This window comes from Paenibacillus sp. strain BS8-2 (genome assembly GCF_054483835.1).
This window is the reverse complement of the sequence record NZ_CM137010.1, coordinates 2,523,700-2,581,370: the sequence shown is the minus strand read 5'-3', so window position 1 is coordinate 2,581,370 and position 57,671 is coordinate 2,523,700. Positions and strand designations below refer to the sequence as shown.

General features: G+C 49.2%; 48 protein-coding genes and 1 riboswitch (2 of these 49 only partly in view). Of the genes, 16 read left to right on the top strand and 32 right to left on the bottom strand.

Features of this window, described 5'->3' with window-relative positions:
- Window positions 1-504, top strand: the 3' portion of a protein-coding gene (locus tag ACX1C1_RS11235; protein ID WP_458957158.1) for a glycosyltransferase family protein. The gene continues 504 nt to the left of window position 1, outside the view; the window shows 504 of its 1,008 coding nt (coding positions 505-1,008); its start codon lies off the left edge, out of view; the stop codon is at window positions 502-504.
- Window positions 505-629: 125 nt separating this feature from the next.
- Here the strand turns inward: ACX1C1_RS11235 and ACX1C1_RS11230 are convergent, their stop codons facing one another.
- Window positions 630-1,457 (bottom strand): MBL fold metallo-hydrolase, encoded by an 828-nt coding sequence (locus tag ACX1C1_RS11230; protein WP_458957157.1) that lies wholly within the window; start codon window positions 1,455-1,457, stop codon window positions 630-632.
- Window positions 1,458-1,646: 189 nt separating this feature from the next.
- Here ACX1C1_RS11230 and ACX1C1_RS11225 point away from each other — a divergent pair, with 189 nt between their 5' ends.
- Complete coding sequence (locus tag ACX1C1_RS11225; RefSeq protein ID WP_458957156.1) at window positions 1,647-2,249, top strand: TetR/AcrR family transcriptional regulator; 603 nt, start codon at window positions 1,647-1,649, stop codon at window positions 2,247-2,249.
- A gap of 47 nt (window positions 2,250-2,296) precedes the next feature.
- Here the strand turns inward: ACX1C1_RS11225 and ACX1C1_RS11220 are convergent, their stop codons facing one another.
- The 10 genes from ACX1C1_RS11220 to ACX1C1_RS11175 all read right to left on the bottom strand — a co-directional run bounded on the left by ACX1C1_RS11220 (window position 2,297) and on the right by ACX1C1_RS11175 (window position 12,973).
- A complete protein-coding gene (locus ACX1C1_RS11220) occupies window positions 2,297-3,802 on the bottom strand; it encodes a phytoene desaturase family protein (RefSeq protein WP_458957155.1) in 1,506 nt (501 codons plus the stop codon).
- Entirely contained in the window at window positions 3,778-4,923 is a 1,146-nt protein-coding gene (locus ACX1C1_RS11215) for a glycosyltransferase family 2 protein (protein WP_458957154.1), read from the bottom strand. The genes ACX1C1_RS11220 and ACX1C1_RS11215 overlap by 25 nt, the downstream gene beginning before the upstream one ends.
- Window positions 4,899-5,660, bottom strand: a complete 762-nt coding sequence (locus tag ACX1C1_RS11210; protein ID WP_458957153.1) for a lysophospholipid acyltransferase family protein — start codon at window positions 5,658-5,660, stop codon at window positions 4,899-4,901. The genes ACX1C1_RS11215 and ACX1C1_RS11210 overlap by 25 nt, the downstream gene beginning before the upstream one ends.
- Window positions 5,605-6,354, bottom strand: coding sequence for a carotenoid biosynthesis protein (locus ACX1C1_RS11205; protein WP_458957152.1), 750 nt, complete (start codon window positions 6,352-6,354; stop codon window positions 5,605-5,607). Before ACX1C1_RS11205 ends, ACX1C1_RS11210 begins: the two co-directional genes overlap by 56 nt.
- Window positions 6,351-7,229 carry a phytoene/squalene synthase family protein gene (locus ACX1C1_RS11200; RefSeq protein WP_458957151.1) on the bottom strand — a complete coding sequence of 293 codons (879 nt, stop codon included), beginning with the start codon at window positions 7,227-7,229 and terminating at the stop codon, window positions 6,351-6,353. Before ACX1C1_RS11200 ends, ACX1C1_RS11205 begins: the two co-directional genes overlap by 4 nt.
- Window positions 7,162-8,682, bottom strand: a complete 1,521-nt coding sequence (locus tag ACX1C1_RS11195; protein WP_458957150.1) for a phytoene desaturase family protein — start codon at window positions 8,680-8,682, stop codon at window positions 7,162-7,164. The genes ACX1C1_RS11200 and ACX1C1_RS11195 overlap by 68 nt, the downstream gene beginning before the upstream one ends.
- Window positions 8,679-10,229 (bottom strand): phytoene desaturase family protein, encoded by a 1,551-nt coding sequence (locus ACX1C1_RS11190; RefSeq protein ID WP_458957149.1) that lies wholly within the window; start codon window positions 10,227-10,229, stop codon window positions 8,679-8,681. The genes ACX1C1_RS11195 and ACX1C1_RS11190 overlap by 4 nt, the downstream gene beginning before the upstream one ends.
- Window positions 10,230-10,390: 161 nt before the next feature.
- Window positions 10,391-11,293, bottom strand: coding sequence for a MerR family transcriptional regulator (locus tag ACX1C1_RS11185; RefSeq protein WP_458957661.1), 903 nt, complete (start codon window positions 11,291-11,293; stop codon window positions 10,391-10,393).
- Between the two features lie 25 nt (window positions 11,294-11,318).
- Window positions 11,319-11,819, bottom strand: coding sequence for a glycosyl-4,4'-diaponeurosporenoate acyltransferase CrtO family protein (locus ACX1C1_RS11180; protein ID WP_458957148.1), 501 nt, complete (start codon window positions 11,817-11,819; stop codon window positions 11,319-11,321).
- Window positions 11,816-12,973: a glycosyltransferase family 2 protein gene (locus ACX1C1_RS11175; protein ID WP_458957147.1), complete on the bottom strand. Its 1,158-nt coding sequence runs from the start codon at window positions 12,971-12,973 to the stop codon at window positions 11,816-11,818. Before ACX1C1_RS11175 ends, ACX1C1_RS11180 begins: the two co-directional genes overlap by 4 nt.
- A 242-nt stretch (window positions 12,974-13,215) precedes the next feature.
- Between ACX1C1_RS11175 and ACX1C1_RS11170 the strand changes: the two genes are divergently transcribed.
- A complete protein-coding gene (locus tag ACX1C1_RS11170; protein WP_458957146.1) occupies window positions 13,216-14,721 on the top strand; it encodes a phytoene desaturase family protein in 1,506 nt (501 codons plus the stop codon).
- A 189-nt stretch (window positions 14,722-14,910) separates the two neighbouring features.
- Here ACX1C1_RS11170 and ACX1C1_RS11165 read toward each other — a convergent pair whose 3' ends face one another.
- The 4 genes from ACX1C1_RS11165 to ACX1C1_RS11150 form a co-directional block, all read right to left on the bottom strand.
- Window positions 14,911-15,714, bottom strand: coding sequence for a sugar phosphate isomerase/epimerase family protein (locus ACX1C1_RS11165; protein ID WP_458957145.1), 804 nt, complete (start codon window positions 15,712-15,714; stop codon window positions 14,911-14,913).
- A 17-nt stretch (window positions 15,715-15,731) separates the two neighbouring features.
- On the bottom strand, window positions 15,732-16,577 hold the full coding sequence (locus tag ACX1C1_RS11160) for a helix-turn-helix transcriptional regulator (RefSeq protein WP_458957144.1): 846 nt from the start codon (window positions 16,575-16,577) through the stop codon (window positions 15,732-15,734).
- Between the two features lie 37 nt (window positions 16,578-16,614).
- Complete coding sequence (locus tag ACX1C1_RS11155; protein ID WP_458957143.1) at window positions 16,615-17,352, bottom strand: phytanoyl-CoA dioxygenase family protein; 738 nt, start codon at window positions 17,350-17,352, stop codon at window positions 16,615-16,617.
- Window positions 17,353-17,560: 208 nt separating this feature from the next.
- Entirely contained in the window at window positions 17,561-18,244 is a 684-nt protein-coding gene (locus tag ACX1C1_RS11150; protein WP_458957142.1) for a glycoside hydrolase family 88 protein, read from the bottom strand.
- Between ACX1C1_RS11150 and ACX1C1_RS11145 the strand changes: the two genes are divergently transcribed.
- The gene (locus ACX1C1_RS11145; protein ID WP_458957141.1) at window positions 18,225-18,710 is read left to right on the top strand and encodes a hypothetical protein; all 486 of its coding nucleotides are present in this window, start codon (window positions 18,225-18,227) and stop codon (window positions 18,708-18,710) included. The two genes, ACX1C1_RS11150 and ACX1C1_RS11145, sit on opposite strands and share 20 nt — an antisense overlap.
- 395 nt (window positions 18,711-19,105) lie before the next feature.
- Window positions 19,106-20,347: an ISL3 family transposase gene (locus ACX1C1_RS11140; protein WP_458957140.1), complete on the top strand. Its 1,242-nt coding sequence runs from the start codon at window positions 19,106-19,108 to the stop codon at window positions 20,345-20,347.
- A gap of 336 nt (window positions 20,348-20,683) precedes the next feature.
- Here ACX1C1_RS11140 and ACX1C1_RS11135 read toward each other — a convergent pair whose 3' ends face one another.
- Window positions 20,684-21,988: an IS1380 family transposase gene (locus ACX1C1_RS11135; protein WP_458957139.1), complete on the bottom strand. Its 1,305-nt coding sequence runs from the start codon at window positions 21,986-21,988 to the stop codon at window positions 20,684-20,686.
- 19 nt (window positions 21,989-22,007) lie between these two features.
- On the opposite strand from ACX1C1_RS11135, the gene ACX1C1_RS11130 reads away from it, so the two are divergent.
- Both ACX1C1_RS11130 and ACX1C1_RS11125 read left to right on the top strand, forming a co-directional pair.
- Complete coding sequence (locus ACX1C1_RS11130) at window positions 22,008-22,490, top strand: hypothetical protein (RefSeq protein WP_458957138.1); 483 nt, start codon at window positions 22,008-22,010, stop codon at window positions 22,488-22,490.
- Between the two features lie 24 nt (window positions 22,491-22,514).
- Complete coding sequence (locus tag ACX1C1_RS11125; protein ID WP_458957137.1) at window positions 22,515-22,661, top strand: helix-turn-helix domain-containing protein; 147 nt, start codon at window positions 22,515-22,517, stop codon at window positions 22,659-22,661.
- Window positions 22,662-22,994: 333 nt separating this feature from the next.
- On the opposite strand, the gene ACX1C1_RS11120 is transcribed toward ACX1C1_RS11125, so the two are convergent.
- Window positions 22,995-23,846, bottom strand: coding sequence for a sugar phosphate isomerase/epimerase family protein (locus ACX1C1_RS11120; protein ID WP_458957136.1), 852 nt, complete (start codon window positions 23,844-23,846; stop codon window positions 22,995-22,997).
- Window positions 23,847-23,890: 44 nt separating this feature from the next.
- Window positions 23,891-24,727: a phytanoyl-CoA dioxygenase family protein gene (locus ACX1C1_RS11115; protein ID WP_458957135.1), complete on the bottom strand. Its 837-nt coding sequence runs from the start codon at window positions 24,725-24,727 to the stop codon at window positions 23,891-23,893.
- Window positions 24,728-24,867: 140 nt separating this feature from the next.
- Between ACX1C1_RS11115 and ACX1C1_RS11110 the strand changes: the two genes are divergently transcribed.
- The 3 genes from ACX1C1_RS11110 (at window position 24,868) to ACX1C1_RS11100 (ending at window position 26,452) form a co-directional block, all read left to right on the top strand.
- Entirely contained in the window at window positions 24,868-25,674 is an 807-nt protein-coding gene (locus tag ACX1C1_RS11110; RefSeq protein ID WP_458957134.1) for an AraC family transcriptional regulator, read from the top strand.
- Window positions 25,675-25,821: 147 nt separating this feature from the next.
- Window positions 25,822-26,145, top strand: coding sequence for a type II toxin-antitoxin system Phd/YefM family antitoxin (locus tag ACX1C1_RS11105; RefSeq protein WP_458957133.1), 324 nt, complete (start codon window positions 25,822-25,824; stop codon window positions 26,143-26,145).
- A complete protein-coding gene (locus ACX1C1_RS11100) occupies window positions 26,132-26,452 on the top strand; it encodes a type II toxin-antitoxin system RelE/ParE family toxin (RefSeq protein WP_458957132.1) in 321 nt (106 codons plus the stop codon). The genes ACX1C1_RS11105 and ACX1C1_RS11100 overlap by 14 nt, the downstream gene beginning before the upstream one ends.
- A 49-nt stretch (window positions 26,453-26,501) precedes the next feature.
- Here ACX1C1_RS11100 and ACX1C1_RS11095 read toward each other — a convergent pair whose 3' ends face one another.
- The 3 genes from ACX1C1_RS11095 to ACX1C1_RS11085 all read right to left on the bottom strand — a co-directional run bounded on the left by ACX1C1_RS11095 (window position 26,502) and on the right by ACX1C1_RS11085 (window position 29,107).
- Window positions 26,502-26,927 carry a GNAT family N-acetyltransferase gene (locus ACX1C1_RS11095; protein ID WP_458957131.1) on the bottom strand — a complete coding sequence of 142 codons (426 nt, stop codon included), beginning with the start codon at window positions 26,925-26,927 and terminating at the stop codon, window positions 26,502-26,504.
- A 79-nt stretch (window positions 26,928-27,006) separates the two neighbouring features.
- Complete coding sequence (locus ACX1C1_RS11090) at window positions 27,007-27,978, bottom strand: right-handed parallel beta-helix repeat-containing protein (RefSeq protein ID WP_458957130.1); 972 nt, start codon at window positions 27,976-27,978, stop codon at window positions 27,007-27,009.
- A 211-nt stretch (window positions 27,979-28,189) separates the two neighbouring features.
- On the bottom strand, window positions 28,190-29,107 hold the full coding sequence (locus tag ACX1C1_RS11085) for a DMT family transporter (protein ID WP_458957660.1): 918 nt from the start codon (window positions 29,105-29,107) through the stop codon (window positions 28,190-28,192).
- 175 nt (window positions 29,108-29,282) lie between these two features.
- A riboswitch (FMN riboswitch) is annotated at window positions 29,283-29,432 on the bottom strand.
- A 234-nt stretch (window positions 29,433-29,666) separates the two neighbouring features.
- Between ACX1C1_RS11085 and ACX1C1_RS11080 the strand changes: the two genes are divergently transcribed.
- The 3 genes from ACX1C1_RS11080 (at window position 29,667) to ACX1C1_RS11070 (ending at window position 37,682) form a co-directional block, all read left to right on the top strand.
- Window positions 29,667-30,359, top strand: a complete 693-nt coding sequence (locus tag ACX1C1_RS11080; protein ID WP_458957129.1) for a queuosine precursor transporter — start codon at window positions 29,667-29,669, stop codon at window positions 30,357-30,359.
- A gap of 320 nt (window positions 30,360-30,679) precedes the next feature.
- Complete coding sequence (locus tag ACX1C1_RS11075) at window positions 30,680-34,981, top strand: AAA family ATPase (protein ID WP_458957128.1); 4,302 nt, start codon at window positions 30,680-30,682, stop codon at window positions 34,979-34,981.
- A 196-nt stretch (window positions 34,982-35,177) separates the two neighbouring features.
- The gene (locus ACX1C1_RS11070) at window positions 35,178-37,682 is read left to right on the top strand and encodes an RCC1 domain-containing protein (protein ID WP_458957127.1); all 2,505 of its coding nucleotides are present in this window, start codon (window positions 35,178-35,180) and stop codon (window positions 37,680-37,682) included.
- A 107-nt stretch (window positions 37,683-37,789) separates the two neighbouring features.
- Here ACX1C1_RS11070 and ACX1C1_RS11065 read toward each other — a convergent pair whose 3' ends face one another.
- From ACX1C1_RS11065 to ACX1C1_RS11055, 3 genes are all read right to left on the bottom strand, one after another.
- A complete protein-coding gene (locus ACX1C1_RS11065; protein WP_458957126.1) occupies window positions 37,790-38,695 on the bottom strand; it encodes a hypothetical protein in 906 nt (301 codons plus the stop codon).
- The gene (locus ACX1C1_RS11060; protein WP_458957125.1) at window positions 38,625-39,272 is read right to left on the bottom strand and encodes an RNA polymerase sigma factor; all 648 of its coding nucleotides are present in this window, start codon (window positions 39,270-39,272) and stop codon (window positions 38,625-38,627) included. The genes ACX1C1_RS11065 and ACX1C1_RS11060 overlap by 71 nt, the downstream gene beginning before the upstream one ends.
- Window positions 39,273-39,410: 138 nt before the next feature.
- Window positions 39,411-40,613, bottom strand: coding sequence for an HD-GYP domain-containing protein (locus ACX1C1_RS11055; RefSeq protein ID WP_458957124.1), 1,203 nt, complete (start codon window positions 40,611-40,613; stop codon window positions 39,411-39,413).
- Between the two features lie 147 nt (window positions 40,614-40,760).
- Here ACX1C1_RS11055 and ACX1C1_RS11050 point away from each other — a divergent pair, with 147 nt between their 5' ends.
- Both ACX1C1_RS11050 and ACX1C1_RS11045 read left to right on the top strand, forming a co-directional pair.
- Window positions 40,761-41,369 carry an N-acyl amino acid synthase FeeM domain-containing protein gene (locus tag ACX1C1_RS11050; protein ID WP_458957123.1) on the top strand — a complete coding sequence of 203 codons (609 nt, stop codon included), beginning with the start codon at window positions 40,761-40,763 and terminating at the stop codon, window positions 41,367-41,369.
- Window positions 41,366-42,127: a ThiF family adenylyltransferase gene (locus ACX1C1_RS11045; protein ID WP_458957122.1), complete on the top strand. Its 762-nt coding sequence runs from the start codon at window positions 41,366-41,368 to the stop codon at window positions 42,125-42,127. The genes ACX1C1_RS11050 and ACX1C1_RS11045 overlap by 4 nt, the downstream gene beginning before the upstream one ends.
- Before the next feature lie 388 nt (window positions 42,128-42,515).
- Here the strand turns inward: ACX1C1_RS11045 and ACX1C1_RS11040 are convergent, their stop codons facing one another.
- The 4 genes from ACX1C1_RS11040 to ACX1C1_RS11025 all read right to left on the bottom strand — a co-directional run bounded on the left by ACX1C1_RS11040 (window position 42,516) and on the right by ACX1C1_RS11025 (window position 51,747).
- Window positions 42,516-45,464 carry an InlB B-repeat-containing protein gene (locus ACX1C1_RS11040; RefSeq protein WP_458957121.1) on the bottom strand — a complete coding sequence of 983 codons (2,949 nt, stop codon included), beginning with the start codon at window positions 45,462-45,464 and terminating at the stop codon, window positions 42,516-42,518.
- A gap of 129 nt (window positions 45,465-45,593) precedes the next feature.
- Complete coding sequence (locus tag ACX1C1_RS11035) at window positions 45,594-48,149, bottom strand: LuxR C-terminal-related transcriptional regulator (protein ID WP_458957120.1); 2,556 nt, start codon at window positions 48,147-48,149, stop codon at window positions 45,594-45,596.
- Between the two features lie 74 nt (window positions 48,150-48,223).
- Window positions 48,224-49,600, bottom strand: coding sequence for a hypothetical protein (locus tag ACX1C1_RS11030; RefSeq protein WP_458957119.1), 1,377 nt, complete (start codon window positions 49,598-49,600; stop codon window positions 48,224-48,226).
- A gap of 251 nt (window positions 49,601-49,851) precedes the next feature.
- Window positions 49,852-51,747, bottom strand: coding sequence for an AraC family transcriptional regulator (locus ACX1C1_RS11025; RefSeq protein ID WP_458957118.1), 1,896 nt, complete (start codon window positions 51,745-51,747; stop codon window positions 49,852-49,854).
- Between the two features lie 189 nt (window positions 51,748-51,936).
- Here ACX1C1_RS11025 and ACX1C1_RS11020 point away from each other — a divergent pair, with 189 nt between their 5' ends.
- Complete coding sequence (locus ACX1C1_RS11020; RefSeq protein WP_458957659.1) at window positions 51,937-54,009, top strand: catalase; 2,073 nt, start codon at window positions 51,937-51,939, stop codon at window positions 54,007-54,009.
- 126 nt (window positions 54,010-54,135) lie between these two features.
- Here the strand turns inward: ACX1C1_RS11020 and ACX1C1_RS11015 are convergent, their stop codons facing one another.
- The 4 genes in view from ACX1C1_RS11015 to ACX1C1_RS11000 are tightly spaced (at most 31 nt apart) and all read right to left on the bottom strand, a layout consistent with a single transcriptional unit that may run on beyond the window.
- On the bottom strand, window positions 54,136-54,912 hold the full coding sequence (locus ACX1C1_RS11015; protein ID WP_458957117.1) for an ABC transporter permease: 777 nt from the start codon (window positions 54,910-54,912) through the stop codon (window positions 54,136-54,138).
- Complete coding sequence (locus tag ACX1C1_RS11010; protein ID WP_458957116.1) at window positions 54,909-55,718, bottom strand: ABC transporter ATP-binding protein; 810 nt, start codon at window positions 55,716-55,718, stop codon at window positions 54,909-54,911. Before ACX1C1_RS11010 ends, ACX1C1_RS11015 begins: the two co-directional genes overlap by 4 nt.
- A 14-nt stretch (window positions 55,719-55,732) precedes the next feature.
- Window positions 55,733-56,767: an ABC transporter substrate-binding protein gene (locus ACX1C1_RS11005; RefSeq protein WP_458957115.1), complete on the bottom strand. Its 1,035-nt coding sequence runs from the start codon at window positions 56,765-56,767 to the stop codon at window positions 55,733-55,735.
- A 31-nt stretch (window positions 56,768-56,798) separates the two neighbouring features.
- Window positions 56,799-57,671, bottom strand: the 3' portion of a protein-coding gene (locus tag ACX1C1_RS11000) for an aryl-sulfate sulfotransferase (RefSeq protein WP_458957114.1). It continues 576 nt past the right edge of the window; 873 of the gene's 1,449 nt are visible here — the last part of the coding sequence; its start codon lies off the right edge, out of view — the gene reads right to left on this strand; the stop codon is at window positions 56,799-56,801.

Genomic DNA, 57,671 nt, shown 5'->3' with positions numbered 1-57,671 from the left:
CATGCGATCGAAGCCAAAAAGTTTCAGACTCATTATCCACTCGCTGGCACCAAGCCGCATATCGTTCATGCGCCAACCCATCAGGGAGTTAAAGGAAGCGAGTTTATTATGGCTGCGGTTGATCAACTGAGAGAGGACGGCTTCGATTTTGATTTCACCCTGATAGAGGGATATCCTCACCAAGAGGCGATGGAGCTCTACCAGAAGGCGACCATTGTCATCGATCAATTGCTCATAGGGGCTTACGGACATGTTAGTGTAGAGGCCATGGCGATGGGCAAACCGGTCGTATGTTTTATTAGAGATGATCTCAAGGTTAAGTATCCGCACGATCTCCCAATTATTAGCGCTAATCCAGATACGGTGTATCATGTACTAAAGGCGATGCTTCAAAACCCTGCCACTCTGCCGTCCATTGGAGAACGTAGTCGCAATTACGCGCTCCAGCATCACGATCTGGATACAGTAGCACATAAACTCATTCAAATATATAGGGAGCTTTAATCAATAAAAGATTTGACAAGTGGAGCGGCTTCAACAGGTTAGCCGAATAGTACAGAAGAAGCGGCCAATGGCCGCTTTTTCTGTACTATAACGGATGGATGACTCACGGCCAGCATATGGTGGAGCTATTTATGAGAAGTCTCGAGGGATATGCATTCATTTATCATCTCCGGCTGGTTGTTCGCGCAAGATGGTTGGATAGTGATGAACTCTCCATCGTTCGGGACATACACATGCTCGGATATACGATGATCCCCCAGAAACTTGGACAGCGCAGCTCGCGTAAGCGTGCAATGGCTAATCGCTTCCATATGGACGGCAATTATTTGGGATGAAGGTGAGATTGCTATGATCTCCTTAATATCTGATGGGGTCATCGTAATAATCGTACCAAACAGCATCTGAGCTCTCGGTGCATTGACGATACAGAGGTGTGGTTGATATTGTGCAAAAACCTGGCGAATCGGATCGGTCAGAATACAATCTCCCACGATGTACAACGATCCTTCGCCCGGGGTGTTCAAGATATAACCGGATACGGGACCAAGCAGCCTGGCGGTGAATCCTTTGGCATGCTGCCCGCTAATTCTCCGAATGTCGATACCGCACCACGTCCGCGATTGCTTTATGCTATAAACATTGTGAAAGCCCCAATCCTTTAGCTTTTGTTGATCTGCAGGCTGACAGAATACAGGAATTCCTTTGTTCAGTATTTGCTGTGCGGCTTTATCGAAATGATCGAAGTGCAAATGAGTAACCAGAATTGCATCGATGTAATCAAATGTATCAAGAGAAACGGGCAGCGGAGAAATCGGGTTCCGGCGCAGGCTCCGGGTTAAGGGGACAGGAGGAAGCTGCCCCACATCGCTTAACATAGGATCTACAAGAATGGTCTTCCCATTGATAGTGATGATAGAAGTCGCATTTCGGATATGTTGAATGGTTAATGACATGAATAACATCTCCTGCTCATTTCGAATTTTTAGAACCGACCGGTCTGTTTTTAAATTAGCAAACAACGGTCTTTATTGCAACTTATTTTTTATCCTCTTAGAGAATTTGTGCATGATGAAAGGCTTGTTTTGCTAAGCGGCCTATGTTATTTTAAGACCAAACGGTATGTTTTAACGGAGGCTGCAATTATGAGAAAAGGGCAAATGACAAAGGAACATATTATCCGCGAGTCTTCGGTGTTATTTAATACAAAGGGCTATAACGCAGCTTCTTTATCAGACATTATGGAGAAATGCGGGATTCGCAAAGGCGGAATATACAATCACTTTGCAAATAAAGATGAAATTGCGATCGCAGCCTTTGATTATTTGTTCTCGCAGCTATTGGCGTTATTATCGGATGCGATGAAAGCTGCAGTTACTTCAAAAGAGAAGCTGCTTGCGATCGGCGAGGTATATATAGATATCGTTGAGAATGAAGCTCTGATCGGAGGTTGTCCGCTGCTTAATGCCGCTGTCGAGCATGATGAATCTCAATCGATGATGAGAGAGCGGACGCAGCAGGCGGTACAATATTTGATTAATAGGCTGACAGAAATGATCCAACAGGGGGTTGCTTCGCAGGAGTTCAGAGAGGATATTGTAGTCGAAGAAGCAGCCACAAGCATCGTTGCGATTATTGAGGGCGGTGTCATGTTAAGCAGGCTGCTTGAGGATCGAAGGTATATGAGACATTGCGTTCATCATATGACGCAATTTATAGATGACCGCCTGTTGGCGCGCAGCCAATAGATCGTCTCCTTGATCAGGAGAACGATCTATTGGCTGTAGAAATCCACTCACGCTTTCCTTGCAATCTCTTCCGCTACCAACAGCCCCGACAGCGTAACAAGCGGAGTACCGCCGCCAGGATGCGTCGTGCCGCCTACAAACCAGAGTCCTTTAAGATCACCCCGGTTCGACGGCCGAAAGAACGTTTGCTTGGCCGAGTTGGAGGAAATGCCGTAAATCGCGCCTCGGTAAGCCGAGGTGTCTTTCCTCAGCTGCTCCGGCGAATAAGTCAAATTGAATTCAAGCTTGTCCCTCAAGTCTCGAAGACCGCGGCGTTCAAGCGTCCGAAGAAGGCGCTCCGCATAAGCCTCCGCGCCTCCTTCCCATGCTTGGTCTCCACTAGCTGTAGTATACGGAGCGTTGGCAAGAATGAATAAGTTGCTCCCGCCTTCCGGCGACATGTCCGGCTCTGAGTATCCGGAATGGCAGACGTAGATTGCGGGATCGTGAGGCGGAATATGCCGCTCGAAAATATCCTCGAATTCTTGACCGTAAACCTCGGGGAAAAATACGGTGTGCTGCAGAAGCAGGTCGTCGTATCTGCTTCGCGTTCCCGCAAGCACAACAAAGCCGGATAGGGATGGCTCCAGCGCCTGGATTGTCCGCTCCGGCAATGAAGGACGCTGATCCGTTGTCAGCAGCTCGCTCGCGATCGACAGCACATCACCGTTGGCTACGACAACATCCGCATCAATCTCTCCCTCTGCAGTGCTGACTCCGACAACCTTTCTGCCGCTCGATCGAATGGACGTCACTTTAAGCCCATAACGAATGTCTACCCCAAGCTCCAGCGCCAGTCTTCGAAACGCCTCTACGAGTCCATAGGTGCCGCCCTTTACATGATAGACACCAAGCTGCTGCTCCAGATGGGGAAGCATCGCGAAGATAGCCGGTGCGAAATAGGGAGATGAGCCTACGTATGTGGCATATCTGCCAAACATCGCCAATGTGTTAGGATGATGAAAATATCGACGAAGCAAGCGATGAAGCGATACGAACGGCCTTACGCGGAGCAGCCCGACAAGCAGGCGCGGATCCGCTTTGCTCCTCCAATCCGTAAGCAGCTTATTCAGAAATAAGCGATCCGAAATCTCATACAGCTCCCTGGATTCCTCCATAAAGGACCGAAACGCCATTGCATCCTCTGGGCTGAACACAGCGATTTGCTCCTCCATCGCGTTCCAGTCGCTTGAGAAATCGACCACGTTCCCGTCAGCAAACACGTTTCTCGTGCCTGGCTCCAGTCGGATCAGCTCAATATAATCCTCCATCCTTCTTCCAGCAGCAGCAAATACACGCTCGAAAGCATGGGGCATCGTAATGGTGCTTGGTCCGCGATCGAACCGGTATCCCGCCGCCTCGATCCGCTGAAGCTTGCCGCCCGCGCTTGGCTGCTGCTCGACCACGGTAACTCGGTAACCCAGAGAGGATAGTCGAATAGCGGCGGCTAATCCGCCGAGACCGGCGCCTATGACAACGACTTTTCTCATCAGGAATAGGTCCTCTCCTTCCATACGTAGCCTCCCGGCTTTCCCGAAGCCCTCCAGGAGGCAATGGCGATCGCGCATAATGCAGCAATGCTTGCCGGCAGCAGCAAGGAAAGCCAGATTGGCTGCCCATTCTTCACGTCGATGAACGCCTTAATGGCGATGCCAAGCAGCCAACATGCGACCGCAGGCAGAGTCCAATCGGCGATTATTGCTGCCGTCCCCGCAAACACTCTGAGACCGGAGACCAACACGGCGAGGAAGGGCGCAAGATACAAAGTCATGTACATGGCTACGACGCTTAACAGAAGGATTCGGCTGCGTCCTAATCCCTCAAACATATTTTTTTTGTAGCCGTCCCATACTTCGCGCGCGTTGCCGTACATTCGCATCGTTACGAGCTTCCTTACATCCGCAAGCGTTAGCGGCTCGCCTGCCTCCTTCATGGCTTTCGCCAAGCGGACATCATCGACGAGATGCCCTCGACTCGCGGCATGCCCGCCCGCTTTGCGGTAGCTGTCGCGGTGGACAAGCACAAATGCGCCGTGCGCGGCCGCGAATCGAGCATCCTTGGCGTGGCGAACGAGCCGAATGGGCAGATGGCAGGCGATGGTGAACATCATCATAGGCACGACGAGCTTCTCCAGCCAGGTCAACGTCATCTGCTGCGGAAAGCCCGTAAGCATCCCCTTGCCTTGACGTACAGCGCTCGCTAATACGGAAGCTATCGCGCCACGCTGCAGACGAGCATCCGCATCCAGAAACAGCAGCCATTCGCCGGCGGCCTCCTCCGACAACTGATGACAGGCGTGCGACTTGCCCGTCCAGCCCGCGGGAAGCTCTTTGCCCTGCAACAGCTTTATTCTGTGGTCGGATGCGGCCGCCCGCTTCACGAGTTCGGCTGTTCCATCGGTCGACCGGTCGTCTAGCACCAATATCTCCATATGCGTATGTGGTTCGCGGGACACGGATTGCAAACAAGCTGCGATGCGGCACTCTTCGTTGCGGGCCGGAATAAGCACCGATAAGCGGATATCCCCCGCTGCCTCCTTGGACTCGGCAACCTTTGGCAGCTGGGACAAATTCCATAACACGAACAGCAACTGCGCGGAGAGAAGGCATGCTACGAACCCAAAAAAGAAAACCATCTTCCCATCCTCCTCTTAAACCCATCAAAACGTTCGCTGGTCGAGCCGCTCCCTCTAAGAATAACGCGGTACCCGTCCATGACGGCTCCATCGGACACGATGGAAGAAGCCCGGTGCTCGTCAAGCTGAGACTCCAGCACGGCTCGAAGCTTCTCCGTAGTGCTTCTTCTCCCCATACCTGCCCAATCCTCCGAATACTCCTCGCCGAAGCATAACGTAGCGACCGCTTTCTGCTCTGCGCCTAACGCATAATAGGCGGTAACAGGCTTCACGACGGCGTTGCCGCATCGATCCAGCAAGTAGCCCGCCCCCGACTGCAAGCGGAGTGGACGAGCCTCCAAATGACGAATGTCGCCTTGCGGGAACAGCCATACATTGTGCCCCCCCTTAAGCAGTCCTTCCGCATAACGCAGCGACTCAGCCATGCCCCTCAAGGTTGTTTTGTCCACCGAAAATGCTCCCAATTTACGAAAAAAACGAAACTTCGCCATTTGCTTCTCATCCATCATCATATAATGCTCACGGCCTGGTGCGGATAGCTGCGTAATCGCATGGCATACAATCATGCCGTCCCACCACGAGCTGTGATTCATAATATATAGAACAGGAGCGCCCGATGATTGTGCATCTATCGTTCCCTTGACCGCCAATGTATGGAGATGTTTAGGAAGCAGATGCCTTTTATTGTATAAGCCGAACAGGGTGATGAACCGTTCGCTTCGATCTGGCGTGATCAAATCTCAGCACTCCTTCCGCAGCAACAGCGCTAGCGACGGCAATCAGCAGCGGAACAGAAAGTCCCTCCTTCAGCCCCAGCAAACCGAACATAAGCAGCATCGTCTGCAGCAATCTCACGGCTCTTCGGCGAACGGGATACGGCACAACCCGAACCGGGAAGGCGAATGACATCACGAAAGCGATGACGAACCAGCTGACGAAATTAACAACCGGCACTCCGAAGAACCCTCCTTCGTGCTCCCAACGCCAGAAATCTCTGGCGTATGCAACAGGATCCAGTACCAGGTCGAATGCCAGCACCCATAAACCGGTCATAAAGGCGCGTCCCAAGCGGGAGGCCTGCTCCGCAACCAGCATCACATTGAGGATAACACCGACCCAGGCGCATGCTATGGAGAGGGGCACGCCGCCAGCCGCAAAACCAAGCACCGGTGTATAGACGTATTCTCCGAAAGGCCATCCCGTTGAGACGCCTATATACTCAATGAGAAACGTCGCTCCAGCGACGACGGCAGCTCGCATCAGCCTTCTGCCGCGAGGCTCTCCAAGCCCCGCTTCGACCTCCAGCGCATAAACGGAGTAGAACAACAGAAACAGGCCGTTCGAGAAAGCCAGCCACTCGGGAACGCCAGACGTCAGCATCAGCAGGAGTCCCACGGCATACCAGAACCAGAACACATAACGAATGCTCATAGTGCCGATGCGGTCCCGCCAGGATCCGAGCTTGCAAGCTCGCCATATTTGCGCTTCATAACATGATACATTCTAAGCTTGGCAAGAGAGCCCACGTATGCCCGCTTCCGGTACACGTCATAGTCCATTGCTTTCACTTCGTCCAGAATCGCCTCGTAATATCTCGACGCCAGCTCCACGGAGAAGCCGCTGCTCAGCGGATACGTTTCGATGCCGCGCAGTCCCTGTTCAAACCACTCCCTTGCGAGCTGCTCCAGCCTTTCAATGAGCGCTCGGAAGGCATCGTTCACCTCGCCTCGCTCGAATTCGTCAAGTGTATAACCGGACATCTTCATCCATTGCAGCGGTACATAACGTCTGTTCCGCCCTCTGTCTTCGCCGATATCCCTGACAATGTTGACAATCTGCATCGCTTTGCCTAGCGATATGCCTGCCTCCGAGATGCTGCGGTCCGGCGCATCATGCAGAACCGGCAGCAGCATCTCGCCAACCGTACCCGCCACAAGATAACAATACTGTTCCAATTGCTCCATCGTATCGTAATGCGTAAGCACCAAATCCTTGCGCTGCCCCTCCATCTGACGGAAGAAAGGCTCCTTGGCTACCGGGAATTGTTCGAACAGCCACCGTAAAGCGGGCCAAATGAAATGCCCAGAGGCCGTTTCCAAAGCTGCAAAACGTTCCTCCAGCTCGTCGATGGTATATGGCGAACGATCGAGCTCATCTACGGAATCGTCAATCAGCCTGCAGAATGCATAGATGACGTAAACAGCTTCCTTCCTTGGGCTGGGCAAATATCCGAACGCTTTATGGAACGTGGACGATCCTTGACGGATCATCTTCTCGCAGCTCACGAGATAGTCGGCTATGACCATACGAACAACTCTCCTTTATCAATTGGTTTGCCAGCAGCTTGGCGCCTTGCATGACGATCGGAATGCCTCCGCCGGGATGAACCGAGGCGCCGACCGCGAATAAACCTTTAATCTCGTCATAAGGTACAATCTGAGGACGGAAGACTGCGGATTGCTGGAGCGTCGGCGCGATGCCGAAGCTGCCGCCTTGGTATAATCCGTCCGCAGCGGCGTCTTCCGGTGTCCGAATCGACTGCCAGCGGACAGCTTCGCGAAGCCCGGGGAACGCCCTGCGCTCGGCATCTTCAAGTACACGGTCCGCAAGAGCCGGCGCTTCCTGCTTCCAGTCCGTATCATGGCCTGCTGGAGATGGAATCAAGATATACATAACGCTTTCCCCTTGTGGCGCCGCATCCGGATCGATGGCCGTTGGATAAAAGATATAATAGGATGGCTCACTTGGCGGCTTGCCGCTTGCGGCCATTTCGCGAAGCCCGTCAGACAGCGATGCAGGCAGTAAAAACTGATGCGCCGCCGCTTCGCTGTATCGTTTATCAAGACCCAAATAAATCAGCACACAACCAGTGGAGGGCGTATATACCTTTGCCTGTGCCCTCCTCCGAATCGGCAGCAGCGCTTGCAAATGGGGAAAATCACCGTTATAGACCACGGAATCGAAAGCTTCCTCGTATCCATCGAAGGTAACGCCGACGCAGCGCCCTCCGCTCACAATCAGGCTGTCCACGTTTGCATTCGTGCGGATGACCACACCCCTGCGTTCCAGCTCCTCTTGCATAACCGCCACGAGCGAAGCATAACCGCCCTTCAAATACCAGACGCCGAACTCATGCTCCGCAAAGGGCAGCAGCGTATACAACGCAGGGGTCCGAGACGGCACCCCGCCGATATACAACGTCTGCAAAGAGTACGCGTCGATCAGCCGCTCATCCTGGAAATATCGGGACGCATAATGTCTGGCGCTGCTATACGCTTTGAACTTATATAGCAAGGACAGGTTGCTCCATGTATAGAAATCCGTTTTGCGTGTGAAAGCACGGTCCAGAAACGCCTGCTTCCCTTGCTGGAACAGCGGCCTTGTATCTCGCATATATCGCCTGTAACCATCCGCTTCGCCCGGGAAAAGCCGCTCCACCTCCTCCGCCATCATGTCCTCGTTTCGGTGCTTGTGCAGCACTAATCCGTCGGCATAATGAATGCGATACATAGGATCGCACGGGAGAAGCGGCAGCCGGGATCGCTCGATGCCCGCCTCCTCCAGAATGTCCAGCAGCATATCGGGCAGCAAAACGATGGTCGGCCCTTGATCTATTCTATAGCCCTGTCCTTCTTGAAATGCCAAGCGACCGCCGAGCTTGTCGGATCGCTCGTAGATCGTCACGGGCAAACCTTGACGGCTCAGCAGAAGCGCCGAAGTCAACGCGCCTATCCCACCTCCTACGAATGCCGTTCTCATAGGATCGCCCCCTTCTCCCGCTTAAGCCTGCCAAGCCCGAAGCCCTTACCCGCGCTAAGCGCTTCCTTGCGGTCTTGCTCCATAAGAAGACCTACGCTGATGCGAGCGGATTCAAATATCGTCGGTAGTCCGCTCCCCGGATGTGTCCCGCCCCCGACGAGCCAGCAATTGGCTGCTTCCTGGAACCGGTTATGCGGCCTGAGCATCATCATTTGATCCAGCGTATGGGCAAGATTAAAGGTTGCACCTTGATATACACCAAATGCATCTCGCCATCCCAGAGGCGTTAAGGCCGCTTCCTCTTCAATATCGCAAGAGAGCCCCTTAAGCTCCGGCAAACTCTCCAGCTTCTGCAGCATAATGGATCGCGCTTCCTCCACACGCTCCTCCCACGACACCGATCCCGTCAGGTTGGGCACCGGCATGAGAGCGTACAGCGCGCTCTTCCCTCTGGGAGCTAGCGTGGGATCGGTTGCGCCAGGATGGTGGAGGTATACCGAAGCGTCCTGAGACAACGTCTTGTCGGTCATCATTTCTTGGACATTGCGGCGATAGTCGTCCGCAAATAGAATATTATGCTGAGGCAGCGACAACTCCCTGTTCACGCCAAGATAAAGCATATATGTGGAGCAAGAGTATTTCTTGGCAGCCAGCTTCTCCGGCGTATATTTCTTCAATTGCCCTGGCTCAAAAAGCGAATTCATCGCCGTTGCGAAATCAGCGTTGATGACCACATGGTCGTAGCCGTATCGCTCCCCGTTCTCAAGCTCGACGCCGACGGCCTTGCCGTCTCTAGTCACTACTCGCCGCACACCGGCGGAAGTATGTATGCTGCCGCCAAAGCTGCGAACGACTTCGGCCATCGCTTCGCAGAGCCGATTGACGCCGCCGACGGGATGAAACAACCCGAATTCATGCTCCAAATAAGAGAGCATCGTAAACGTCCCGGGGCACTCCCATGGGGACATGCCCAAATATTTGGCCTGGAACGTAAACGCGTATATTAATCTTTCATCATTGAAATAGCGGGACAGACGGTTATACAGATTGTCCGTCGCATGAAGCTTCGGCAGCGCCGCGAACACCTCTCGCGTCAAATAATCGGAAGGCTTGGCGAAGGGACGCTGAAGCAGCGGCGATACTCGCCTGAACTTCTCCCCTTCCTCCTTCATAAACCGGACATAACCGGCTGCATTGCCCGGGAACAGCTCATCGATCCGCGCCGCCATCTCCTCCCTGTCCGTGGTCGGATAGAAATCGGTATCCCCGAACCGAAGACGATATAACGGATCAAGGCGCTTCAGCTCCACATAATCGTAAAGCGATCGTCCGACGCTCTGGAATAGCTCTTCCAGCAGATGCGGCATCATAAAAAACGTAGGTCCCCGGTCGAATGTATATGCGCCAAGCTGAAGCTGTGAAGTACGTCCGCCTATAAACGGTTGCTTCTCATATACAGTCACATCGTATCCCTGACCGCTCAACAGCATAGCTGCCGCAAGTCCTCCCGGCCCAGCACCGATGACGGCGACTTTGCTTTTGCTCATCTTATGCCCTCCATCCCCAAACGTTATACAAACATTATACAAAATGAATAATAGCATCGCAAGAGTTGTATAAGCTTGTGGCATAAAGAGCAGCGAAATACTCGCAATAAAAGAAGGATGATATGCTGTTAATCTATTGCTGATCAGTTGTTATTCTGTTACTACGCGTTGCTTATAAGCTTCCGATCCAGCCAATCCTCCCATTTCTCCATAGAAGGCGGCAGCAGCCAGGACGAATAAGGCTCGGACACGCCTTCAAAGCCATATCCGCCTAACACGATTTCGAGACTTGTCAGCCCGTTAACCAATCGATCGATAAAAGCAACCGTCCCCTCCTGCAGCTTTTTGTCCGTAAGCGATAGGCAGACAAGGTCGATGTTTTGCGAGGAAAGAATAGAGCGGAGGCCATCCTCCGGCGTATCGGGACCTAGATAGAGCACCTCCAGGCCTCTCTTGCGCAAAAACAATGAAAACATAAGCAGTCCTGCATGATGTTGTTCGCCCGGCGGACAGAAGGACAAAGCCTTAGGCAGAGCCGGATTGACCGGAAACACGTTAAAAAATCGAAAGCAATGCTGGATAACAAATTGCGTGACATAATGCTCCTGCGCAACCGACACCAAGCCTTGCTCCCAGGCATCTCCCACGCGAACCATGAGATGGACGAGCACCTTGTATACCATGGCCTCATACCCGAACATCGTAAAACCGAGCTCCACATGATCATGTGCTTCCTCCGTCCTGAAACGGATCAACAGATGGTACAAAGAATCCAAATGCTCTTGATGCCCCTCCGTTAACGACGGCTGATCACGATACCCGGTATCCGCAGGAGCGGAAACGCCTCGTCGATTCCGATGCTGCTCCAGCAGCTGAACAGCCTGCCTGATGGAAAGGCCCTTATGATCGATTTGATCCTTAAGCCACTTCAGCTCCTCTACCTGCACAGAACCGTAAAGACGATATCCGGATTCGGTGCGAACAGGAACGACGGCTTGATAACGATTCTCCCAGGCTCTAATTGTGACAGCCGGAATGCCCAGCAGATCGGACACTTGTTTGATTGTGTACAGATTCCATCACTTCTCTCTATTCTGAAAGTAAACGGCGAATGTGTTGCAGTCTATAGCGGTTATACCGAAGCACCGCGATAAATGGCGCATTGATTACAAAGGCGTAGAGGATCATGATCCAGCCGATAAGATATTCATTCCACATAAAAAAGAGTGGCGCCGGCAGCATCGCGCACCAGTGATTCCATTCTCCACGTCTCGTCTCGGCAGCGAATTTCCCCAAGTATTGTGGCGTGCGGGACTGCAGACGTTTCTTCGCGAAACCTCCCTTGAATAAACCGCCGCCATCCGGCAGCTTATCCTTCCAGAAGCGAATCCGAAGCGTTCGTTCGTAGAATCGAAATTCAGCATCCGTTACGTCCGGCCGTGTTCTAGTCCCGTTCGACGATCTCCCGAGCTCAGGCTCAAACCAATGAGCCGGCAATCTAGTGAACAGATAGGACAAACCAAGCTGAATCATAAGCCAGCCCCCCGCATTCGCAAGCCAAATACCGTATTCAGGAAGGCTGATTATCACGAGGAATCACCGCTCCCTATCCGGATGGACCGTCCTTTCCACGACACCTTGCGAAGAAGATAAATGGATATCCATGAATATACGAACAGCAGCAAATAGAAGGCAAGCGGGATGGGGTACAACCACGCCGTAAGCGGCTTAAATCCTCCGATCCTACCAAGCCACCCCGTTAGGAGAATGGCATAAACCAGATACAACGCAGCCGCAATCCCAGCCTCCAGGCTCCATCCTGCACCGATATGACTCATTAGCATACTGACGTTTGTTACGGCCCCTGTTATCCAAAGTACTGCTCCCATGAGTCGAAAGATACTCGTATTGGCAGCTCCGGCGGCGAACCCCTTGGCCCAGCCGTTCGTCAGCGCCTTGAGCCCCTCCGGATACATCCGGAACGTGACGGCAGACGCACCAAGCATATTACGGACAGATAAGCCAAGGGACGAGGCTCGCCGACAAAGCTCATGATGCTCCAGCAGGAAACCGCAAATTGCACGATGACCGCCTACACGAACATACTGATCCTTGGCTATTATTAGACAAGGGCCAAAGCCGCCTTGCTGCCGACGTCCATCCTTCTGCATATTCAGAAACTGCGCGTTCCCTGCTCCCACTGCCATCACTACAATTAGGTTAAAAAAAGCGGATAGCTGCTCGTACGGCTTCACCATGTTGTGATAGGGCTGCACAGTCATGATACCGGGAACCGGAGAAGTCAGGAACTCCGTCATGAGCAGCTGCAGTCCTTCTTCCTCCATGCAGGTGTCTGCATCCAGAAAAACAAGTATATCTCCTTTCGCCGCATTCGCCCCGTTCCAGCAGGCCCAGCATTTTCCTCTCCAGCCTGCGGGGAGCTCACCGGGTCGAAGCACCTTGGCTCCCATCCGACTTGCCAGCTCTGCGGTTCGATCAACCGACCCGTCGTCCACCACAATGATTTCTTCCGGTTGCCTGGATTGACGGCGCAGCGAATCCAGCAGTCGCGGAAGATTCATCTCTTCATTCCGCGCGGGAATGATGACGGTTATGGGGCGATTCCCATACGAAGTTCCCTGTAATCCACCTTCGCTGTGGGAACCGCGCTTCCTGAACGCTCGAATCAGCAGCATCCCGCTCAATATGCCCAACAAAGCAAATACAGCTTGAAGCTCCATCATGATCCGCCCCTCATCTAGCACTTTATTCTATCAGTATCGCCAGCTTACAAAATGTGTAGACGCTTCAGCCGCACCGGTCTCAAACTACGCTAGAATAAAATTTTGAGCAAAATATGTTTAAAAGTTTCAAAGAGCAGTTATAACTTTTAAGAAGAAGACTAAACCTTATACACAAAGACTAGAATAAATATAATTTTGTATAAGGTTAGGCATAATGTCAACTCATATAAAGGTGGATGAGGATGAGAAAAAAAATAGTCGTTGTAGGCGGAGGTTTAGGCGGCCTATCCGCAGCTATACGGCTAGCTGCCGACGGACACCAGGTAACGGTGCTGGAGAAAAATGAACGAGCCGGAGGGAAACTGAATGTTCGATCAGGAGCAGGCTATCATTTCGACACGGGGCCTTCCATCCTGACCATGCCATGGGTGCTGGAGCAGCTCTTCGCGAGCGCGGGGCGAGACGTACACGATTATATGACGTTCCTGCGTGTTGAGCCGCAATGGCGTACGTTCTTTGAGGATGAGACCTCTCTCGACGTGTCCGGCGATCTTCCAGCCATGCTGGAGCAGCTCAAATCCGTTTCGCCACAGGATGCGCGCAATTTCTTATCGTATTTAAGCGAATGTCAGAACATGTACGAGATGAGCAACAAAAGCTTCTACAGCCGCAGCTTAAATGGATTAGGCGATTTGAGATCCCATCACACGTTGAGAGAGCTGCTTGCCATGGACCCTATGCGCTCGATGAACCAAACAACCTCCAAGCATTTCCGCAACAAGCAATTGCGCCAAATATTCGATTTCTTCATCATGTATATCGGTTCCTCGCCTTACGCCGCACCGGCCGTATTGTCCCAATTGATTTATGTCCAGCTCGGCCTCGGCATCTATTATGTCGAAGGGGGCATGTACAAGATCGCCGAGGGGATGCTAAGGCTGCTGAGCGAGCTTGGCGTAGAGGTGCTGAACAGCAGCGAGGTCGAAGCGGTGCTTCATGCTGGAGGACATGCGACGGGCGTCAAGCTTACAAACGGCTCCGTGCTCAGCACCGATGTCGTTGTCTCCAATCTGGAAGCCATACCTGCCCATGACACCATTCTGAGCGACCACACAAGAGCGAAGGAATCGGTGGAGCGATTAAGCAAATATAAGCCAACTGTCTCAGGCCTGGTCCTTCTGTTAGGTGTAGACCAAACTTACGATCGGCTGCTGCATCACAACTTCTTCTTCTCGAAGAACCCGGAGAAGGAGTTTGACGATATTTTCGTCAAGGGCATTCCTACAGATGACCCTACCGTCTACATCGGGGTATCCAGCAAGTCCGATCCGACACAAGCTCCCGCTGGCAAGGAGAATCTATTTGTGCTGACCCATGTTCCGCCGCTTAAGGAAGGCGAAAGCTGGGAGGCTCTCAAAGAGGGTTACCGCGAGCTTGTGCTGGACAAGCTTGAGCGCATGGGGCTCCAGGGACTTCGTCAGCATATTGAATTTGAATATTCGTTCATTCCTGATGATCTGCGCCGTCTGTACGGCTCGAACGGCGGATCCATCTACGGCATTGTGACCGATCGCAAGCTGAATGGCGGCTTCAAGATCCCGAGCCGCAGCTCGCTGCTAAGCAACCTCTATTTCGTCGGCGGCTCCACCCACCCCGGCGGCGGCGTCCCCATGGTCACTCTCTCCGGACAATTGACCGCGGATCTCATTAATGAAGATCTGACAAGTGGAGCGACTTCAACAGGTTAGCTGAATAGACAGAAGAAGCGGCCGTTGGCCGCTTTTTCTGTTTGTTACTATAACGGATAGATGACTCACGTTTCAGGTAAGATACTCTGTGTTCGAGACGACCAAAAACCACTTCTGTCGAAGTGGTTTGCAATGCCAAGCCAGAGATTATGCAAGCTCGGGCTTATCGCTCCAGCTTACAGCTCCAGCTTACAGCTCCAGCTGTTGAAACTTTTGCTTCATCCAATCCGTTAGCCACTCGTTCACTTCCCATAAGTCGGCTATCGGATTGTTCGTAAATGGATCAGTGTGCATGTATCCGGGCGGACCGAACTCCGCTGTAAAGCTAGCGTTCACCCGCCCGCTCTCCTTCTGCTTGCGGAAGATATTCTGCCACCAGTTCAGGAACAAGCGAAGCTCCGCCTGGTAATATGGAGAAGCTGGATGCGGAATCTGAGGACCTTCGGGGTACCCGACCCGGCCATGGATATGGATTGTTCTGTCTATAGCCAAGGCGATGGCTTCCTCTTGATCTTCCAAGTGGGATTCGCAGACGTTCACCCAGTGGCTGAAGTCCGCTGTAATGCGCAGTTCCGGGAACTTCCGAAGCAGCCTGTACGTCGTCCAAGGTGTAAACATAGCCCTGCCTCGATGGGTTTCATGCCCGATCGGTATGTTCGACTTCTGCTCAACCAACAGCGCTTGCTCGTAGAAACGATCCTGATCGTCTTCGCTCATGCTGTCCTTAGCGGAATGAGCCACGATTTGTATCGGCTCGAATGTTGCCGCACGTTCGACAGACTGGGCGAACGAAGCGATATGGTCGCCATGAGTCACGATCTGCGCAATATATGATAAACCATAACGTTGCAAGGCTTGTCGGAACGCCTCTTCATCTTCTCTCGACGGTAATGGAGCTTCAATGCCATCGTAGCCAGCTGCGGATGCTTTCCTTAACTGATCTTCGTATGTGCCTTCCATTCCCCACAATGCTTTGTAGACATGCAGTTCCAACCCCAACAACTCCCCGCTTAACTTCCTTGCTTTCTGTATTCTCTCGGCGAACAGCCGAATTTCCGCTTGAATGTCCGGTCGAAATGAGGAATCGTATTGAATCCCGCCGCGAAACATACCTCCGTCACAGGCAGCTCACTGCTTCGAAGAAGAGCGGAAGCAAATTGCAATCGTCTCTCGTTCAAATATCCCTGAAAGGACAATCCCACTTGCTCGCGGAAGCATTCGCTGAAATAGTTGGCGGACAAGCCCGCGCAATTCGCCGCATCGGCGAGCGACACCGGTTCACGGAACCGATGCTGAATGTACAGCAGCGCTTTCCTAATGGACGGATTTATCGTTTCATGGTTTGCGGTTCGTTCGCGCTGACGCTTCGCTTCTAACTGCCTGACGAGCTGAACGACGATCCGTTCGAAGCAGCCTTGCACGACAATCTCGCTCCCGAATTTTCGATGCTGGGACTCCTCCCACAGAAGGGCGAATTCAGACTCCAGCTTACCGGCTTCTTCGGTATCGAATGTATGTACCAGCAGCTCGGAATGTCCGAAAAGAGTTTCGTAGATGACTGGACGCAGCAAGGAATCGTTAAAAATAAAATCGTATAACTCCACAGTCTCTCCCTCGTCGGGAACCAGTTCATGAAAATCGGCCGTTGTCAGTAAGAAGACCATGCCTGGCTGAAGGCGGTAGGTACGACCGTTGACAATATGACGGCCATAACCGGAAACGATACAGCCGATTTCAAAAAAGTCATGCCAGTGCGTGTCTACTTTGTTCGTTAAGCTTTGCTTGAAAATCCGAAAGGAGGAAGCGAACGATAAATAATTACTTTCCAACAGTCGCTCTGGCGATCCATTCATCATTCCTTCTTCCCCCCTTTCGATTTGTTCATTTATTCAATTATACATTCACGAACGAACTGCCCGCCAGATCCTTGCCTCTTGCCAGCCATACTTGATGTCCTGGATTTTTCTCCGGGATCACTTTGGCTTCCGTCGAGAAGTACCTCATCGTATAGCCGCAGCGGCGATAAGGACTCGTGTTAGGCGCCGCCCCGTGAATGATTCGGGAATCGTGCAACGAACATTCGCCTGACTCCAGCTCGAAGTATACGGCTTTCGATGCGTCAATTTGCTTGATTTCCGAATCGAAAATATTGTCTTTGCCATCTACCTCTTCGTATTCCGAGAATCCGCCGTTATGCGTACCTGGGATGACGCGCATGCAGCCATTCTCTTGTGAGCTGCGGTCGATCGCCAGCCATACTGTAACAATCTTGTCGAAGCTGCTGAGTCTTCCTTTCCAATACGCTGAATCCTCGTGCCACGGCGTCTGCTTGCCAATCAACGGTTCTTTGCAGATGAAATGGCTGGACCACAGCCCGATGTTGGGACCGATGATCGGCTCCACCAAGTCGAGCACTTCGTCACTCAGAAGAAACTTGAGCAGGCGCTCATCACGGAAGTGCGGCGTATCGAGCTCACTGTTCAGCTTCCTGCCGACAAGCTCCCACTGTTCTTCGAAGATGCCGCTGAGCTCCTTCATTTTGTCCGCTCCGAACAATTGCTTCTTATGAAGCATGTATCCGTTATCCTTGTAAAACTCCACTTTCTGCTGCGAAAGCATAACGTTTGTCATTTTCATTTCTCCTCCGTTAATAGGGTTGTTGTTGATAGTCCCATCTTAACGGAGAAGACGAGATGGTACCTCTCGTTCCTTCCGATAAAGTTGATTTATCTTCGGAACTTAAATGTGTTGATAGATCCGATACAGCAGCACCGCGACTTGGGCGCGTAATAGCCGGTATACATACGATGTCTTACCTGAATCGCGGCAAAAAAAGCCACTAGGCTCTATATATAGAGCCTAGCAGCTGACCTAACAGCCCCATCGTCATCTGCGAGATAACGCGATACCCCGAGCGCTGGAGCGCCTCGCCGTTCTTGTTGCTTTGTGCCGTACCGGTCATGAAGCCATCCGGCGTCAGGAAGCGCAGCAGTGAAGCCGTCGACTGCAGCCAATCACTCTCCGCGACAGGAGCAGGCAATCCTGCTCGCCGGGCAATCGCTACCGCGGCCATGATGCCCGCCGAAGCCGACGTATCGACGCCAGTGACTGGCTCGCCAACGAAGCAATCCCATAAACCATGCGATTCATTCCTTCCTCCTAGTGCCTGGCTCAGCGTTCTCTCCCACTCCGCCGTTATGCTCAGCCGCTGTTCTTCAAGCAGCAGGCCGCCGTCATGTAATTGCTCGTATGTGCGAGCGAGCCCTAGCAGATGCCAGGCGTACGCCCTTCCCCAATTTCGGAACGTACGCGTCCCGTCGTCTTGCCTTCTGAGACAGAGCGCACCGCCGTCCCACAACAGATCGCCGCGCAGCATAAGCTGCTTGAACGCCTGATCGGCTAACTCGCGATCCTGTCGTTGTCTCGCGATAACCGCCAGCGGATAAGCGATTGTGTAGCTTCCCTCGGCAGAAACTAGCCCTGTTAATGTAAGCGCGAATGAAGTGAATTCTGATAATATCAAAAAGGTAATGGAAGTAACGGGGATAACAGATACTAATGATTTTAAAGAGCTAGTACTTTCTTTTGCTGATGAGAATGGCTACTATAAGATTACTGCGATTAAAGATGATGATAGCAGTTATAGTTGGACAACTATAATTGGCACAGGCAACAGTATTTCAAGTGAGAAAAAAGCTAAAGTCAGCAATTTTAGTGAGAATTTCATTATGAATGATCTCGCCCACAATATAATTGAGTCTAATCAAGAGTCAATTAGTGAATATTATCTTACAAATATTATATTCGTAGAACCGCAAGAAGCAGTTCAACCAAGAGTACTTCCTCTAGTTGCACTTGGTATCTACGGTTTAATCACAACTGCAATTGAAGCAGCTATGGTAGGTAGCCTTGCTGTTGGAACTGTTGGTTTAGTTTCAGATGTTCTTAATGAAAATAGAGCAACTTCAAACATCAAGTTACCCAGCTGATACAACGCCAATAAATTTAGGTGAATGGACCGGTGTCCCAGCAGTTAACAGACAGAGAGAGCTTTCTTATACCAGATACAAGTACCAATACGACATTCAATTATATCAACAACACAGTAGATCAACTGAATATTTAGAAAATAACGGCAGGAGCGAAACTGAGCAACTTAAAAGGGAACAGAGATCTATAAACGCTTTGACAGAAGAGTGTTTTTATTAAGTCATACTACGCCAGTAAAAAATAAATCAGTCGTGCCATTTAAATAATTTGTATTACAATTGAGGCTCAAAACAGAAATCAGTGCTTGACGAAATAATTCACGGATGAAAATGGAAAAACATCTGCTAATCCTGTATTGTTGTAAGTCCGACCAAACAACAAAAGGAATAGACAGATGCAAACACAGTATATCAATGAATTGCTCCATTTGCCAGAGCTGAAAATTCACCAAATTTTGTCCATCAATGCCGATGAGCTTCATATAGAAGCTCATCCACTAGACGACAAGCAATGCTGCGCATGCTGCGGATCTGTTCAAAATGTCATCCGCAAAGGAAGCAATGACATGCGGGTCATTCGTCATCTTTGTGTATTTGAGAAAAAAACCTATCTGCACGTGCCGTCCATTCGGATGTATTGTACACGCTGCGAAGTTGGGTTTGTTTGGTCCTATGAATTCGTCGGCTCCAAGCAGCGTTACAACAGGCTCTTTCGCTCCCATACCGTCGAACATGCTCTTGGTTCCACGGCTGCGCATAGTGCCCGAATGCAACAAGCGCCGGCCAGTACCGTACAACGCATGCATAACGAGGCGGTTCCAGTGGAATGCGAGCGAATCTATGATCGCGTGTGGGAAGACGCACGCGAAACAGCAGATCTGGTTTTGGGTGTCGATGACTTTGCCATTAAGAAAGGTCATACGTATAACACCGGCATTCACAACCTTAAAGGCGAGACCATGCTGGACTTGCTACCGGGTCGAAAGCTAGAGGATTTGCGGGCTTATTCCAAGGAACACCCTGAGTTCAAGCTACTCAAACCCAAAGCGGTGGTTATGGACTTGGCCCGGGCTTATCATACCTGGATCAGCGAGTGCTTTCCGAGTGCCATCCGCATCGCGGATCGGTTTCATGTTCACGGCTATGTGATCGAAAGCGTGCAAGATGTTCGAAAATCCGTTCAGCACACGCTGTCGCCGCGGGCTAAGGCGTATCTTAAGGCTAACCATCGTTTGCTGAATTCGCAGGCGGAATCCCTTGGTGAAGAAGGCAGAAAGCGATTGGAAACACTGCTGAATTACTCTCCGCTTCTTCGCCGTGTATGGGAATGGAAAGAAGCGTTTACGACCTGGTATGACTGCTCTCCCAGCTTTTCCGTTGCCGAACTGGGATTTGAGCGTTGGTGTGAACAAGGCAATCGAATCGATCATGATGCGGTGCGAAGTACCCTCAAGACCATGAGCAATTGGAAAGAGGAGATTACGAACTACCATAAATGCCGTTGGACGAACGCGACCGTTGAAGGTCGCCATAATCGTATTAAAGCCTTCCAACGCCGCCACTACTTCACGCGGAATCGTAGTCGCTATAAAGCAGGCATTCTCATTGAATGCAACCGACATCGGATGTCGGGCTAATAGTCAAGCACTGATTTTGAGGTTGAGCCACAATTGAAAAGATTCCTCTAGACATTTGGGAACCTTTAAAGGAGTTATATTCATGAAATTTGATTTCTTTCTTAAAGTAATAAAAGATCGAAATAACTTAGAATATGACTTTACTCATTTGATTTTAACCTGAATTACGAAAGCCTATAAAACTAAGCCGTGTCTGTTGCGTGAACCGGGAATATCAACCAGTTCTGGTGGAACGAATTTACTAGAATACGCTTAGAGGCGAAATGAAGCCACAGATTCCCCCTCCCCACGCGAAGAGGCAACGGCATTTTCCAAGACTAATTATGGGATTATTCGTTATTCCAGTAAAATACTTTTTCGTTCCATGTGCAGCCACGCCCATCGGTTTTGGAACGCTTCCGCCAACTTTAAGGTCAACTGGCGGCCGCTTCGTACGAGCACACCTGCACAATGGATGAACTCTCTGCGAAAGCGTTGGATGGTAAACGATCGATGAATCGGATCGCAACATTGAAGTTTGAAGCGTTCAAACACATTGTAAGCCAAAAGCTTGAGCAGAAGGTCAATCTCGTTGGCAGCAAACGACTGTGTCGGGATACGATGAATGGCAAAGCCGTTCTTCCCTTCCTTGATGTAGTTCTCCATGCAGCAACGCTGGTTGTAGAAGCGCCATACATCAATGGCTTCCCACGCTTCGGTGGTCACCATCGCTTCATACTGCCAGAGAAGATCCAGTTCAAGCTGAGGATGATCGTCCGCATATCGTTGCATCTTGCGAATGACAGCCACACGCCTTGTCTTGTCCCAAGTTGTAGCTTTGTAATACAGGACGATGCCTTCGATGATCCAATCCTCATCATCGACGAAACGAGTCCAGTGCTCGCATGCATGTACTTGCTCGGCGAGACGGTTCGTCCATTTCAGCTTGCCGACGTAGCCGATGGACTTCGATTCCCAGAACGCATAAAAGTCTTCGCCGCCAAAGCCCTTGTCAAATCGGACATGACTAACTTTTCGCTCGCTCATTAGTTGTAGTGTTTGCTCGGCGAATGGAAGAACATCCTTGGAGCTGCTTGTGTTACCGGATCGGAGCATGGCATTAACGAGAAGCCGTGATTGTCCTTCAAAGACGAGAAGGGGATGATAGCTTTTTCGTCCCCGCTTATGGCTATTGACGCCAACAGCAGCACCTTGTTGATGGCCATAAACGGTTTCAACGGATGAATCCAAATCGAGAATAGAACATTCGGGCAGCGCCGGAGCAATGATGTCGAAGTTGAACGCGCGCAAGCCAGGTAGGAAGGATTCCTGTGACTTGCCAAAGCGAAGCAACTCCTTGTTCAATAATGTATGATGAGGCAAGCGGCCGCCAAGTGCATGACGAATAAGAGCATCCTGCTGCAGCGATTTAAAATGAAAGAGACGTTCGCATCCGAGCAACCAGCCTATTACGAGGTACTGAAGGATACGATGGGTAGGGAATAAAGCATTGGCTGCTTTTGAAAGACCCAGGGTCTGAAAAGCCTGGCTCAAGCCGATTGTTTCGAGAAACGCCAGGACTACCTTGCTGCCTGCAAGATTTGTTGCATTTCTCATAGAAAATTCCGTTTTCAAGTTCGCGATTTTTGTGGTAGACTTCACCTTATGGGTGCTCCTCTCTTTGGGTGATGTTGTCTTCGCAAACACCATTCTACCAAAGATGTGGGCACTTTTTTATATTTTTATGAGAGAGTACTTTCGTAATTCAGGTTTAAATAAAAACGAAAGAGTAATTGAATTTATTAAATATAATGAAGATGAAATTGTTATAAAGGTTGACGGTATTGAGTTTGCAATTAAGTCATTCATTTCATTATACAACTTGTTTGATGCTATTCAAAAAAATAAATATTACCATATGTCGAATCCGTATCGAGTCGTAATAATTGATCATATCTTTGAAGTTAACAAAGTCTCGAACACTGAAGAGTGTTACGATTTAATTTTTGAAGAATTGTTCAAGTTTTTCCATGTCGTATTAATTGAAGAAAGAAAAAGTGATGGAACTATTGAAAATTCTTTGTCTAAACTAGCCCTAAACACAGAGGACATTATTATTGATGGGAGATGCTATCTTGTATTTTGTGATCCTAGTACATTATAACTCAATGCCCTGTCTAACCTTGTAGTGAATAACATCCATAAACACGTTACACATATTGCCCTCGAAACCGGCTTTCAGTCGCCCAGCTACTTCATTAAACAATTTAAATTGGCCAAAGGCATACCGCCCAAACAATACAGGAAAGTGATGCTTGGGCAGGATGCTGGGTAGCGTCAAATAAATTGTTCAAGACGGTCGGGATATCCAATAGGACGATGGTATAAGTGATGTTCGAATGCTCTGACAGTATTGCAAAGGGTCGGATATAACCTCCACTCTTGTCGGTAATTACTGGTTACTCAAAGGGCTGTGGGTGGCTCTTTCAACGCTGCTGGGTAATTGTAGATTGTGAGCAAAACCACGACAATACAACTGTGACTCGACCCGACTATGTGACGCCAACGTATGTAAAATTCTACATACAATGAGCCTCGAACGTTATGAGTTCGATAAGCAGAAGTGATGCTGCAAGGGTACCGTTCAAGAGCACCAACGAGCTCGACACTACGATGATCCTTGTTTGTCCGCTTCATGCTCCGCAGCTGCCGCCATTGCCCACGCCTGTTCGGCCATCTTCTTTAGAATAAGCGCCTGCTTCCATCGGTCGGATAGCTCAGCATCACCCGATGTCATTGCATACGGCGGCGGACCAAGCTCGCACACAAAGGGCAGTACGTCACCAGGCACCGCTTCCTTCATCCAATTCTGCATGCATTGCGACCACCAAAGTACGAACCTTGCGGAGCATGGATCGTCGCCCGCCTCTTCGATCGCAAGCTGAATCTGCTGCCCATTAGATATTCGGCCATGAATGCACGAGGACCGCATAAACAACGACTGGAACCGTTGATCTGCCACGCTTATGTCCTCCTCCATCGTCATCTCGCCTGCGAGTACATAATGGGATAGGTCCAGCGTCAGGCGCAGCTCTGGCAACGCCTCGAGGTACAGCAGCGTACGGAGCAAATCCTGCGTAATTTTGCCTCGATGCGTCTCCACGAACATCGGAATTCCAACGCGCGCTGACGACTTAACCAATTCGTCAAGCAACTGGATGGCAGAATCCCCGGTCACGAAACTATTCGCGACCTGCGCGTTCGCGTATTGAACGCCAAGAGCTTGGCAACGCTCTAACATTGGTAGATAGGTCTCGGACGATATCGGAAAACTTTGCACGCCCCATTGCAAGCCATACTTCCGCAGCAGTCGGGCCCAATCGTTATCTTTGCCCCGCTCTGGCAAACGGCTTAATATTCCTGCGAATCCCGCCTCCGCTGCTCGCACCAGCTTCTTCTCGATTAGCACACTGTCATCCTTTGGCTCGCTTATCGCCCACCAGGACTGATGTACTTCCATACGCGGCGAGTTGCTCGATCCATCGTTGATATGCTTTAAGGATCTTAACATTCAGCGCCGGACATTTCATTGGTAAACGTTCGTTTGTACTCCTGCGGACTGAGCTTTACCGCGGATTCACCGACATAATGAAATTGCAGGGCACGACGCCGTTTCGGCGACATGTTATAGGGTGTCCCGTGCTTCAGCAAACCATGGAAGAGCATTAACCCTCCAGGCGGCAGAGGTACAGCTACGTCCTTCTCGACGGCTACATGCGTATCGCATAGCTGCCAATCGCGCACGGCGTAATGCGGCGTCGCTCCATCGGCATGTGATCCCGGCAGCACATGCATACAGCCATTGTCTAGTGCCGCCTCGTCGAGCGCTATCCATACGCCGACGACAGGTTTATTGTAGGCCAGATTGCCATAGGCCATATCCTGATGCCACGGCTTCTCTCCGCCTCCGTGCGGGGGCTTCAACAGCGCCATGTCCTGCACCAGCTTCGGCTTTTCTCCCAAGATTGACTCCACTGCGCCCAGGATGCCCGGATGATAGGCTACATGACGAAGGCGATCATCCTGTTCAGCGAACTGATGCACCTTGCGGACGGCCAGCTCTCTCTCCTCATTCGTCTTTAACTCGCTCGACGGCTTCGAGAATTGTATCGACGCACCTTTGGTATCCACAAAAATCATTTCCATTAGAGCTTCGATTGCATGCCGTACATCATCTGTCCCCAGCACCTGCTCGACTGCCAGATAACCGACATCCTTATACTCCTTCCACTCCTTCTCCCCTAGTACATCCAGATTCGTGTAGGTCTTCGAGATATGATCATACCGATATAATCGTTCAGATATTTCCTCTGGCGTAAGTGCAATAGCTTCTTTCTTCATCTTCAGCACCACCTGTTTATATTATTTGTCACTTCCTTATCTCAATGATATAGTAATTTTCATGTAATCCAAATGTCTGATTTGATTAAACGATTTATACAATTTGACGGATAATCTAATGAAAAGGAGCTTGGATATCAATGAATAATTTTCCATTATCCATATCTGGAGATGCCTACGGCAAAGTAACCTGTGAGCGCGGGTGGAAGTGGAAACGCAGCGACCAACCGTTCCAGGATTATGATTTGTGGTATGTATGGCGAGGAGAAGGATGGCTGGTTCTAAATGGCGAGGAACGTCCCATTACTCAGAACCAGTGTTATTTGTTCCGTCCGGGCGATCGGGTGGACGCATGGCATAATCCCGATCGTCCGCTCGTCGTGACCTATATTCATTTTACATCAGAAGGGGGACGTTCATGGTTGTCCTCGCTCCCATCCCGATTCGAATTGCGTTCGCCGTTCGCTTTTGAAGTTTATTTAGAGCGACTCGTACACGCGATGACCTGCCGTGAGCACCGTTACGAGGAGGAGACCGACATGCTGCTTCGACTCCTTCTGCTAGGCTTAGAGCGGGAGAGCTTGTCAGGCGATAAGGTTACCGGCCACGGTCGAAATTCCCATCTCGATACGATGAATATGATCGCCGCTTCAATTAGAGAGAATCCCGGTCAGGTCGGGTCGATAGCTGATCTGGCGAAGCAGGCCTTCCTCTCCCCACGCTACTTCTCCATGAAATTTAGAGAGACGATGGGTCAAACGATTGAGAGTTATATTATTGAGAAAAGGATTGAGCGCGCTGAGCTGTTATTGAGCCAGCACGGGATGACGGTCGGAGAAGTAGCAGATGCGTTAGGCTACCAGAATATTTATTATTTCAGCAAACAATTCAAGAAGGTGCGGGGCTATAGCCCCTCCAGAGCTGGAGGACGCGGCACAAACAACTGAACCAGCGGATGGGCCTTACGAAGATGTGGCATTTATCAATCCCCTCCTCCTCGAGACTTCTCATCCCGCACTTGGTTACATCTATTCCTAACGAGAGAAGCGGAGAAACATGATGATGTGCTTACAGCTTTTCAGCCATTTTAACTAATGTCATTATTATGTTATAATTATGATGTTATTTTAAATGGAAAGGGTGGCTCGACTATGCCTCATATAAGACCAATAACGGATTTGAGAAACACAACCGAAATCTCAGACCTATGCCATAAACAAGATGAACCCATTTTTATTACCAAAAATGGGTATGGAGATTTAGTTGTCATGAGCATTGAAACCTATGAACGTCAAATGGCACTAGCCGAAATGTATAGAAAGCTGGCTGAAGCAGAAAAGCAGATTGCCGACGGCGTGCCATTATTGGACGGAGAAGCTGTTTTCAAGAAATTGAGAGAGAAGCATGGGAACAAGTGATTTCAGCGTCAAATTCACTGCTTGGGCAAACGATGATCTTGAGGAGATATACAGCTATATCTCTTCACAGTTGTTCGCACCAGTCGCCGCCGACAAGCTTTTAGATAACATTCAACTCCATGTAATGAAACTTGCAAGCTTCCCTTATTCAGGCAGCCCGTTACTAGATAAGTTTTTACAAGTTAAAGGCTATCGCAAACTCGTTGTTGATAACTACGTTATATTTTATTTAATTGATGAATCAGACTGTCAGGTTGTCATTATGCGAATTCTATATGGTGCACAAAATTATCGGGAATTGCTATAGCTCTGCTACATCGAAGACTATGGCCAAGTGAGAAGCGAGTGCTGCAGCATTACACGAGATGCGTATCCCTCGAGAATACGGAAAAGCCGCTTCTTTTCTCCCAGCCCGTTCGGCTCCAGAATTGCTGGCCCGTCTCATTATCGTCCAGTACGAAGATGTGGCATTTATCAATGCCCTCCTCCTCGAGACTTCTCATACACAGCTCCACCATTTGCTGCCCGATACGTTGATTACGATATTGCGGCAATACAGCCATATGGTGGAGATATCCTCTCCGTCCGTCATGTCCGCATAATATTGTTCCTGCAAGGACGCCTTCTGCTATGTACACCAAGCTGAGCCCGGCATTTCGTTTCAAATACATATCTATATTCGCCCTGGAATCAGCCTCGCTGATCGCCAAACCTTCGATACGCTCCCATAAGGCTATTAATTGATCGTAGTCATCGATGGTCATGACTCGAATTCCGTTCATACTCATCATCCTCCAACCGGCCATTACTTGGCATTCATAATATGTAAATATACACAAATGCCAAGCTGTAGGCTAGTCCCTAACCTCTATGATTTCGAATGATGATATTATGAATACCTTGATTCTTTACATTTTGGGGCGTATTACATCTCAAATGATTATCAAACACGAAGTTCGCTGTATGTGTGGGCCTGATCCAAACCCCGTTTCTGCTATTGTTCTCCACTCTATTGCTCTGAATATCATTAAAATCCGATCCCACAGCCACACCGCTAAGCTTATTGTTGCTCACTTCGTTATTGAAGGCCAGATTATAATTGGATTCGAACGATAAGCCGTTACCGTCGTTATCCACCGTTCGGCCATCGATTATCAGATTATTGGTGCTTCGGGCGCGCACTCCGCTCCTTCTGTTAGCAAGGATGTTATTATCATAAATCAGCGTATTATCCGACTCGCTCGTCAGTATGCCATCGTACCTGCTGCCTTCAATACGGTTGCCTATAACGGCATTATGCTGTCCGCGATAGACAACAATTCCGTATGCTGCACGATTCAGTACGTTCTGAATGACCCAATTGGCGGATGAGCCCTGCTGGATCCGAATGCCGACTCCCCTGCTCCTTCGGCCAATTCGAGTGATCTTGTTCCTCAGCAGCAAATTGCCTGTCGATAGACTGATCATGATCCCCGAAGGTCGCCCGCGATTCTTTCTCCCTCTTATTGCACGAATTTCATTCTCCAGAATACGGTGGGATTTCCCCCCTATGATGCGAATACCAACGGACATATAATTCTGAATGCTCAATCCATCGATTTCTACACCAGCGACACCATCCAGCACGAACGCCTCTCTCATGATGTTTCTTCCATCGAGAACCGCGCCATGTTTATGCTTCGCTACGATACGAAGGTTATTCTTCATCCCGCTAATCCTCACATGTTCATCGTAAATCCCCGGATGTACCAGAATCAGATCTCCTTCGTTTGCCGCATCCACCGCATCTTGAATCGCTGCCCGATGACCTGGGTACACCTCAAGAATAGCCATCACGTTCACCCCAACCCATTAGAATGTACTGTTACTAGTAGTAGATTCTTGTGGACTTCACAGGGTAACGACCTGATGACTATAGCTTAACGCCCTTTTTCAAATCTAACGCAAAAACATGCAGTCCCGAGTGAACAGGAACTGCACGTCATGAACGATTTATCGGAAGTGTTACCTCCCTGCTAGGTCAGCCCGCTCTTTCCATCATACCTTACGAATTATGATTCCGACCCAGCATCCACAACGTCATCCAGATCAGGAGGAACCCTAATAGTTGTCCCACGGTAAGCAGTTGGTCAAAAACAAACCAATTCACCATCACACCGACGGCCGGGAAAGATAATTCTGCTATCGTTGCATATGACGCTTTTGTTGAAGACAATCCCTTGTAATAAAGCAACAAGCTGCATAGGCCTGGCAAGAAGGCCTGGAATAACAAATTAAAAGCAATAAGCGCCCATATGCCCGTATCTCCGCCCCCCTGCCAAGCATCCCCGCTGTAGAGCAGCAAAGCTGTCAGGAGCGGAATCGCCAACAGAAATCGTAACGAAGTCACCAGATGGAAGCTAAGATTTTGTTGCAGCAGATATTTGCCCATTACAGTTGAACCACCCCATAACACTGCTGCTAGGATCGAATATAAGCTGCCTCCTGCAACGAGATCATGCCAGTTCATTCCCTGAGGCGCTGCAAGACCAAAGGTCAATAGATATGTTCCTACTAGCGCAACTGCTGCATAATAAATAAATTTGGAAGGAAGTGCTTCTCTCAGTACAATTCGAGCCATCACAATAGCAAACAATGGCTGCAGCTTCTGTAATAACAGAATCGCATTGGCATTGCCATGCGCAAAGGCCGTTGTGAACAAGATGGTCGCAATAGCCGAGCCGCCCCAAGAGATAAATAACAAGGCTCCGATCACGGCGAGCGTAAGCTTGCCTATCAACATATGCCGATATTTCACGAAGACAGGAATAGCGTATGCGGTAAGCAGCAGATGTTCGATAAAGACAATTTGTGCCGAGGTAAAGCTCTCCAGCAATAAGATTCGGAACAGCGGATCGAGACCCCAGAGCGTCGCTCCGAGCGCCACGTACCAGATTCCATTGATTGAGCCCATTTTACCCATCTTTTTGTTAAATTCCTGATGTTTCAAATTCCATACATCTTCCAATTCAAAAAAACCTCCCAAGGATTGTTTTTGAATTGAACCTCCTGAAAAAGCGACAATGCCCCCCGATGCGTCATCGAGGGGGCATTATCAAACAGACCTGTTAAATATCGTTCATTTAACAGTATCCATTGTTCACCTTCTCCCATCCGGACTATACCGTCGGCCTTGGAATCTCACCAAATCAGTCCCGTCTGCTCAAGCAGAGCGGGAGTCGCGGGCTTAGATACACGAACGTATCCTCACCGCCGGTAGGGAATTTCACCCTGCCCCGAAGGTTCATATTCTGTTGACGTGAATAATATCACAAACAATCTCAGAAGGGAACCACCGAATGCGCGGAAATCACAACAAATTCGCACCCCATGCCATCTGAATCCAATCCAGTTGGGGATATGCTCCAGTTAGATTTAGCTTTTCAAGCTTACAAAAAGCTGTTAGGATAGTGACTGGCTATAACGTCAGTCGCGGTTCGTAACCATCCCGCGTTACCAAAACTAAGGGGGCTTCTTTCAACATGTTTAATCTCTTATGGGGCGTGCTCTTTATGCTCGTCCACTTCGCTCTGTTCTTGCTGTGCTATCGCATGTTCGGCAAGAAGGGACTCTACGCCTGGATCGGATTTGCTACTGTTATCGCAAACATCCAGGTTACCAAAACAATCGAGATGTCCGTCGGCACGCTCGGCATTGTCATGACGCTGGGCAATACGATCTACACTTCCATCTATCTGTCAACGGATCTGCTTAACGAACGATACGGACAGCAATCAGCCAGACAAGCCGTATGGTTCGGCTTCTTCACACTCATCGCTTCGACGATTCTGATGCAGATGACGCTCGGCTTCGTCCCGCAGGCTGAGGACTTTGCCCATGAGCCGCTGACGGCCATATTTGGCTTTCTGCCGCAGGTGGCGGCCGGCAGCATGTGCGCCTACTTCGTCAGCCAATTTCTAGACGTTCGAGTATTTAGCTACCTTAAGGAAAAGTTCCCGGTACGCAACCAATTTTGGATTCGAATCAACGGCAGCTCGCTCGTCAGCCAATTCGTGGACTCCCTCGTCTTCTGTACGATCGCGTTCTACAAGATCCACTCCTTCGATATTTGGATTCAGATCTTCTTGACCACTTACTTGCTGAAGCTGCTTATTTCGTTCCTGGCGACGCCAATTCTCTACTGGGCAAGAAATATGAAGGTGCGCGAGGATTAATCCTCACGTGAGACAGGAGCCGCAAGGCTCCTTTGCTCTGGCTGGAATATCCGACTGATCCTCAAATGAAACTTTAGATCATCCACAACACAGCACCCGACACCAGCAGAGCCAGCAAACAGATGACCACGTTGATTCCATCGCCTCCTCGATTTTTTCCTCGTCATACAGCTCAAACTCGATTGAAAACTCCGAAAGGTTTATGCAACTCTAGCGGCAAGTACTCCATTGTCAGTTCATAGTGATCATAGATATAATAGAATATATCTTTTAATTCCATTATGTGCTATATAAATCAGGCTGGCTGGAGATAAACAAACATGACGACTCATAATGAACAACAATTACGTATATTATTGTCGAACGGCCCGCTGCAAATAGATGAGTTTTTGAAGTTATCCATTAACTTGACTGAAATCGTCCATAAGATTCATCAGCAGAACGAGACCATCGGTCATTTAAACCCCTCCACAATCTCTGTGGTAACATCACCATTCCGAATAAAGCTCACCGAAAACGTGTCGCAGAACATGGCCTATCGGTCACCTGAGCAATCCAATCTCATTGCGCGTAAGCCAGATCAACGAAGTGATCTGTATGCTCTCGGCATCATTTTCTATGAAATGCTCACATGCCGTTTGCCCTACAAACCGTTGCAGCACGAAGACTGGAATTATGCCCACCTCGTGCACAAACCGGCTTTGCTCCGTGAATCATCGCCTCAATTTCGGGAATCTGCATTAGAAGCCATTATCATGATATTATTGAAAAAAAATCCAGATAATCGATACCAGTCTGCCTATGGTTTGCTTATGGATCTAAAGCAGTTTGCTTCTACGCTCAATACCGAAGAACCTTTCCTATCGAATAAGTTAGGAATATATGATCGGATCAGCCAGTTCAGGTATCCATCCCATCTATTTGGACGAGCAGCAGCACTCGAGCAGCTTCAGCATGCATATCACAGAACCGCCCTTGGCGAGTTCGTCTCGGTAACCATAAAGGGCGCTCAAGGGACAGGCAAAACTTCGCTCGCAGCCGAATTTCAGCGTAAGGTTGCTGAGCTCGGCGGGACATATATCCATGCGCAGTGCGAGACCGCGCAACAGAGTGACCCTTATAAGCCAATCCTACAAGCATTAACCGTATGGTTCAATCAACTATGGAGCTCTCTCCCCCATGAGATTCAGACGATAAAAGCCAACATTCAGCGTGAATTGGGCCATCGGTCTGTCCTGCTCGCTGAGCTTCTGCCAGAGGCGAAATTATTATGGGAGGGCGAAGCGAGCTCCTTTGATACTGTGACAGATTCTGAACTTCAACCGGAGGCGCTGCTCTATTCGCTGATCCGCGGCATTACGCAGTGCGGAGCACCGCTTGTATTATTGTTGGACGATGTGCAATGGCTAGATCCGGAATCATTGGCGCTTATTCACCAGCTTACGAATGAACGTAACATGAACGGGATGCTGCTTGTTACTTCTTCTACTTCTGAGAATTCACAATCGGTTCCAGCACCTTATCAAGGGAACGCAGATGACGTCGCAATCGTACTGGACAACTTGCAGTATGACGAGGTCAGACAGCTGCTCTCCAAGATCGTGCATGATGAATCGCCTCGTCTACAATCGCTGGCAAGATCCGCCTATCACAAGACGGAAGGTCATCCCGAACGACTTCGCAAGCTGCTAAAGGGATGGCATCGAGATAGACAGCTATATTACGATACGAACCTGCATCAATGGATGTGGCAGGAAGAAATCCTCGTGATGGCGGATGAGCCGCGGCAGGTTATACGTCTATTCGAGGATAACTACTTAAGCTTCTCGGAACAAACGAAACAATTACTAGCCGTTGCATCGGTGATCGGCATGCGGTTTTCATCGTCGCTTCTAGCTATCATTTGCGAGTGCACCGCCGCTGAAGCAGAACAACACCTGAAGCTCGCTGAACAGCACGGCATGATTAGCTGTGATGACGAATCGTCATATTCCTCAGATAACGGGAGCATTTATGCGTTCGCCTACAATTCATTCCAACAATTCCTATATGCGACTCTCGATGGTGATCAAGCCAAGTGGCATCTCACAATCGGAAGAGCGTTGCAAAGCTGGCATTCCAAAGAAGAGCCTGCTGTCTTTCTAGCGTCAGCCCATCATTTGTATCAAGGCTCGGTCTTAATGACCGACCTGGAAAAGCGAGAGCTGGCCGTCTTACACGAAAGAGCTGGCGAACAAGCCGTACAATTGCAGAGATATCAAGATGCCAAACGATTCTATGAACAGGGCCTGAAGCTGTTGCATGCCGAAGGAAATGATCCCGATGAATTCACTTGCCGATTGACGCTGCAATATGCAGCCTGCCTGTACTATTGCGCGGAGATTGAACAATCGAAAACAACGTATTTGAAACTAATTCCATATGCATATCTGTTGTCCGACAAAGATCGAGCCTTCCTTTCGATCTCCCAAATCAACATGAATGCGCTAGAAAACAACGAACAAGCTGTTATGTACGGCCAGGAAGCACTCGCCCGATATGGTTGGAAGGTTCCGCGCTCCATCTCTCAAGTCTCTTTGCTGAAAGAAATTATCGTTACACAGCGTACGCTTCGTAACGTTCGAACCCAGCTGTCTAAATTGCCTGATGGACAGCATGATGAAGCCTATATGACGACAGCCGAGCTTGTATTAAGTTTAAGCTTGCCTTGGCTTATTCATAATCCTTCGCAATTTCTATGGCTGATGACCAAATTTATTCGGTATGGCTTGAAAAAGGGGTTGTCCGATTCGTTAATTAGCCTCATTTGCATGTACGAAATGATCATTCAGCGATCGATTCCGGGTTTGTACGACCTGATGCGAACAGAGATCATGGAGCCCATGTATGCGGTTAGCGACGTCAGTGCCAAGCGGCAATATCGGCTTCTTTTTTTCCTAGGGCTGTTCAAGCAATTAAATTATCCCCAGGAGTCGGCGCAAGATTTGCACAAAGTAATGCGTAGAGCAGTAGATAGCGCTGACGCAATCACCGCTAACCTAGCTATGATCGCATGTATCATTACACATAACGGTAGTGTTCGGGATTTGGATAAACTGCTGTCCTACATTCAAGATGAGTCGCCAACGATTCCGGATGATAAGACGCTGACGCTTCGCTCGGTAGCCAAGCAGTATTCCGATGCCTTGCAGGATGAACATGCACTTCGCCGTTATGTGAGCGCGGCAGCACGCCCGGATCAAACAAAGGACGATAATTATAGCTGTATTTGCAAGCTGGAAGCCGCTTATCTGGCCGGAGCCTATGCTGATGCATTACACTGGGCTAATGGGGCAAGAATGCTCGAATTTCCGCTGGACTGGGTGCAGAATCGCAAATTGCGCATCTATGAAGCACTGGCGCTCGCAGGCTTGGCCACAGATCTAGCATTGAAAGAAAGACGCAGCACCATCAACAAGCTGAAACGACTTTCTCGTAAAATGAACAAGTGGAAAGGGATTTTCGGCCAAAGCTCTGCCATGTATAGCCTTATTCAAGCGGAGTCGAATCGACTGTCCGGCCACACCAACGACGCCCTGCTAGCTTATGAAGAAGCCATTAAGACAGCCAAAGAGGAAGGTCATGGCCTCTCGGAAGCGATTGCGAACGAACGTTTATCGCTCTTTTACGAGGAAACGGGCAGCCCCATCGGCGCTGCGATCTCAGTAATGAATGCCTGTATGGCGTATTCGGATTGGGGCGTTCTGGCAAAGGTCAATTTGCTCAAAGCAAAGAGCCCGGAGCTATGGCGCATGACAGCCGGTATACATGAGCCGCACAATCAATCGCCAATTGAACGAAATGAATCGGAGAAAATCAAACATGTACTGCCGAGCTCGGAACAAATCCTGTCGCAGAACGAAGGAAACCTGCTGCAGCAAATCTCTAGTTGGACTGTTGAGGGCGACGATTCGGCACTTATACGGAATTTTATGGAGACTGCAGGCCTGCAAGTCGGCGCTGACCGAGTCCTGCTGATACATGCTGATGATGATAGATTTCATGTCACAGCATCAATTGGAACCAATGATCGTTCCAGCAGCGCTGACATCTATGCGGAGTCTATTGTCCGGCAGGTGTACAATACCGGCCAACCTGTCTGTGTAGGCCATGCGGCATCAAGCTCTTATGCCAAAGATAGGTATATTAGCCAACTGGCACCTCAAGCGATCCTGTGTATGCCATTCCATGTAAGGGCAGATCAGCATCCGCAATTGCTGTATTTAGAAAATACGTTAACGCCTGATGTGTTCTCGGAGAGAAGTTTGAATATATTAGAGCTGTTGATTAACCGAGTCGTTTATATGTCCTTCTTGAAACAAAGTACCATTAAGGAACAGGAGGCTCACCTCTCCACGATACGGAACGAAATGAAAAACAGAGAGCTTACCGAACCACTGACATCTCGTGAAATGGATGTCCTGCTTGTAATAGCCGACGGTCTCTCCAACAAGGAGATCGGTGAACATCTGGGCATCAGCGAAGCTACAGTGAAAACCCATATCTTCAACATCTATGGAAAGCTTGCGGTCAAACGCCGCAGCCAGGCGATTGCGCGAGCCAAAGAACTGGATTTGATCTGACATACACAATACATGCGGTAAACAACAAAAGCAGCCAAGCCATAGGCTGCTTTTGTGCATTCAGGAGGCATTTCCCCTTGTTATTTCGACATTTTCTGACCATCTACAACTTTCGGTTGATCCGCCTCATCCTCCTATTCTATATACTAGGGACGATTATGAATTCACATTATTCGACACAGGAGGTTTGAAAAGGATGTTTTTGTATGGCAAACACGCAAAACAAAAATCAAATAAAGGACAATATTTGAAATTGCTGATCCTGGCCTTATTGATCAGTCTTGTTCAACCAGCGCTGAGCGCACCATCGTATGTTTCTGCAGATGTGGAACCAGTTCCGCAAGGAGCGTATTCTTTCGGGTTTGATGGTAATGGGAAATTAGGACGTAGTTCGTCCAATTATTCGTCACCTCGAGAGGTCAGAGTATTGTCCGACCTTAAGAAAATTGCGGTAGGTTATGATCACAACCTCGCTTTAACCAAACAAGGAGAGGTTTTCTCATTTGGTAATAACTATCCTGGACCATTAGGGCTAAGCACAAACAATGTCTACTCTACCCCGACACTGATTCCAGGTCTATCTGACATTGTAGATGTTGCAGCCGGACAATATCATTCTCTCGCCTTAACCGTAACGGGCCAGGTCTACTCCTTCGGGGCGGCTGGCGGTAGTGGCATCAACTTTGGCCAGCTCGGACATGGTGATCTGGTTGGTAAAACAACCCCAACTTTAATTACAAATTTGCCAGAGATTTCTGCAATCGCAGCGGGAGCGAATCATTCTCTTGCATTAACTGTTACCGGAGAGGTCTATTCCTTTGGCAAAGGGAGCAATGGACAACTAGGACACGGTAATAACTTATCGTTGTCTGAGCCTAAGAAAATTTCTGAGCTAGAAGGTACAACGGTAATAGCGATATCTGGAGGAGGTAATCATTCCCTTATATTAACAGATAGTGGCGAAGTCTATTCCTTTGGTGAGGGAGACTATGGCCAATTGGGACATAACAATACTTTGAGCCAGTCGACGCCTCGTCTCATTGCGGGATTAGACGGTCTATCGGTAACTGCAATATCAGCCGGTGAAAGACACTCCCTGGTATTAACAGAGAATGGCGAAGTATATTCGTTTGGCGGAAAAGCTGTTTGGGCAACTTATGGGGGATTGGGGCATGGCAGCGAAATCCAAAGTCAGCTCGTTCCAAAAAAAATTGAATCTTTAGAAGATATCACCATAGCAGCTATCTCAGCCGGAACTGATTTCTCTCTTGTCTTAACAACTGATGGCGACGTTTATTCCTTTGGAGATGGAGGTTCGGGACAATTAGGACATGGCGATAACGAAAGCTTAAGCGTCCCTAAAGCAATAGATTTCGACAGAGTCGTTACTTCAATTGCTGCCGGCAATAATCACTCTATGATCATCTCTACTATAAACAGTAGAATTAATTCAAATTACCCAGGCAACCCGACTTATGCAGAATTCGATAAAAATATCGCGGTTTATACAGATCTATCCATTGAACTGCAATTAAACGGCGATCAATTTACAGGTATTTCATATGATTCAACCCCATTGGTTGAGGAAACAGACTACACCATTACCGGCTCTACTGTTACGATCAAAAAGGAATTTTTGCGCACATTTGAAGCAGATGAATTCCAAACTTTGACATTTGAATTTGATGCAAGTCCATCCGTAGGCTTAGATCTGTATGTAAGAGACAGCTCACCGGATGATGCTGACTTAAGTGATCTTCAAGTGGATGGGATAACGGTGACCGACTTTGATACCGATGATACAGGACCTTATCAAGTCAGCATCCCTTACGCGCAATCATTAGTAGTCATTAACCCTGTAACATCCGATCCGCTTGCTGAGGTTCAAGTGGCAGGAAACACGAATCTTGTTGTCGGTGACAATACGATTACGGTTACCGTAACTGCTCAAAAGGGAAATTCGAAGGTTTATAGAATCATCGTCACTCGGGCAGCTGATTCGAACAACAACAACAACAACAACAACAACAACAACAACAACAACAACAACAACAACAACAACAACAACAACAACAACGGCGGCGATTCCAGCGGGAATGGAGGCACTCCAACTCCAACATCAACACCAGCACCAACGCCAGCACCTACAGTTCCTCCAACTGATAAAGTTGTCTTCACCGATATCACTGGTCACTGGGCTGAAGAGAAAATCAAGCAAGCTGCTTCCCAAGGAATCGTATCCGGTTATTCGGATGGAACCTTCAAACCAGATGCAACGATTACACGCGCCGAATTTACTGTGATGTTAATGAACGCCCTTAAGCCAAAAGATGCGGGCATTGCGCTCAACTTCAACGATAACGATCAGATTGACGCATGGGCATTACGTGCAGTAGCTCAGTCTGTAGCGGCAGGTATCGTGACAGGTTATACCGATGGCTATTTCCGTCCAACCGCTAATATTACACGCTCTGAGCTTGCAGCCATGATCGCTCGTGCGTACGAAGCCAAATTAACAGCCGCAGATTCTACAGGCTTTGTTGATGACGGGGATATTCCGGCATGGGCCAAGTCCGCGATCCTTGCAGTGAAAAACGCGGGTATTGTTGCAGGAATTGGCAATAACACATTCGCACCTTATGCAACAGCAACAAGAGCAGAAGCCATCGAGATGATTATGAATTTGCTTAAGGTGAAGTAATCCTCTCGCCATTTAATATCAATAAAAGTAAAACACCTTAAGGAAATGTCACCCTATCATTGGGATAGGATGACTTCTTAAGGTGTTTTTATTGTGTGGTTGATTATTCAAATAGACGATTGCTCCATTACTTTAGCGGCGACTTCGATTAGCTGCTCTCGAGGAAGCTTATCCGCCGAAGTATCAAATATTTGATAATAGATGTGCTGCTCCCCTTCGCCCTCCATCCAAGATATCCTTTGCACGCTGCTGTCTTTCTCCTTCATATAGAAAGACTCCATCTCGTTTATAGTCACCTTTTCGATCATCAAACGATCCAATTCATCGGTATATATTTCACGGTCAGGTACGTTATACCAAGCAGTCAAGGTCAACTGATGCCCTTCGGCATCTTGATATTTCGCTGTGTATCCGTTTGCTGCACCTATCGGTATTTTGCGCAAGCTGACACGTTCTTCCCCATCAGGGTCTCCCCAGCTTAAGTCGGGCGGTATTTTGTTCAAGTCATGTCTGATCGTTCCTTGTGTAAACACAAAACCATCGCCCAGCTCACTCAGCGGTTCATGTGCGCCTGTCTCGGCAGCAAATTGTTCAAATGCTAAAGGGCCGTATTGTCGTTCGTTGGCAAGCCCTATGTATCGATCCTGATCTCTCAAATAAAATATGGCAGCTTCACCCTCCCCCAGCCTTTCAAGCAAGCTCGGATCTATTAACTCCACAGTGCTCTCATGCGGCGAAATACTGCGCAACTCCAATGCAATGGAACCATCCGAGCCAAATAGCTTCCATGACAAGGCAGCATATCCAAATCCGCATGCAAACACAACGGCTGCTGCGATAAACGCAATATAGCCTGATTTCCCCATCCTCCACTTGAATGGAATCGCCCTCGGTTCCAGTCTTTTCTTGTTACGAATGGCCTCCATCACCCGATCAGACACATCAATCTCGGGCAACCAGCTTCCCGACATAATCAGCTTCTCTTGCCATTCTGTAGTCTCTCGATTCTTCATTTGTTTCTCCCTCCAATTCATCCCATATTCGCTTTAGCTTTAATTTGGCACGCTCTACTTTTTTCCGTAGTGCGGTAGTTGACTGAGGAAACGATTGTCCGATCTCTTCATACGATTTCCCCTCTATGATTCGAAGCACGATCAGTGACCGTTCAGCTGCCGTTAGTTGCCCCAAAGCAAGCTTACTTTGCACCGCCACTTCCTTTCTTCTCGCCTCGGCATACCCATCATCACCACCTGCAGGACTAAGCGGTCCGAGCAGCTTCGCCAGAAGGGCCGATCTTCGCCGCTTGCGCAGCACATTTAAACAATGATGATAAGCGATCTTATATAGCCATGCAGCAAAAGACTGGGTATACGCAAACTGTGATAGTTTCTCATAACCTTTGAGAAAAACCTCCTGAACAGCATCCTCGGCTTCCTCACGCTGCATCAAGAGATGATAGCAGTAGACGTACAATCTCTGCTGATACCGTCTAATAAGCACCTCGTATCGTTCAGCAGCCCCTTCGCGTATCGCAAGAATGCACGCTTCATCGGAAGTATCTTCCCTTACTTGCTCCTCCCCAACTTCCATCGCCCTATCCCTCCTTTCAACCTTTCTATCCGTATAACACTCGACAGAGCCACTTGTGACATTCGATCATATCGGAAAGAAGACATAAGCAAAAAGGACGACCTTAGGCACACAAAGTGTCAAGATCATCCCATCTCTTTAGGATAAGTCAAATAATGTCTCGAATTCTTCCAAATCCTCGTTGTATTGCTTGTAAATTTTTCTCCAGCTCATGACAACCTCATCCAGAAGCTTAATTAACTCTGGATCGAATTGTGTTCCGCTTGCTTCCTTCAAGAGGGCAATGGCTTCATCCACGGTTGCTGCCAAGCGATATGATCGCGTTGACGTTACAGCGTCAAACGTATCTGCAATACTGAGAATCCGGGCATCCAGCGGAATCGCTTTTCCCTTTGCGCCTGTGGGATAACCATTACCGTCCCATCGCTCATGATGATAGAGAACGCCCGGCTTTAGCTGACCGAGTCCCGAAATTTTCTCTACCATTCGTCCTCCGACAACGGTATGTGTTTTGATCAACTCATATTCTTCTTCTGTCAGCTTGGTTGTCTTGGACAGCACGGCTTCCGGGATGTTGATCTTCCCAATATCATGGAGCAGGCCAGACAATCGAAGCGTCTCCATCTTTTGCTTTTCTTGATACTGGGGCAGCCTGGCGGCAAGCTCTACCGCGTATTTGCTCACTCTCTCGCTATGTCCGAACGTATAACTATCCTTCGCTTCTATAGAGATAATGAAGGTTTTGACCACCTGTTCGATCGTTGTTTCCATCGAGCTGATAATCAGGCTCACTTGGTTGTTATACATCTGGTTGAGCTGCTTCGGAAGCAGGTAACTGAACGTCCCCAGAACGATATACAACAAGATGCGATTCGACAAATCAATCGAGTCCAATACACCGGTAAATAGGGGATTCGATAATGATAGCGCAAACATTGTTATCAGCCCTACAACCGAATAGACAAACAAGATCCGCAAGTTGCCGTATAGTCCTGCCAGAATCGGGATTGTCAAAAAGTAACCCCATGCCTCCCTGTACCCCGAGCCAAAATACAAGCAGCAGGAAACGAAAATAAGAAAAATCATAACGATATGCTGCATAAGAATCGGTCGGGCCTTCAAGTAACGATTGACCGCCAGTATGCCTAGCAATGTAATGAAGGGCAATATTAAATAAATCAAATTCGCTCTGGAATACGAGATATGGAAGATGAGAAAAATGGCATTCCATCCAATACTGAGCAACAAATAGATTAAAGCAATCTTTAATATATTGATGCTCAGATTGCGCTGATGGGTTTGATAGTAGGAAATTAAAAGTCTCTTTCGTTCATCTAACATAAACTCATCCTGTCTGGAATGAAATCTTTATTCAATCAGTCTAACACCAAATGCGATATTCCGACAATATTAGACAAACATTGTGATATCTTTTTTCATTTTTCTACTGGATAATAAAGGTAACCAAATAATAAAGGAGTGTTTTCGATGAAAAACGATTCGTCCTACTCTTTTCGCGTAGCGCAAGGGGAATTAAGGAAGCAAGCTATCACGCTTCATGTCGAAAGATATTTGGAAGTCGGCTTCTTCCGAAATGAAGAAGTCGACCCCTATCAAGACAATGCCGTTTATTTCACGGCTGCATCCAAAGAAACTGACGATGTGGTTGGTGTCACGAGATTGATTTTTGAGAAGCTGGAGAAGCTGCCTACCGTTGCGAATTTCAACATTTATGATCTAGAGAAGGCGAGACTTCAGGCGCTTGACTCCCATCGCTATGCAGAACTCAGCGCCTTTACCAAGCTTCCCGCACATGATGTTGCGCTCGGCCTGATCAAGACCGTGTTTCAATACTCCGAGCAGGTTGGAATCACGCACTGGATTTGCTGTGTAGACGAGCGAGTCTACAATTATATGAATCGGGTATTCAGATTCCCCTTCCGAATGATTGGTGAACCCAAGGTTTATCTAGGCTCGAATTCAATTCCTTGTGTCCTTATTTTAAGTGATATATTAGAAACAATCAAAGCAGAACGTGCACCTTTATACGAATATTTTATCGAGAGACAAACTAGATACCTGGAGGTTATTCAATGATTAAAGAACAGTTCGTACGCAACTTGGGCATTATGTCCGAAGAAGATGTCAACAAGCTTCAGAACACCACCATTGCAATCGCGGGCTGCGGCTGCATCGGCGGTTTCTCTGCCGAGCTGTTGGCACGGATGGGTGTAGGAAAGCTGCGCCTTGCGGATCCTGATACCTTCGACCTCTCCAATATTAACCGCCAATGCGCAGCAACCCATCTTACTGTGGGGATGTCCAAAGTAACGGCATTAAAAAATCATCTTCTTACGATTAATCCTGATTTGCAAATCGATGAATATACAGACGGCGTCAATGCGCGCAACGTGGACGATTTTGTCCAGGGGGCCGACTACATTATCGACGGAATCGATTACTTCGCTTTCCCTGATGCGGTCCTCCTTCACCGTGCAGCTCGCAAACACAATCTGCACACGATTACTGCCGCAGCATTAGGCTTTGGAGCGACTGTGCTTACCTTCGCCCCTGATGGCATGACGATTGAACAAATGGCAGGCCTCCCGGAAACGATATCGATCGAGGAGCTTAAGGGCGCTGCGTTCCCGCCATCCGGATATGCCAGTCAGCTGCCAGCCTATGTGACGATGGAAAATGTGCAGCAATGGCTTGCCAATCGGTCGATTCCGACGATAAGCGTCGGACAGGCCTTAGGACCTGGCGTCCTTGTATCGCAGCTTATCCTCCATCTGCTGGGCAGGAAGCAGCCATTGCTTGTCCCAGACTCGTATCAGCTGCAATTTGAAGCTTGATCTACGAACCAACGCTGCAAATACGCTGATGTTAGCCACATGTCTCCAATGAGACAAGCGAATGCCGCATAACGTCCGCTCATACAACAAACCGGATAACATCAGGCCATCCGGTGAAAGCGCATATGTACTGATTCGTGGAGGGTATTCCGTTCCTATGCGAATTCAAAAGATAAAGCATCGATGTCCCCATGCAAACATAGAAATTCGTAATAAGGATAAAACTTCGTAGCTTCATTCATATAGAACGATAGCTCAATAAAACCGCCTTATCAACCAAGGCGGTTTTATTATGGTCAACTATCAACTTTAGCATTTAACAAAGCAATCCTATTAAACAATCGGGAGAGGCGAGCATGTCCCTACCAGCGTAATACGTTGCGCCGGGCTACTCCTTCTCCTTCTCCTTCTCCTTCTCCTTCTCCTTCTCCTTCTCCTTCTCCTGTTCCAGCATTCGCAGCAGCACCGTAATGGCTTGCGCCCGAGTTATGCTGCTGCCGGCCATGAAGCGGTTCCCGCCTACGCCCTCCATAATGTCCAACTTCTGTACCGCTGCAACCGAAGCTTTCGCCCATGAAGGGATGTCAGAATCATCCGCGAAGCTGGTTGATTGACTACTCCCCTCAAGATCCAACTCAAGTACTCTAGCGATGATGACAGCCATTTCGGCCCGAGTCATATCGGCATTCGGCCTAAAGGTCCCGTCCTCATAACCTTGCATGACGCCGCTCTGAACGACCTTGTTAACTGCGCTATTGGCCCAAGAAGGAATTTGATCAAGATCGGCAAACGTTAATGGATCGACTGATTGTCGCGAGTTTAATACATTCATTACCATCACCGCAAATTGCGCACGTGTTACTGCCAGGTTCGGCTTGAAGGTTCCATCGGGATAACCGCTCGCAATTCCCGCCTTGACCGCTGCTATAATATTTTCTTCCGCCCAATGACGTTCAATATCGGAGAACGATACTGGCACCGGCTGGTCAACGGCTAATACAGCAAACTTCGTAAAATGGTCCACTTCAGCAGCAATCTTATTGCCGCTCACGATTCCGCCGATCTGAACCCATCGTTTCTCATCCTCATCGTAATAAAAGACCATCGGGATTTGGTTTTCACCTAATTGACTTGGATCAAAGGTTAGCGTCAGCTTAACCGGTTGTTTAAAGTCGTTTGAGAAATTTTTCAACACCTCGTACACCTGGCTAACAAGCACTTCCTTATGCTGAAGCAACTTCTCTGTATCCAGCACTTCCCCGATAGACATGTTCAACTCGCGATCTGTTGCGCCTGCCGGTATGAACACATGGATGCCATTGCCCAGACTTGCTTCTCCCGCTTCCCCTGCTGACAGTGACAATTCATTACGAACAGGAGGCGTTGGAACCACGATTACCATTCCGCCATCTCCGCCATCTCCGCCTTCTCCGCCATCTCCTCCGACTGGGGTAACAACGCTCCATTTCGCGTACAACGTCACGTTAGACGTCACTGTGTCTGTGTCGAAGCTCCATGACATCGTCAGCTCAACATCCCTGTACCAGCCCTCGAAGCTATAACCGATCCTCGCAGGCGCCGATGGCAACGTGATTGTCGCTCCCGAGCTTACATCGGCAATGCCTGCTACCTCACTACCGCCCCGCGAGTCAAAGCTTACACTGTAAGTTTCCGGATCTACCGGATCTACCGGATCTACCGGGTCTACCGGATCTACCGGCACATCAGCTTCCCACTTCGCATAGAGCATGATGTTGTCCGTCACCGTATCTGTTGCAAAGATCCACGGTATCGTCAACTCCCACTCCATTCCTGGCGCTACGATCTCTGGTTGCTTATACCAACCAACAAAGGTATAACCGCTCTTCGTTGGCGATACCGGCGCTGTAATCGTCGATCCCGGACTGACATTATGGATGGAATCAACAAAATTCATGACTTGACTGACATCATCCAGCGAATAAAACACTACCAAGTAGTTCCCCGGGATAGGAATGGACGGGTCGACTTCCCACTTTGCATACAGGATCAGAGCAGACGTCACCGTATCCGAACTAAAGCCCCATGGCATCGTCAGTGCCTCATCCTTGTACCAGCCCTCGAAGGTGTAGCCATCCTTTACAGGTGCTTCCGGCTCCGTAATCTTCGCTCCAAAGCTCACGTCAGCAATGCCGGACACAGCGCTGCCTCCCTGAGAATCGAAGTTTACGTTGTAGGGACCTACCGCTTCCCACTTGGCATACAGCGTCACATCCGACGTTACCGTATCCATGCTGAAGCTCCAAGGCGTCGTCAACTCCATTTCCTTATACCACCCAGCGAAGGTGTAACCGCTCTTCACAGGCGCAGTCGGCTCCGTAATTGTCGCGCCCAAGCTTACTCCGGTAATCGATAATACCGGGCTGCCTCCTTGCGAATGGAAGGAAACAGCACCTGCGACATGGAACTGAGTGATCATGCCGAACACGCCAACAGCCACATAGCTGTTATCGTGATACGCAATACTGTAATGGCTGCGTAACGTTCTCCCTCTTTCTGTCCAAGTCATCCCATCTTGAGAGGTAACAAGATTGCCGTTTCTCTCTAACGCTACAAATAACCCATCAATAAAGTTAATATCATCGAATACCCCGTATTCTGTAGATCGCCATGTCCAGTTGGTTCCATCGGCAGACAAATAACTGCCATTCCCGCTAACCGCAACGAATAGGCCATTGCCATATGCGACCTTCGTCAGATAGTGATTATGGTCTACGTTAATGGAACTCCACGTTTCTCCATGATCGCCGGAATGCATAATGACGCCAGCTTGGCCAACAGAAACGAAGCTATTGTTGCCGTACGCGATACTCCTCTGAATGTTCCCGACGAATTCCCGTTTCGTCCAGTTCAGTCCATCCGTAGAAATCCATGCATATATGAACCCCGTTGCTACATACACCCCATCCCCGTAGGCAATGCTATAGAACCCGCTGCCATCAACTACAGCATGGGCTGTCCAGCTTATACCATCTTCAGAGGTATAAATATCGGCCGAGCTGCCCACTGCCACAAACCGTTCATTGACATAGATCATATCTCTGAAATCAACGTCTGCCTCTTGATGATGTGGCGTCCAGTCCTCCCCATCGCTTGAAGTCAGGATCGTACCTTCATCCCCGACGGCCACGAATTTACCATCGCCGTACACAATGCTTTTCAAATGATTATCCGTTCCTGATTCACGGTCGCTTACCGGCCAATTCGAACCGATTGCAGCTGCCGAAGCAGTTCCATAATGGGGAATCAGCGCCATTAGAAGCACGAATACGGTCAACTTCGCCACTAATCTTGTCATCTTCAGCATCTCTCCACACCTTCACATTAAAATACCTAAAAGCAATCCGATCTTCATTCTATAAAAAAAGACAACAGAAAAAACCTCCCCAAACAGGGAGGTTTTGCAACAAACTCGGGTAGGATGCACTTACAGAGGAATGCCCAGCTCCTTCGCTCTCTTGAACGCTTGGGCACGGTTATGCACATCCAGTTTGCGATAAATATTTTTCGTGTGGTACTTCACGGTTTCCTTCGTTACATGCAAACATCCTGCGATCTCCTTGAGCTGCATGCCTTCATACATCAGGTGAAGCACTTTGGTCTCTTGTGCGGTCAATAGCTGATTTTTCGATTCCGCCGTCGAGCTTGGGATCTGCCCTGCATCAAGAAGCTCCAGGATATAGGTGCCTACGCCGAGGCTCTCCTCTTCATCATCGTCGCCAAGCCGTTTCGACAACGCTGACAGCATATCTCTCATCGTCGCTCCTTCATCTAGAAAGCTGCGCACATAGCCCGAAGGCCTCGCTAGAGATAATGCACGGTTCAGCCTAATAAGCGCATTATCCGTATCGCCTAAATTCCAAGAGATGATGCTATGCAGGATAAGAAGTCTAATTCGATCCCGTTTACGATCATCCTGTTGAACAAAGTGATGTATTTTATCTAACAGTTCCATCGCCGCATCCGATTGGCCTGAAGCCGCCAGCACTCTTGCTAGATCGAGATACTCAGACAGACGATAACGAGACACCTCGTCGGTATGCGATAGCCCACAGCTCCTGCACCAATCCATCGCGGAATCCAGAAGACCTTGCCTCATATATAATCGCGCTCTCTCCGAAGCAATCTTTTGCTCGATTACAGGATAGTCAGGAGAATATGCAATCTCAGTCGCTTGCTCGAGCCCTCTTAATGCAGACGTATGATTCCCCTGCGCTTGTGCGAGCAACGATGACAGGATATTCAGCTGTACCCCGATCCAGACGTAGCTGCGAAGATCCTCACGCTCCATCGCTTCGCGCAGATAATGACGAGCTTCGTCCAGTCGGTTGCACTCATACAGCAACATACAATACGTCACATATTGGAACCCGACGAAGGGATAATGTTGATGGCCGCGCCAGTTGTTAATCCACTTTATTAAGAAGGCTTCAACACCTGGCAGATCATTGGTGAAGGATAACAAATCATTGAATTGATCATAACCAACATACCGATTGCTCCCCACGTTTTGAAAGAAACTTCCTTCTGGCAAACATTCATTGAGCTGTTCAAAATAATGCGAAGCAAGCGAAAAATCCTGCTGAAAGTAAGCAATGATGCCGCTGAAATAATAAAGATTCCCCATGACTTGGCGCCACTCGTGGTCAGTGAGCTCATTTCGGAGGGACTGAAAGCGAATCTCAGCCTTCTTCGCTCTTCCAACGGCCTGTTTCCACTCTGCTAGCTTTATCAACATAGAAATATAGAACATCTCGATTGAAGGTTTGTTCGCATAAGAGGCCTCCGGCATCGCCTTGATCCAGTTCAGCAACACCGCGCTTTTGGAGAAAATAAAGGAAGTTAGATGTTGCTCGATTAACCGAATCGCATCCTCCGCTTGACGTGCCTGAAGGAAATGCTCAACCGCTTCTTCATGCAATCCATTCTGTTCGCACCAGTTGGCAGCGCGGCTATGATGTTCCATCCATCGCTCGGAATCCTCTTCCCTGGCAACTCGTTGAAGAAAGTCTGACAACAGATGATGGTACCGATACCACTGGCGCTCCTCATCCAATGGAATTATAAACAAGTTCAACCGCTCAAGCGTCTCCAATATCTCTTGGCTGTCTGCGCGCTCCGTAACAGCCTGGCATACGCTGCCGTTCATGCGAGTTAATGAAGAGGTTGCGAGTAGAAATTGTTTCATTTCCTCTGACTGCTGTACGAATACTTCCTCAAGCAGATAATCAGAGATCTGACGTTGATTGCCGTTAAATCGACGAATGGATGCGGCAATATCGCCGCTTTGCGCGAGCGTAATGGCTGCCAGCTGCAGTCCGCTCACCCATCCCTCCGTATGAGCGTGCAGTGCAGCGATCTGCTCGTTTGTTAGTATAAGGTCCATCGTATCCCGGAAGAACGTGATGCCTTCTTCCATTCCGAATCGCAGATCCTGTGTGTGAATGAGATTAAACTCTCCTTTTGCCGTCAACCTTGCAATTGGAAACGGCAAATCCGTACGGCTTGCGATATATAGATGCACATGGGCAGGCAGATACCCCAGCATGTAGGCTACCGATTGTTGCACGATCGGGTGATCGATCACATGATAATCATCCCAGATCAACACCCAGTCGTTCGAAACGAGACGCCACTCATTCAAGAATGCGGATATGCCTGACTCGAAGGAGCCCTCCGAGCTTTGCTCCAGCAAGAAGCCGAGCGAAGCGCCAAAGCCGGAGATCTTTTCTTGAATAGCCGCGATCACGCAACCCCAGAAGGCACTCCAGTCGTTGTCCCTTGGCTCAAGCGATATCCAGATGACTTGCCGATCCTCTCGTTTCGCCCATTCAACGAGTGTTGTCGTTTTTCCATAACCAGCTTGTGCAGATAATAAAGTCAATTTTGTTTTCATGCCGAGGTCAAGCTTGTTCATTAGATGGGGCCGCGGAACGACCTTAAGGCGTGACTGGGGAATTTGTAGCTTCGTATGTGCGATCATGTATGCAGCCCTCCGGTCCAAGCGTCAATAAAATTAATTATATTATTCGACACAAAGAGCCCAAAACCTTGTTCTTAATACACAGGATAACCGGTGACGAGCAATGCAAGATACAATAACCCGCCGACCACCGATAATACGGTAAGCGCGGCATCCCTGGACTTCTCTTCTGTAAGAGCTGCTGCGGCAAACGCGAGCGGGAAGGCAACGATCAAATAACGCGGAGCCGAAAGCAACCAAGTAGGTCCTACGACAAAGGCAAAGTATACTATAAAATACGCCGTGTATGCGGGGTTCAGCTTCTTCGCACCTAACACCATCACGATCAGAGCCGTAAAGATTGCGACCAGATTAGGCAGCCATAAACCTAAGAAGTTTCGGCTATTCCCCTCCACAAATGCGCTTACCGCATATTCCATTTGATATCTTGCCGTATCGAAAAACAGATAGATCTCCTGCGACCAGTGCTCCTTCTGATAGATCGAGTACTGAAATGCATTCCCTGTCACGTCATAATTAATATACAAATATGCCAGCAGCCCCAAAGGTATAATGAGCAGGCCGGCAAAGGCCGTGCCTAATCTGCGTAAGAACAATCCCCTATCGGAGGCCTTATAGTATGTGATCAGCTCACGCAAGAACTCAATGGCCACCGGAACAGCCAGCAGAACCCCAGGCGAACGCGTAAAGGCGGCTAGCGCTGCACATAAACATCCGATGAGCCACTTTTTGTTGCGTACGAAATAAAGACACATCAGAGATAGTGCTAGAAATAGTGATTCTGTCATTGGGATAAGGAAAAAGAATGCGGCCGGGAAAATAAATATGTATTTGACTGCGCGTAAAGCTTGGCTGCGTGCCATATCCAAACGTGCAAGCTCATAAGCGAACACTGCTGCAACGATCGAGAAGATGATCGACACTATGAATCCTGCGGCAAGATAGCTCCCAGTGAAAATCTCAACTGCTTTAATCAAGTATGGTAGAAGGGGAAAAAACACAATGTGGAACCTAGGATCACCCTCCGTCACATAACCATTCTCCGCGATCCCCAAATAGGCATTCGCATCAATACCCGTGATATGCCAGGTCTCTATCATTTTAGTAAATAATCCACCGGAGTAACCATTCTGAATGATTAGAAAAACATAACCCATAATCAGAAGGAGACAGCGGCTCAGTACCATCCAGGCGACAATCGACAGCCAATCCTGTTTTCTGTCGTTATTATCCGTCCGAGAAACCTGTATCCCTTCACTCCCGCTGCCCACCAGTATATAGGCAGACAGAACGGGTATCGTCCGCGCACCGAGGAAGGTAAATAATAGGAAACAAGATGCCGCAGCCACAGTGCCGCTTATCGTCCAGCTCTTGTTAAAGTACGACCAATAAAATGCCAAAATAACCATCACTAACATGAACATTACAAAGAAAATCTTATCTTTTTTCATAATCCGCCTCCACTAGCTTCGCCCTATCATTCAATTAGATAAATAGGAAAAAAGTGCATACGAATATATTAATATTGGAAAATATGCTTGTAAATATAAATCGACATATTCTGATAATAGAATCGCGCCAACATAAGCTGTTACCTGATGAAACAAAGGCTAATTCTCATTCATCACGAATGGAATTAGCCTTTGTTTCATGCACATGCAGTGGCCTCCGCACGAGGCCGTTGTTTCAACTTTATAGTCTGTTACTCTTTCCCATCGGTCAACAAATCAACGATGATATCCAATTGCTTTTCGACCGAAATCGGATCGCTTGGAAGGAACTCGTCGAAGTCAATGTTGTAGACCTTGCCTGACTTGCCGGCCGGGGAGTTCTGAATCAATGATTCTACTTTTTTCAAATCTTCATCCGCACCGTCGTTCACAGCCAGGAATAGCCGCTCGCCAATGAAATCAGGTATCACCTCTGCGGATATCTCCCATGTCTCGCCATGGATAACCTCGTTATTAACCTTCTCGGTTGGCTTCAGGCCGAGATACTTGTAGATAATGTTGCCGCCCATATTGGTATCGCCATAAACAAACAACGCTCCGGGACGCACATTTAATATGGAGAAGGTTTCGTCAGCAGACACGTAAGGCTTGATCTTCTCTTTGTATTGCTCAAGCTTGACGGCGAACGCCTCGTTCCACTGCTTCGCTTCTTCCTGCTTGCCCAGAATATCGCCGAACATCTCGATATCCTTGATCGGATCATTGTTCTGCTCTACCACGATCGTCGGCGCGATCTTGCTCAGCGCTTCGTATCCGCCCTCTACAGCCTCAGCGAAAGGTTCTGTTGTAACAATGAGATCAGGTTCAAGCTCCAGCATTTTCTCCAAGCTCGGCGGAACACCGACATCCGTTATCCCCGAAACATCATCCAATAGTGGGTTATTAATGATAAAGGTTGTTGCGCCTACAGGCTTCACACCGAGAGCCATCAGCTCTCCCAGGTGAAAGAGGCTGACTATTCGCTGCGGCTTAACAGGAATTTCGGTCTCGCCTTTCATATGCTCGTATATACGAGTCTCAGCGGTCGCGCTCTCTGTAGCCGTTGCTGTTGCAGCCGGCTCTGAGCTTGGTGTCGCTGTCTGGTTACCTCCTTGGCATGCGCTCAAGAGCAATGTTGTGCATAATATCATCATCGCTCCGAATGTTGGTCTTGCAAATCTAAACATGAATCTGTCCCCTTCCTCATCCAATTGATAATAAATCTCATTATCATTATGGGGAACTAGGTCTGGGGTTACAATGGACAATTTCGATTGCTGGAATGGATTATTCTGAACCATTCCTCTCTTGTCCGCTCTGAACTGGAACGGCGCGAGACCGGTGTGTTTCTTGAACAATCGGCTGAAGTAATACACATCCGAATAGCCTACGCTGGCCGCAATCTCTTGAATTCTAGAATCAGAGATCAACAATAACTGCTTCGCTTTATGAATACGAACATGAATCAAGTATTCGATGGGCCCAATGCCAAGCTGGTTCTTAAACAAACGAGACAAGTAGCTAGTACTGCAGCCGTACATTCCCGCTAACTCCTCAGCCGATATCGACTCGCTGTAATGCGCCTGAATATAACGAATAGCCTCGGTGACCGGATTCGGCCTGCCCACCTTCACTTCCGTCGAGCGGAGCTGCCGCAACATCTCCCACACAAATGGCAGTAGCAGCGATTGCGCCTGCAACTTGTCCATCGGATTCGTATGTTGCCAGAGGCGGTGCATCGTTACACACTTTTCCTGCAACGGAAGCGCGGCTTCAGGTGTGAAAGAATAAGCTTGGCGAACACGCTCATGATCCTCCGGCGACTGACCGCTTGTTTGATAGAAAATGACATAACATACAAAATCGTCTCCTGCCGGCAGAACCTTCAGCTCCATATCTGCAGCACCGTGCAGAACATGGACTCCGCGAGTTTTGTACCCCTTGCCTGCCAAGCTGATTCGGGCAGCTCCACCGGCCGTCACCACGAAAATACCGATATGGTCCACGTCATCCCTGGGAACCATCCTTACCTCCGACCGATGCTCCTGTATATCAAGCAGCCTTGCGCTGGCTCTGCTCCAACACGCTACGAGGGCTTCCCAGTCCATGCGTCCTCCCTGCTCTCTTCTGCCTTTTCCATCCATAGTAACACATAAACAACAAGCTCAGGCAGTATTTCACCTATCATACAATTCACCCTATCCTTTTGGGTTTAATGTGCCAAATTTAGGATAGTTCAAAGCCAAAAGGAAGATACTACCTCTAACGAACATGAGGAGGCAAAATGGATGGACAATATGGATAAGAATCAAAAGCAACAGCCCGGAATGAATGCAAAACAGCAGCAGCTTCAGTCATTCCGAGTAACAGACGATGGTCACGAGCTAACGACGAATCAAGGCGGGCGCATCGAAGATGATGAGCATTCGCTAAAGGCGGGTACGCGAGGACCTACGCTTATCGAGGACTTCCACTTCAGGGAGAAGATGACCCATTTCGATCATGAGCGGATCCCCGAACGAGTTGTTCATGCCAGAGGTTTCGGTGCACATGGCGAATTCGAACTATACGAATCGTTATCCCAATATACGCGAGCCCAATTCTTGAACGACACGAATGTCAAAACACCCGTGTTCATCCGATTCTCGACAGTGGCCGGCTCACGCGGCTCCAGCGATACCGTGCGGGATGTCAGAGGTTTTGCCGTCAAGTTCTATACGGAAGAAGGCAACTATGATCTCGTTGGCAACAACATACCCGTATTCTTCATCCAGGATGCGATCAAATTCCCGGACTTCATTCATGCAGTTAAGCCGGAGCCTCCCAATGAAATTCCGCAGGCGTCTTCGGCTCATGATACATTCTGGGATTTCGTAGGACAGAATACCGAGACCGCACATATGATTATGTGGGTCATGTCAGGACGCGCTCTGCCGCGCAGCTTCCGCATGATGGAGGGCTTCGGCGTCCATACATTCCGGCTTGTGAACGAAGAAGGCAAAGCGCATTTCGTCAAATTCCACTGGAAACCAAAGCTCGGCACACATTCGCTTGTCTGGGATGAAACGCAAAAAATTGCGGGCAAAGATCCCGATTTCAATCGAAGAGACTTGTGGGATGCCATCAATCAAGGAAATTACCCCGAATATGAGCTGGGCTTGCAAATCGTGAAGGAAGAGGATGAGTTCAAATTCGGCTTCGACCTTCTGGATGCGACCAAGTTATGGCCGGAGGAGCTCGTCCCTGTCCAGCTTGTCGGTAAGATGACGCTGAACCGGAACACGGATAATTTTTTTGCGGAGACGGAGCAGATTGCTTTCCATCCGGGCCATATCGTGCCGGGTATCGATTTCACCAACGATCCCCTGCTGCAAGGCCGGCTGTTCTCCTACACAGATACGCAGCTGACGCGGCTCGGAGGACCAAATTTCGCGGAAATCCCGATCAACCGGCCAATCGTTCCTGTACATAATAATCAGCGCGACGGCATGCACCGGATGACCATTAACCCTGGGCAAACCAGCTACCACCGTAACGGGCTCGCTCATAATTCCCCGGCTCCAGTATCATGGAAGGATGGCGGATATCGCCATTATGAGGAGAAGCTAGACGGACATACGATTCGGGCCAGGAGCGATTCCTTCGAGGATCACTACAGCCAGGCGGCTATGTTCTGGCATAGCATGACACCGGTCGAGCAGACTCAAATCGTGGATGCGTTCCGATTCGAGCTCGGCAAGGTGATGTCCAAAGCGGTGAAGCAACAAGTCATTGAAGTGTTCAGCCATGTCTCCGAAGAGCTTGCGGAGCGAGTAGCCTCTTCGATTGGCGCCCAAGCCAAGCGCGGCATTGCCGTTCAACCGCCGCATATTTCCCCGGCGCTCAGCATGCATACGACCATCATGTCGCCTGCAACACGCAAGGTCGCCATACTGATCGGCAACGGATTCAAAGCCGCAGACCTGAAGGAGCTGCAGCTAGCATTGACCCATGCCAAGGTAGCCTCAGAGCTGGTTGCAGCGACGCATGCTCCCTTGCAAGGCGATAACGGAACTGTCGTCGAACCGCAGCAGTCCCTGCTCACGGCAGCGTCAGTGCTGTACGACGCGGTTTATATTGCAAGTGGCGCAGGCGTTCATGAACTGATGGCCGATGTGAATTCACAGAATTTTGTCCGCGAAGCGTTCCAGCATTTCAAGACGATTGCAGCCTTCGGTGAGGGGAGCGAGCTTCTTGCAGCTGCAGGCATTGTCGTTGATACTGGCCTGCCAGGGGTTCTGACAGCCGGAAATTCTGAACCCATCGGCACATTCGCACCGGCGTTCATTGAAGCGATAGCCCAGCATCGCCACTGGGAGCGGAAGGTTTAGAGTTTCGCTGCAACGTAGTTTCGGAGCTTCCATCGACTACGATCGGATTATTGCTGCAATAGAGAGTAAGAGACAGTCCTGCCGAGCCGATAACCGACTCAGTAGGACTGTCTTGCTGTCATAGATTCATCGACGAATCGGAGCAGAGCTCACGACACCATAGCGGAATAATACTTTGCGACCAATCCACCCGACGAAACGATCCGTCAGGAAGCCCATTAAACCAAGGCTAATGAGGCCGACGAAAATCCAGTCTGTTCTGAAGTACAATCTGGAGTTCCAGATTAAGAAACCAACACCTTCGTTCGCGGCAATCATCTCCGCGCCGATAATTGCCATATAGGAGGTTCCCATCGCCAGTCGAATACCGGTAAAGATATAAGGTGTCGTAGCAGGGATGATCACGTGGATCAGAATCTGCCACTCCGATGCTCCCATACTGCGAGCGGAACGAATCTTGTCTTCTTCGACGGAGAGTACGCCCGTCAGCGTATTCATGATGACGATAAACAACGTCGCATACATAATAAGTGCAATCTTGGACTGCTCGCCAATGCCAAACCAGACGAGAAACAGCGTAATAAAAGCAATCGGCGGAATGAATCGAATGAAGTTCAGGAACGGCTCTGCGAACACGCGGATCGCGCCTACCTTACCAATGATGAGACCGATCGGAATCGCGAGCAGACTTCCAAGCGCCCAGCCAATGAACACGCGATAGAAGCTGATGCCGATGTACTTCGTCAGAGAACCGTCGCTAATGAGCTCGACACCAGCGTTCCATGTCGCAACAGGTCCAGGAACGATTTCCGGTCTATACACCCAAGCACCAATCTGCCAAATGAGTATCGCAAAGACCCATAGAAGAGGAATGGTTATCCATTTGTTATGCAATGCCTTCATGGATACATACCTCCTTCAAGCTCAGAGTCGAAGTGGGACTGAATACGACGGAGTAAGGAGTTGAATTCGGGCAATGCGACATCACGCGGATAAGCCAGCGGCACGTCGTACACATCCGAGATATACGCATTCGGCCCTGCTGACATGACGACGATACGGCTGCCAAGCAGAAGCGCTTCCTGGATATCGTGCGTGACAAAGATAACCGTCTTGTTGGTTTCTTTCCAGATTTGGCCAAGCTCCTTCTGCATCATTCGTCTAGTCATAGCATCGAGTGCACCGAACGGTTCATCCATGAGCAGAATATCCGGGTCATTGGCCAACACGCGAGCCAGCTGTACCCGCTGCTTCATGCCGCCGGACAGTTCGCGCGGGAACTTCTTTTCGTGCCCGAACAAACCGACCATACGGATGAAACGATCTGATATCTCTTGACGTTGTGCCTTCGGCATTCCTTGCATCTTGAGACCGAACTCCACATTCTGGCGTACGGTCAGCCACGGGAACAAGGAAGAATCCGCTTGCTGGAAGACAACGGCCCGCTCCCTGCCCGGCTTCTCGACATCGACACCGCCGACTCGGAGATTACCGCTTGATTTGGAGACGAAACCAGCGATGATGTTCAGCAGCGTCGACTTGCCGCAGCCGCTCGGACCGAGGAGAACAACAAACTCTCCGCTCTTCACATGAAGGTCGACATCCTTAATGATATAATGCACCGCGCCTGGCTTGTTCTGCACATAGCTTTTGTTCAGCTTTTCGATCGCAATTGCACGATTAGTAGTGGAAGGCGTTGCTAAGCTCATAGAGAATACCTCCCTTATTTCTTGTAGGTCACTCGATCCGGGATTGCTTCTGTTATGGCATCCAGACCCAGCTTTGCGTTAAGTTCGAAATCATCCTTAATGATGCCCGCGCCTACCATGTATGTCTTCTGAGCAGATAAGCTCTCGTACGATTCCTGCTTGAAGCCAATATTCCAGTTGTTATACTGCACATCCCGAAGCGTCGCTTCCCTCGGTTGTTTCACTTCCTCGTACAATATATCTGCCGTCTCATCAGGGTTCGCCGCGATAAATGTCGATGCCTCGTCTACGGCGCGTAAGAAATTAGCGACTGCGACAGGGTGATCCTTGATGAGTGAGTTCGGAGCGATGATGCTGCCGCCGATGCGTACAGATGTTTTTGACATATCCGATAACTCGTGGACACCCTCGATCTCTTTGAACTTGTCGATCAACACAGCGCCTGCTACCCAAGCGGCATCGATGTCTCCGCGCTTAATGGCTGCATAGGTCTCATCTAAGCCTCCCTGTCCGATCTGCTCCGTATCTTCCATATTTACGCCATTTTCCTTCAGGTACACATCCCAGAGATAAGGCAGGAATGTACCCCGCAGCGAGCTCAACTTCTTACCTTTAAGATCGGCTCCCGTCTTAACCTCTTCACGTACAAACAGTTTCCATTGTGCGGCTGCTGCATCTGTATCCGAGCCTGTCGATGCTAGTATCGAGAACTCGCCCTTGCTTACAGCGTTCAAGACAGGGAAATCCGCGCCGAAGCCGATATCGGCTTGTTTGATGAAGAGAGAGTTAATGCCTTCTGCCGGTGTAGCAAACGTGACAATCTCCGCTTCAATACCGTATTTCTCGAAGAAACCTTTATTCTTGGCTACTCTGAATACTGGGTTTGATACGATGTCCGCGATCTTGATTGATATGGGATCACTTTGAGCTCCCGCGGCTCCCCCGCTAGCAGGCTTGGCATCCTCTCTGCCGCATCCCGCTAGCAAAGTCATCAAGATGGCAGCCAAGGTCACCGTGATATAAAACGTACTTTTTTTCCGATTTCTCATCTTCCATCCTACTCCCTGTTTGTTGTCATTTTCATTTGTCCTGCTGGGTTGCCTTCTCGTCCGTGCTTGCAACGCAGAACGCACCATCCTCGAACGAGAATGTATCCGATACCTTGACCACCGAGCTTGCGCCTTTTCCTGCAGCGCCCGGCACACGATATTCCGAGACATCCAGCGGCTGAATCGCTGTTTCTTGCGGCTTCTCCAATTGGGGTACCCACTCATAAGGAACACGATAAGCGCGATAAACCATGTTCATGTTCCATTTGTTCTTATAAGGCGAAACATATTCCCACACCAATTCATGCTGGGCCGTCACTTCGAAGATCCGGCCATCCGAGCCCTCCGTAATAAGCGTATTGCCGTTTGGCAGCCTTTGCGCCGAGCTAATGAACGGGCTATAGAAGCGATAGGAATCGAGCCGAGCCATGAATCCAGCCTCGACAGCCGTATACTGCCATTCGATCTCTAGCGTGACCGGATTAATCTCTAGAATTCTAGAATGATCCCGTATAGCATTCTTCTGACCGTAAGGAGATGCAGGGTTCGGCAGACCGTATCCACCCCAACCGCCATTATCGAATACGAGCAGATTGCCTTCACCCGGGAGTCCCTTCGGAATGATGTGCGCATGGTGCTGACCGATAATCCAGCCCAGATGTTTCACCTCTGGCTTGGAGTAATCCGGCCCCAACTGCCAGACGATCTTGCCTGTCTTCCGATCCGTAATCCCGATAATGTTCGATTCCCGAGCATCCCATATAATATTGTCCGGATGGAAACGCTCGTCTCCAGCATCGTAGAACTTATTTGGTCCGACCCACGAAGCAGAGTTGATGTGCATCCAGTCTCCGCCTGTGTCATTACCGAAGTGGCGCCCGTTCGGATCGCGGAACAGCACGTT

Coding starts and splice junctions, on each gene's coding strand:
- ACX1C1_RS11230 (WP_458957157.1), bottom strand. CDS start 1,457: ATGTCATTAACCATTCAACATATCCGAAATGCGACTTCTATCATCACT.
- ACX1C1_RS11225 (WP_458957156.1), top strand. CDS start 1,647: ATGAGAAAAGGGCAAATGACAAAGGAACATATTATCCGCGAGTCTTCG.
- ACX1C1_RS11220 (WP_458957155.1), bottom strand. CDS start 3,802: ATGGAAGGAGAGGACCTATTCCTGATGAGAAAAGTCGTTGTCATAGGC.
- ACX1C1_RS11215 (WP_458957154.1), bottom strand. CDS start 4,923: ATGGTTTTCTTTTTTGGGTTCGTAGCATGCCTTCTCTCCGCGCAGTTG.
- ACX1C1_RS11205 (WP_458957152.1), bottom strand. CDS start 6,354: ATGAGCATTCGTTATGTGTTCTGGTTCTGGTATGCCGTGGGACTCCTG.
- ACX1C1_RS11200 (WP_458957151.1), bottom strand. CDS start 7,229: ATGGTCATAGCCGACTATCTCGTGAGCTGCGAGAAGATGATCCGTCAA.
- ACX1C1_RS11195 (WP_458957150.1), bottom strand. CDS start 8,682: ATGAGAACGGCATTCGTAGGAGGTGGGATAGGCGCGTTGACTTCGGCG.
- ACX1C1_RS11190 (WP_458957149.1), bottom strand. CDS start 10,229: ATGAGCAAAAGCAAAGTCGCCGTCATCGGTGCTGGGCCGGGAGGACTT.
- ACX1C1_RS11175 (WP_458957147.1), bottom strand. CDS start 12,973: ATGATGGAGCTTCAAGCTGTATTTGCTTTGTTGGGCATATTGAGCGGG.
- ACX1C1_RS11170 (WP_458957146.1), top strand. CDS start 13,216: ATGAGAAAAAAAATAGTCGTTGTAGGCGGAGGTTTAGGCGGCCTATCC.
- ACX1C1_RS11160 (WP_458957144.1), bottom strand. CDS start 16,577: ATGATGAATGGATCGCCAGAGCGACTGTTGGAAAGTAATTATTTATCG.
- ACX1C1_RS11155 (WP_458957143.1), bottom strand. CDS start 17,352: ATGACAAACGTTATGCTTTCGCAGCAGAAAGTGGAGTTTTACAAGGAT.
- ACX1C1_RS11140 (WP_458957140.1), top strand. CDS start 19,106: ATGCAAACACAGTATATCAATGAATTGCTCCATTTGCCAGAGCTGAAA.
- ACX1C1_RS11120 (WP_458957136.1), bottom strand. CDS start 23,846: ATGGAAGTACATCAGTCCTGGTGGGCGATAAGCGAGCCAAAGGATGAC.
- ACX1C1_RS11115 (WP_458957135.1), bottom strand. CDS start 24,727: ATGAAGAAAGAAGCTATTGCACTTACGCCAGAGGAAATATCTGAACGA.
- ACX1C1_RS11110 (WP_458957134.1), top strand. CDS start 24,868: ATGAATAATTTTCCATTATCCATATCTGGAGATGCCTACGGCAAAGTA.
- ACX1C1_RS11105 (WP_458957133.1), top strand. CDS start 25,822: ATGTCATTATTATGTTATAATTATGATGTTATTTTAAATGGAAAGGGT.
- ACX1C1_RS11100 (WP_458957132.1), top strand. CDS start 26,132: ATGGGAACAAGTGATTTCAGCGTCAAATTCACTGCTTGGGCAAACGAT.
- ACX1C1_RS11095 (WP_458957131.1), bottom strand. CDS start 26,927: ATGAACGGAATTCGAGTCATGACCATCGATGACTACGATCAATTAATA.
- ACX1C1_RS11090 (WP_458957130.1), bottom strand. CDS start 27,978: ATGGCTATTCTTGAGGTGTACCCAGGTCATCGGGCAGCGATTCAAGAT.
- ACX1C1_RS11085 (WP_458957660.1), bottom strand. CDS start 29,107: ATGGGTAAAATGGGCTCAATCAATGGAATCTGGTACGTGGCGCTCGGA.
- ACX1C1_RS11080 (WP_458957129.1), top strand. CDS start 29,667: ATGTTTAATCTCTTATGGGGCGTGCTCTTTATGCTCGTCCACTTCGCT.
- ACX1C1_RS11075 (WP_458957128.1), top strand. CDS start 30,680: ATGACGACTCATAATGAACAACAATTACGTATATTATTGTCGAACGGC.
- ACX1C1_RS11070 (WP_458957127.1), top strand. CDS start 35,178: ATGTTTTTGTATGGCAAACACGCAAAACAAAAATCAAATAAAGGACAA.
- ACX1C1_RS11065 (WP_458957126.1), bottom strand. CDS start 38,695: ATGAAGAATCGAGAGACTACAGAATGGCAAGAGAAGCTGATTATGTCG.
- ACX1C1_RS11060 (WP_458957125.1), bottom strand. CDS start 39,272: ATGGAAGTTGGGGAGGAGCAAGTAAGGGAAGATACTTCCGATGAAGCG.
- ACX1C1_RS11055 (WP_458957124.1), bottom strand. CDS start 40,613: ATGTTAGATGAACGAAAGAGACTTTTAATTTCCTACTATCAAACCCAT.
- ACX1C1_RS11050 (WP_458957123.1), top strand. CDS start 40,761: ATGAAAAACGATTCGTCCTACTCTTTTCGCGTAGCGCAAGGGGAATTA.
- ACX1C1_RS11045 (WP_458957122.1), top strand. CDS start 41,366: ATGATTAAAGAACAGTTCGTACGCAACTTGGGCATTATGTCCGAAGAA.
- ACX1C1_RS11040 (WP_458957121.1), bottom strand. CDS start 45,464: ATGACAAGATTAGTGGCGAAGTTGACCGTATTCGTGCTTCTAATGGCG.
- ACX1C1_RS11035 (WP_458957120.1), bottom strand. CDS start 48,149: ATGATCGCACATACGAAGCTACAAATTCCCCAGTCACGCCTTAAGGTC.
- ACX1C1_RS11030 (WP_458957119.1), bottom strand. CDS start 49,600: ATGAAAAAAGATAAGATTTTCTTTGTAATGTTCATGTTAGTGATGGTT.
- ACX1C1_RS11025 (WP_458957118.1), bottom strand. CDS start 51,747: ATGGACTGGGAAGCCCTCGTAGCGTGTTGGAGCAGAGCCAGCGCAAGG.
- ACX1C1_RS11020 (WP_458957659.1), top strand. CDS start 51,937: ATGGATAAGAATCAAAAGCAACAGCCCGGAATGAATGCAAAACAGCAG.
- ACX1C1_RS11015 (WP_458957117.1), bottom strand. CDS start 54,912: ATGAAGGCATTGCATAACAAATGGATAACCATTCCTCTTCTATGGGTC.
- ACX1C1_RS11010 (WP_458957116.1), bottom strand. CDS start 55,718: ATGAGCTTAGCAACGCCTTCCACTACTAATCGTGCAATTGCGATCGAA.
- ACX1C1_RS11005 (WP_458957115.1), bottom strand. CDS start 56,767: ATGAGAAATCGGAAAAAAAGTACGTTTTATATCACGGTGACCTTGGCT.